Annotated in this window: 55 protein-coding genes and 4 pseudogenes (2 of these 59 cut by a window edge); 32 read left to right on the top strand and 27 right to left on the bottom strand. The window is 56.6% G+C overall.

From position 1 onward, the window contains the following. The 3 genes from BWR59_RS03725 to BWR59_RS03715 all read left to right on the top strand — a co-directional run. Positions 1–776: the 3' end of a PAS domain-containing sensor histidine kinase gene (locus tag BWR59_RS03725; protein WP_081564281.1), read on the top strand. Its footprint begins 1,369 nt before the window's first position; the window shows 776 of its 2,145 coding nt (coding positions 1,370–2,145); its start codon lies beyond the left edge, outside the window; its stop codon occupies positions 774–776. 80 nt (positions 777–856) lie between these two features. After that, on the top strand, positions 857–1,228 hold the full coding sequence (locus tag BWR59_RS03720) for a histone-like nucleoid-structuring protein, MvaT/MvaU family (RefSeq protein ID WP_081564280.1): 372 nt from the start codon (positions 857–859) through the stop codon (positions 1,226–1,228). Positions 1,229–1,459: 231 nt separating this feature from the next. Then, positions 1,460–3,172: a S8/S53 family peptidase gene (locus BWR59_RS03715; RefSeq protein WP_230981961.1), complete on the top strand. Its 1,713-nt coding sequence runs from the start codon at positions 1,460–1,462 to the stop codon at positions 3,170–3,172. A gap of 60 nt (positions 3,173–3,232) precedes the next feature. On the opposite strand, the gene BWR59_RS03710 is transcribed toward BWR59_RS03715, so the two are convergent. From BWR59_RS03710 to BWR59_RS03700, 3 genes are all read right to left on the bottom strand, one after another. After that, positions 3,233–4,045, bottom strand: a complete 813-nt coding sequence (locus tag BWR59_RS03710) for a DUF1206 domain-containing protein (RefSeq protein ID WP_081564491.1) — start codon at positions 4,043–4,045, stop codon at positions 3,233–3,235. A gap of 279 nt (positions 4,046–4,324) precedes the next feature. After that, a complete protein-coding gene (locus BWR59_RS03705) occupies positions 4,325–4,837 on the bottom strand; it encodes a ProQ/FinO family protein (RefSeq protein WP_081564278.1) in 513 nt (170 codons plus the stop codon). 146 nt (positions 4,838–4,983) lie between these two features. Further along, positions 4,984–5,871: a LysR family transcriptional regulator gene (locus BWR59_RS03700; RefSeq protein ID WP_081564277.1), complete on the bottom strand. Its 888-nt coding sequence runs from the start codon at positions 5,869–5,871 to the stop codon at positions 4,984–4,986. 160 nt (positions 5,872–6,031) lie between these two features. Between BWR59_RS03700 and BWR59_RS03695 the strand changes: the two genes are divergently transcribed. Continuing rightward, the gene (locus BWR59_RS03695; RefSeq protein ID WP_081564490.1) at positions 6,032–7,405 is read left to right on the top strand and encodes an MFS transporter; all 1,374 of its coding nucleotides are present in this window, start codon (positions 6,032–6,034) and stop codon (positions 7,403–7,405) included. Then, on the top strand, positions 7,402–7,854 hold the full coding sequence (locus tag BWR59_RS03690; RefSeq protein WP_081564276.1) for a type II 3-dehydroquinate dehydratase: 453 nt from the start codon (positions 7,402–7,404) through the stop codon (positions 7,852–7,854). Before BWR59_RS03695 ends, BWR59_RS03690 begins: the two co-directional genes overlap by 4 nt. Before the next feature lie 61 nt (positions 7,855–7,915). Here the strand turns inward: BWR59_RS03690 and BWR59_RS03685 are convergent, their stop codons facing one another. The 4 genes from BWR59_RS03685 to BWR59_RS03670 all read right to left on the bottom strand — a co-directional run bounded on the left by BWR59_RS03685 (position 7,916) and on the right by BWR59_RS03670 (position 11,125). Next, positions 7,916–9,259, bottom strand: a complete 1,344-nt coding sequence (locus BWR59_RS03685) for a DUF1254 domain-containing protein (protein ID WP_081564275.1) — start codon at positions 9,257–9,259, stop codon at positions 7,916–7,918. A gap of 15 nt (positions 9,260–9,274) precedes the next feature. Beyond that, on the bottom strand, positions 9,275–9,676 hold the full coding sequence (locus tag BWR59_RS03680; protein WP_081564274.1) for a nuclear transport factor 2 family protein: 402 nt from the start codon (positions 9,674–9,676) through the stop codon (positions 9,275–9,277). A gap of 237 nt (positions 9,677–9,913) precedes the next feature. Beyond that, complete coding sequence (locus BWR59_RS03675) at positions 9,914–10,267, bottom strand: zinc-binding dehydrogenase (RefSeq protein ID WP_168184444.1); 354 nt, start codon at positions 10,265–10,267, stop codon at positions 9,914–9,916. Positions 10,268–10,375: 108 nt separating this feature from the next. Further along, the gene (locus BWR59_RS03670; RefSeq protein ID WP_081564272.1) at positions 10,376–11,125 is read right to left on the bottom strand and encodes an SDR family oxidoreductase; all 750 of its coding nucleotides are present in this window, start codon (positions 11,123–11,125) and stop codon (positions 10,376–10,378) included. Positions 11,126–11,284: 159 nt separating this feature from the next. Between BWR59_RS03670 and BWR59_RS03665 the strand changes: the two genes are divergently transcribed. Beyond that, a complete protein-coding gene (locus BWR59_RS03665; protein ID WP_081564271.1) occupies positions 11,285–12,190 on the top strand; it encodes a LysR family transcriptional regulator in 906 nt (301 codons plus the stop codon). A gap of 44 nt (positions 12,191–12,234) precedes the next feature. Here BWR59_RS03665 and BWR59_RS03660 read toward each other — a convergent pair whose 3' ends face one another. The 4 genes from BWR59_RS03660 to BWR59_RS03645 form a co-directional block, all read right to left on the bottom strand. Continuing rightward, a complete protein-coding gene (locus BWR59_RS03660; protein WP_081564270.1) occupies positions 12,235–12,693 on the bottom strand; it encodes an Hsp20 family protein in 459 nt (152 codons plus the stop codon). A gap of 303 nt (positions 12,694–12,996) precedes the next feature. Further along, positions 12,997–13,689, bottom strand: a complete 693-nt coding sequence (locus BWR59_RS03655) for a hypothetical protein (RefSeq protein WP_081564269.1) — start codon at positions 13,687–13,689, stop codon at positions 12,997–12,999. Between the two features lie 199 nt (positions 13,690–13,888). Beyond that, positions 13,889–14,686, bottom strand: a complete 798-nt coding sequence (locus tag BWR59_RS03650) for an OBAP family protein (RefSeq protein ID WP_081564268.1) — start codon at positions 14,684–14,686, stop codon at positions 13,889–13,891. Positions 14,687–14,780: 94 nt separating this feature from the next. Continuing rightward, on the bottom strand, positions 14,781–15,023 hold the full coding sequence (locus BWR59_RS03645) for a hypothetical protein (protein ID WP_081564267.1): 243 nt from the start codon (positions 15,021–15,023) through the stop codon (positions 14,781–14,783). A 748-nt stretch (positions 15,024–15,771) separates the two neighbouring features. Here BWR59_RS03645 and BWR59_RS03640 point away from each other — a divergent pair. The 4 genes from BWR59_RS03640 to BWR59_RS03625 all read left to right on the top strand — a co-directional run bounded on the left by BWR59_RS03640 (position 15,772) and on the right by BWR59_RS03625 (position 21,171). After that, positions 15,772–16,149, top strand: a complete 378-nt coding sequence (locus tag BWR59_RS03640) for a hypothetical protein (RefSeq protein WP_143490752.1) — start codon at positions 15,772–15,774, stop codon at positions 16,147–16,149. Positions 16,150–16,352: 203 nt separating this feature from the next. Further along, positions 16,353–16,562 carry a hypothetical protein gene (locus tag BWR59_RS03635; protein ID WP_081564265.1) on the top strand — a complete coding sequence of 70 codons (210 nt, stop codon included), beginning with the start codon at positions 16,353–16,355 and terminating at the stop codon, positions 16,560–16,562. A gap of 649 nt (positions 16,563–17,211) precedes the next feature. Beyond that, positions 17,212–20,022 (top strand): DNA ligase D, encoded by a 2,811-nt coding sequence (gene ligD / locus BWR59_RS03630; RefSeq protein WP_081564264.1) that lies wholly within the window; start codon positions 17,212–17,214, stop codon positions 20,020–20,022. Between the two features lie 342 nt (positions 20,023–20,364). Continuing rightward, positions 20,365–21,171: an alpha/beta hydrolase gene (locus BWR59_RS03625; RefSeq protein ID WP_081564263.1), complete on the top strand. Its 807-nt coding sequence runs from the start codon at positions 20,365–20,367 to the stop codon at positions 21,169–21,171. Positions 21,172–21,252: 81 nt separating this feature from the next. On the opposite strand, the gene BWR59_RS03620 is transcribed toward BWR59_RS03625, so the two are convergent. Then, the gene (locus tag BWR59_RS03620) at positions 21,253–21,456 is read right to left on the bottom strand and encodes a hypothetical protein (RefSeq protein WP_081564262.1); all 204 of its coding nucleotides are present in this window, start codon (positions 21,454–21,456) and stop codon (positions 21,253–21,255) included. A gap of 257 nt (positions 21,457–21,713) precedes the next feature. Next, positions 21,714–22,478 (bottom strand): SDR family oxidoreductase, encoded by a 765-nt coding sequence (locus BWR59_RS03615; RefSeq protein ID WP_081564261.1) that lies wholly within the window; start codon positions 22,476–22,478, stop codon positions 21,714–21,716. A gap of 193 nt (positions 22,479–22,671) precedes the next feature. Here BWR59_RS03615 and BWR59_RS03610 point away from each other — a divergent pair. Further along, positions 22,672–23,615: pseudogene (locus tag BWR59_RS03610) on the top strand (AraC family transcriptional regulator). A gap of 372 nt (positions 23,616–23,987) precedes the next feature. On the opposite strand, the gene BWR59_RS03605 reads toward BWR59_RS03610, so the two are convergent. The 3 genes and pseudogenes from BWR59_RS03605 to BWR59_RS32755 all read right to left on the bottom strand — a co-directional run. Next, positions 23,988–24,587 carry an NADPH-dependent F420 reductase gene (locus tag BWR59_RS03605; protein WP_081564260.1) on the bottom strand — a complete coding sequence of 200 codons (600 nt, stop codon included), beginning with the start codon at positions 24,585–24,587 and terminating at the stop codon, positions 23,988–23,990. 62 nt (positions 24,588–24,649) lie between these two features. Next, entirely contained in the window at positions 24,650–25,357 is a 708-nt protein-coding gene (locus BWR59_RS03600; RefSeq protein ID WP_081564259.1) for an SDR family oxidoreductase, read from the bottom strand. A gap of 79 nt (positions 25,358–25,436) precedes the next feature. Further along, a pseudogene (locus BWR59_RS32755) lies at positions 25,437–26,438 on the bottom strand (MFS transporter); the annotation flags it as partial. 239 nt (positions 26,439–26,677) lie between these two features. Between BWR59_RS32755 and BWR59_RS31875 the strand changes: the two are divergent. Both BWR59_RS31875 and BWR59_RS03585 read left to right on the top strand, forming a co-directional pair. Next, a complete protein-coding gene (locus BWR59_RS31875; RefSeq protein ID WP_143490751.1) occupies positions 26,678–26,944 on the top strand; it encodes a hypothetical protein in 267 nt (88 codons plus the stop codon). A 120-nt stretch (positions 26,945–27,064) separates the two neighbouring features. Further along, a complete protein-coding gene (locus BWR59_RS03585; RefSeq protein ID WP_081564256.1) occupies positions 27,065–27,487 on the top strand; it encodes an HD domain-containing protein in 423 nt (140 codons plus the stop codon). Between the two features lie 40 nt (positions 27,488–27,527). Here the strand turns inward: BWR59_RS03585 and BWR59_RS03580 are convergent, their stop codons facing one another. The 3 genes from BWR59_RS03580 to BWR59_RS03565 form a co-directional block, all read right to left on the bottom strand. Next, positions 27,528–28,385: an oxidoreductase gene (locus tag BWR59_RS03580; protein ID WP_143490750.1), complete on the bottom strand. Its 858-nt coding sequence runs from the start codon at positions 28,383–28,385 to the stop codon at positions 27,528–27,530. 103 nt (positions 28,386–28,488) lie between these two features. Further along, positions 28,489–30,351, bottom strand: a complete 1,863-nt coding sequence (locus BWR59_RS32600; protein WP_218191141.1) for an NAD(P)-binding domain-containing protein — start codon at positions 30,349–30,351, stop codon at positions 28,489–28,491. A 296-nt stretch (positions 30,352–30,647) separates the two neighbouring features. Beyond that, positions 30,648–31,280, bottom strand: coding sequence for a TetR/AcrR family transcriptional regulator (locus BWR59_RS03565; protein WP_081564255.1), 633 nt, complete (start codon positions 31,278–31,280; stop codon positions 30,648–30,650). A 153-nt stretch (positions 31,281–31,433) separates the two neighbouring features. On the opposite strand from BWR59_RS03565, the pseudogene BWR59_RS03560 reads away from it, so the two are divergent. Together BWR59_RS03560 and BWR59_RS03555 are read left to right on the top strand one after the other, a co-directional pair. Then, positions 31,434–31,980: pseudogene (locus BWR59_RS03560) on the top strand (disulfide bond formation protein B). Positions 31,981–32,124: 144 nt separating this feature from the next. Beyond that, a complete protein-coding gene (locus tag BWR59_RS03555) occupies positions 32,125–33,114 on the top strand; it encodes an alpha/beta hydrolase (protein WP_081564254.1) in 990 nt (329 codons plus the stop codon). A 364-nt stretch (positions 33,115–33,478) separates the two neighbouring features. Here the strand turns inward: BWR59_RS03555 and BWR59_RS03550 are convergent, their stop codons facing one another. Together BWR59_RS03550 and BWR59_RS03545 are read right to left on the bottom strand one after the other, a co-directional pair. Beyond that, complete coding sequence (locus BWR59_RS03550) at positions 33,479–33,958, bottom strand: TetR/AcrR family transcriptional regulator (RefSeq protein ID WP_081564253.1); 480 nt, start codon at positions 33,956–33,958, stop codon at positions 33,479–33,481. A 264-nt stretch (positions 33,959–34,222) separates the two neighbouring features. Continuing rightward, entirely contained in the window at positions 34,223–35,602 is a 1,380-nt protein-coding gene (locus tag BWR59_RS03545; protein ID WP_081564252.1) for an NAD-dependent succinate-semialdehyde dehydrogenase, read from the bottom strand. A 327-nt stretch (positions 35,603–35,929) separates the two neighbouring features. Between BWR59_RS03545 and BWR59_RS03540 the strand changes: the two genes are divergently transcribed. The 12 genes from BWR59_RS03540 (at position 35,930) to BWR59_RS03485 (ending at position 47,168) form a co-directional block, all read left to right on the top strand. Then, positions 35,930–37,141: a CoA transferase gene (locus tag BWR59_RS03540; RefSeq protein ID WP_081564251.1), complete on the top strand. Its 1,212-nt coding sequence runs from the start codon at positions 35,930–35,932 to the stop codon at positions 37,139–37,141. Further along, a complete protein-coding gene (locus BWR59_RS03535; RefSeq protein ID WP_081564250.1) occupies positions 37,138–37,914 on the top strand; it encodes an enoyl-CoA hydratase-related protein in 777 nt (258 codons plus the stop codon). The genes BWR59_RS03540 and BWR59_RS03535 overlap by 4 nt, the downstream gene beginning before the upstream one ends. 29 nt (positions 37,915–37,943) lie before the next feature. Continuing rightward, on the top strand, positions 37,944–38,735 hold the full coding sequence (locus BWR59_RS03530; RefSeq protein WP_081564249.1) for an enoyl-CoA hydratase-related protein: 792 nt from the start codon (positions 37,944–37,946) through the stop codon (positions 38,733–38,735). 54 nt (positions 38,736–38,789) lie between these two features. Continuing rightward, entirely contained in the window at positions 38,790–40,115 is a 1,326-nt protein-coding gene (locus tag BWR59_RS03525; RefSeq protein ID WP_081564248.1) for an MFS transporter, read from the top strand. 36 nt (positions 40,116–40,151) lie between these two features. Further along, positions 40,152–41,051: a LysR substrate-binding domain-containing protein gene (locus BWR59_RS03520; RefSeq protein ID WP_230981951.1), complete on the top strand. Its 900-nt coding sequence runs from the start codon at positions 40,152–40,154 to the stop codon at positions 41,049–41,051. 134 nt (positions 41,052–41,185) lie between these two features. After that, positions 41,186–42,361, top strand: coding sequence for an MFS transporter (locus BWR59_RS03515; protein ID WP_230981950.1), 1,176 nt, complete (start codon positions 41,186–41,188; stop codon positions 42,359–42,361). Positions 42,362–42,483: 122 nt separating this feature from the next. Further along, positions 42,484–43,317, top strand: a complete 834-nt coding sequence (locus tag BWR59_RS03510; protein ID WP_081564247.1) for an oxidoreductase — start codon at positions 42,484–42,486, stop codon at positions 43,315–43,317. A gap of 24 nt (positions 43,318–43,341) precedes the next feature. Continuing rightward, on the top strand, positions 43,342–44,280 hold the full coding sequence (locus tag BWR59_RS03505) for an AraC family transcriptional regulator (protein WP_081564246.1): 939 nt from the start codon (positions 43,342–43,344) through the stop codon (positions 44,278–44,280). A 273-nt stretch (positions 44,281–44,553) separates the two neighbouring features. Continuing rightward, the gene (locus BWR59_RS03500) at positions 44,554–45,141 is read left to right on the top strand and encodes a TetR/AcrR family transcriptional regulator (protein WP_081564245.1); all 588 of its coding nucleotides are present in this window, start codon (positions 44,554–44,556) and stop codon (positions 45,139–45,141) included. 407 nt (positions 45,142–45,548) lie between these two features. Further along, positions 45,549–46,253 (top strand): alpha/beta hydrolase, encoded by a 705-nt coding sequence (locus tag BWR59_RS03495; RefSeq protein WP_218191144.1) that lies wholly within the window; start codon positions 45,549–45,551, stop codon positions 46,251–46,253. 43 nt (positions 46,254–46,296) lie between these two features. After that, positions 46,297–46,827, top strand: a complete 531-nt coding sequence (locus BWR59_RS03490) for a heme-binding protein (protein WP_081564243.1) — start codon at positions 46,297–46,299, stop codon at positions 46,825–46,827. Between the two features lie 134 nt (positions 46,828–46,961). Further along, positions 46,962–47,168 carry a hypothetical protein gene (locus tag BWR59_RS03485; protein WP_143490749.1) on the top strand — a complete coding sequence of 69 codons (207 nt, stop codon included), beginning with the start codon at positions 46,962–46,964 and terminating at the stop codon, positions 47,166–47,168. Positions 47,169–47,328: 160 nt separating this feature from the next. On the opposite strand, the gene BWR59_RS03480 is transcribed toward BWR59_RS03485, so the two are convergent. After that, positions 47,329–48,093, bottom strand: a complete 765-nt coding sequence (locus BWR59_RS03480) for an SDR family oxidoreductase (RefSeq protein ID WP_081564241.1) — start codon at positions 48,091–48,093, stop codon at positions 47,329–47,331. A 276-nt stretch (positions 48,094–48,369) separates the two neighbouring features. On the opposite strand from BWR59_RS03480, the pseudogene BWR59_RS03475 reads away from it, so the two are divergent. Next, positions 48,370–49,314, top strand: a pseudogene (locus BWR59_RS03475) (AraC family transcriptional regulator). 390 nt (positions 49,315–49,704) lie between these two features. Here the strand turns inward: BWR59_RS03475 and BWR59_RS03470 are convergent. The 4 genes from BWR59_RS03470 to BWR59_RS03455 form a co-directional block, all read right to left on the bottom strand. Next, the gene (locus BWR59_RS03470) at positions 49,705–50,928 is read right to left on the bottom strand and encodes a styrene monooxygenase/indole monooxygenase family protein (RefSeq protein WP_081564240.1); all 1,224 of its coding nucleotides are present in this window, start codon (positions 50,926–50,928) and stop codon (positions 49,705–49,707) included. Between the two features lie 233 nt (positions 50,929–51,161). Next, positions 51,162–51,824 (bottom strand): hypothetical protein, encoded by a 663-nt coding sequence (locus BWR59_RS03465; protein WP_081564239.1) that lies wholly within the window; start codon positions 51,822–51,824, stop codon positions 51,162–51,164. A 31-nt stretch (positions 51,825–51,855) separates the two neighbouring features. Next, entirely contained in the window at positions 51,856–52,461 is a 606-nt protein-coding gene (locus BWR59_RS03460) for a chorismate mutase (protein WP_081564238.1), read from the bottom strand. A gap of 100 nt (positions 52,462–52,561) precedes the next feature. Then, entirely contained in the window at positions 52,562–52,900 is a 339-nt protein-coding gene (locus tag BWR59_RS03455; RefSeq protein WP_081564237.1) for a chorismate mutase, read from the bottom strand. Between the two features lie 313 nt (positions 52,901–53,213). On the opposite strand from BWR59_RS03455, the gene BWR59_RS03450 reads away from it, so the two are divergent. From BWR59_RS03450 to BWR59_RS03435, 4 genes are all read left to right on the top strand, one after another. Then, positions 53,214–53,798, top strand: a complete 585-nt coding sequence (locus BWR59_RS03450) for a TetR/AcrR family transcriptional regulator (RefSeq protein WP_081564236.1) — start codon at positions 53,214–53,216, stop codon at positions 53,796–53,798. Between the two features lie 143 nt (positions 53,799–53,941). Further along, the gene (locus BWR59_RS03445; RefSeq protein ID WP_081564235.1) at positions 53,942–54,580 is read left to right on the top strand and encodes a flagellar hook capping FlgD N-terminal domain-containing protein; all 639 of its coding nucleotides are present in this window, start codon (positions 53,942–53,944) and stop codon (positions 54,578–54,580) included. A 58-nt stretch (positions 54,581–54,638) separates the two neighbouring features. Beyond that, entirely contained in the window at positions 54,639–55,226 is a 588-nt protein-coding gene (locus BWR59_RS03440) for a DUF308 domain-containing protein (RefSeq protein WP_081564234.1), read from the top strand. Positions 55,227–55,446: 220 nt separating this feature from the next. Further along, complete coding sequence (locus tag BWR59_RS03435) at positions 55,447–55,935, top strand: hypothetical protein (protein ID WP_081564233.1); 489 nt, start codon at positions 55,447–55,449, stop codon at positions 55,933–55,935. Between the two features lie 124 nt (positions 55,936–56,059). Here BWR59_RS03435 and BWR59_RS03430 read toward each other — a convergent pair whose 3' ends face one another. Beyond that, on the bottom strand, positions 56,060–56,382 hold the 3' portion of the coding sequence (locus tag BWR59_RS03430) for an AraC family transcriptional regulator (protein ID WP_230981949.1). It continues 568 nt past the right edge of the window; only the last 323 of its 891 coding nucleotides appear in the window; its start codon lies beyond the right edge, outside the window; it ends in the stop codon at positions 56,060–56,062.

Here is a 56,382-nt window from a genome sequence, read left to right as displayed (position 1 = left end):
TGTGCATCAACTCTCGGGACGCATCCGGCGCAGGCGGAACCATTTCGATCAAGACCTTCAACCAGTCTCTTGAACCAGGGCCTGAGCTTGACGCAGAGCTCTCTGCGGGAACCTATCTGACCATCTGTGTTGCCGACGACGGCGTCGGGATGAGTGTAGAAACGCTGTCCAAAGCCTTCGACCCTTTTTTCACGACCAAGCCGGTAGGCGCAGGAACCGGCCTCGGATTGTCCATGGTCTACGGCTTTGTGAAGCAATCGGGCGGGCAGATAAAGATTGAGTCTGAGGCAGGGGCCGGAACCCGGGTTTACCTGCAATTGCCAGTCGTGGCCGCTCAAGATGAAGCCATCGTGCTGGCTGAGCCAAAACCGGAAGTCGGCCTTAGTGTTTCAGGAGAAACAGTGCTCGTCGTTGATGATGAGCCATCTGTTCGCATGTTTGTCAGCGAAGCTCTTGGCAACCTCGGCTACCGTGTGATTGAGGCTGCCGACGGGCTGTCGGGGCTGCAGTTGCTCCAGTCTGATACCCCGATTGACTTGCTCGTTACTGATATTGGCCTTCCGGGAGGGATAGATGGTCGCCGCATGGCCGATGCCGCCCGTAAATGCAGACCGAATCTACCGGTATTGCTCATGACGGGTTATGCCGAACCCTCCATCGTCTCCAGTCAGCCGCTAGAGTTGGGCACGGTTGTCCTGACGAAACCCTTCGCGCTCGAAGCGTTGGTTCTGAATGTGAGCACATTGCTAGGAAAGCATGAGGGGACTGTTGTATAGCTGACTTCACTTTCAGGCCTATGATAGGGAAGCCGCAATCAACTAACCTTTACTTACCATCAGTTCATCCGGAGTTACACATGTCCCGCCTCGCAGAATTTCGCGCCCTTGAACAACAACTCGCCGCTCAGCTCGCCGAGCTGGAAACGCTAAAAAACGATAGCGGTTTGAAGAAAGAAATCGAATTTGAAACCAGACTGCGCGACCTCCTGGGTGAGTACAGCTTCAGTCTCCGTGACGTGGTCAACATCCTGGAGCCGCAGCCAGGCAAAGGCCGTAAAGGCACCCCGGCACCGACCGAGAAAGCGACTCGCAAGGCACGCTCTGTAAAAGTCTACAAGAGCCCACTGACAGGCGAGGTTGTAGAGACCAAGGGCGGAAACCATAAACTGCTCAAGGCGTGGAAAAATCAATTTGGTAGCGCAGAGGTTGAGTCGTGGCTGGTCAAGTAAGTTGATGCTGGAACGAGAGCCGCCTTAGGGCGGCTTTTTTGTTCCGGTGCGATGTGCGAAGAGATTCAACACGCCTGACACTGTTCATTTCTGCCGGGCGTTGCCGATCCTGGTTTTGAACGAAGCGGGCGAGTCGCCAGTCGGAACTCTCAAAGCGTCCAATTGGGAATTTGATTCATGGCATCTCGATCTGCCTCGTATGCTGGCGTGTGCACGCTGGCTTTAAGCGTGATGGCGAACGCTGAAGACCCCCTGCGTGTTGAAAGTCTGAATCGTTGCGGTGATCTACTTGAAAGCCAGCGCCAGGAGTGGTGCCTGAAAGTCAGAGGGCTGACCGCCGGTGTACCTGCTGTATACCTCAACGGAGAGTCGCTCTCCGAGCGGGTCGTCCGGCGCGATGGCGATCAGCTGCGAGTGCAGGTGAAAAGCACGGAGCATAAAAGTGGCCCGCTTTATGTGAGGGATGATCAGCGCCAGAGCAATGCGGTCTGGCTCACCATGGGCAATAGTCATGTTGTGGCCGCAGGGCCGAACGAAGTGGCGAAGAACATGGATGGCCTGACTTCTTACGTCGACCTCATTAGCTTGGTGATCGAGGAAGATCACGATGGCCGCAAGGAGGCCGAGAGACTCGCGGCGAAGTACGGAGCGAAGGTGGTGGGCAGCATCGCCCCGTTGAACCTGTATCAGCTTCGGTTGCCTGCCAGGGATCTGGTGCAACGGGACGCCCTTGTATTGCGTCTGGGCAGCGAGATCAGCGTAGATGCTGTCGTTATCGAAGAATCGGCGCCTGAGCGGGCGGAGGAGGGTGCAAGTCGCCCCGCCGAACCCGGCAAGCCGGAACCCGACTCTGATGAGTGGGCCGCCAACCGATTCCTCGACGCGGTGAACTACTACCAACGACGCATACCTGCCAAGCAGGCCGCTATTGATCCCCAGCCAATTCGCGTCGGACTGATCGAGCGTGATGTCGACTTCGATACGCCAGACTTTGCCGACTATCTCGGGCCATGCTCCGTACCACGAACCTGCGTCTATGCTCGCGACTCAGAAAAGCCGCAGGGGCATGGGACAACCGTTGCCGGGATCCTTGCGGCCAGTTGGGATCAGGGCGGGAATACCGGATTCCTGAGGGGCCTGGACAAAACCAGCGGCGGCTTCGAGGTCATCGTGGAACGTAACTCCGATGCTGGCATCACCGCCAACATCGCAGCTTCCGTGAACCTCGTCGAGGACGGAGTCCGGGTGCTCAACTGGAGCTGGGGCATTCATCGTGTCGGCGCCAGGAACGTTGAAGGTGACGAAGTTGACTCCCTGCTTCGTTCGGGCATCGCGATGGGAGGTTACGAAGAACTGCTGGAGGAGTTCTTCCTATGGCTGCGCAAGGAACATCCGGATGTGGTCGTGGTGAACTCTGCGGGCAATGGATCTTCGTTCTCGGGCACTGATGAATACCGGTTGCCGTCGTCCTTCATAACCGAGCAGCTGTTAGTGGTGGGTGGACACCAGCGTAACGAGCGCACAGGCATCGCTGTGGACAATCCGGCCTACGCCGTCAAACGCAACTCCTCCAACATCGACATGCGCGTCGACATCACGGCGTCCGCGTGTGTGCATGCGTCAACGACGAAGGCCGATCAGACAGGCGCCGTGCATTGCGGGACTTCTTATGCCACACCCATGGTCACCGGTTTGCTGGCCGCAATGCTCTCGATCAACCCGGAACTCAAGCCAGAACAGCTGCGTATGTTGCTGCGACGCAGTGCGATGGCTATCGGTGATAACTACGACTTCGAGCCAATGGACGCTGAAGACCTGACCGCACCCATACTGCCATCTGAACGCAACTATCAGCTCAACGACAAGGACGTGGGTCGCTCAGCCCGCCTGGATATGCAGAGAGCCCTGGATCTGGCTGTGAAGAGCCGGGGCCGGGTTCGTTGAGTTGAGCCCCGTTTTGCTTTGACCCGTCTGCCGTCCCTCTAGACGCGTTGGGACCGTTGCCTACGCTCTCGGCATGCCTGGCACTTCCATATTGATCTTCCGCCAGAAGGCCTCGGAGAAGCTGTAAACCGAGAATGCAATGAGCCCCAAGGCCATCACGATCAAAACCAGCCATCCAGCGGGTAGATGTTGTAGCGCGTCGAGCGCTTCCTTCATACCAGGCGGATCCATTGCTTGATAAGCTGAACCGCTCACTCCCAGCAGCAACGCAATCTCTATAAAAACGACTCCACGGGCAATCAGGCCAAACCGGGACACCGGGCGCACGTACCGCATGACGTCTTCGTCGGCCTCAAAATATTGTTCAAACGACGCCTTCCATCCCTTGATGATGTGAGCAATTCCAACACCTAACGGGATGAGAGCGATCAAGTACACCAGTAAATTGGAGTGTTCCCAAGATAGAAGATGCGCCAGCCAATCCTTGGTTTGCCCTCCGGAATCGTCCGAGCTTTTGATTCCGCTCATGAGCAGGCCTAACGCAAAGAATGCCAGGGCACCGTTGACCAAACCTCCCGCCAGCAGGCCAGCGCGAATGGTCAATCCCCTGAGGTTTTTGCCGTGGTGGTCGACGTCACGCGTAGCTTGCAGCACCCGCCAGGCCGCAAATGCGAGCAGCCCCACGACCACAAGTCCCACGAGAAAATAGCCGAACGGCTGACCTAACAAGGCCTCCAGGCTTTTGTGGCTGTCTTTGGGTTTTGTTGAATCCTGGGCGGCCAGCAATGCAAAGATGCCGATGATCAGGTAAAGCATTCCGCGAGCGGCGTATCCGCCCCGTGCAAGTATTACAAGGCTGTGATGCGCTGACATGGTCTGTATTCCGAAAGTAATACAGAAACAGACCCTTCTGGCGGGGAGGGGTTCGATCATTGACCTCAAGGCTTGACTGGCTTTGGACTGCGGGAAATCCGCGTCCCAGTCGCGCGATAAAGGCATCGCCTACCAAGCATCTATACGCGGCCGTCGCTTCTTGAAAGGGGTCTGCTCATTGGAGATTTGCAACGCTGCGACGCGACATTTCGTACGCTGGTTTATTCGGTGCTCGCCAGTCGATCCGGGTTGTTGCCGCCACGTTGCACAGTCTTCCTTTTAGTCAGTCGATGCTGTGTGCACTGCGGCATTCGCATCAGGTTGCGCAGCAGGCGCTTGCGCCTTCCCACGATTTCGTCGGCCTTGACTGCGTTGCCGTGAAGCTTGCTGCTTGGCGTGTATCGCCTGAGCGGCAGTGACCACACCGGCCGGTTGTCCATTTAAGTCCAGGCGCGGCGCGTTCTCTAGCATGCTCGCCCAATATCGAGCCCCCCGACACCAGGTAGAGATTCCGAGCTTGAGCTGTTCGAGGGATATCCCGAGCAGCTCCAAATGTTGCTCGGCATCCTTCAAAATCCCTTCCTTGAGCGGAACCTTGGGGGCGGGATTGACCGGAAACGCCAAAGGAAAATGCCTCTGCAACGGCCAGATCGCCTCCATCGCCGGGTCACGGTCACGAGGCTTCGATTGCGGGGCGGATTTGCGTTTGTGAGGCTTCGCGCTGTCAGTCTTTGCCTGCTCTTTTTCGGCCTTCAGTTGGTCACGTAGCTCAGCTAGTTGTTCAAAACCCATTGTCTATCCACTGCTTGTAGGTTGATTGCGTGGTGCAAGGATATTCCATGCGGCGCCTGGGCGCAGCAGAGAAAGGATGACTCGCCATTGGTTCAATGCGCGTGCCTTACGGATCTGACCGGAGACAGCGTTTCACTACGACTGATTCACTGGCCCCAGCCATCCGCTTCTTCAATAAAGTGCAGAACAGCGCTTGAGCGTTCGTCGATCCGAGAAATCAGCGACAGCTCGCTCACCATCTCCGGCATGTCGAGAGGAAACAGATGAACTCCTGGCATCGTGAGTCGAGCCATCGGCTCGGGGACGATGCTGATGCCAATACCTGCGGCAACCAGACCAGGAATGCTCATCAGTGAAGGCACATAGAAGATATTCTCGGGGTGCAGTTGGTTGAGCCGACAGGCGTGAAGCGTATGCGAGGTCAGGCCAATGCCGTTCGGGTCTTGGAGGAACACAAATTTCTCGTGTCGCAGAATCGTCAAATCGCCGTTGAAGCGCATGGCCAAAGGGTTGTTATCCGGAATCAGCAACACCAGGCGCGACTGGCTGAAATAATGCGTGCGTAACCGGTCGGGCAGGTGATCCTTGAACACGCGTGCGAACGCCAGATCAATCTTGTGTTCGAGAAGCATGTCGAACTGCGCGCGTATGCCTGCGTCGACCAACGAGACCTTGATGTCCGGAAACGCAGTGAAGTAGTGCCGAAGCAGTTGAGGCAGGTTGTGCTCAAGCAGGGCCGAATGATAGCCGATGGTGATTTCACCCACTTCACCGCGACGGGCCCGACGAGCCGCTGCAATAGCCAGCTCACTGGAGTCGATGGATTGCCTGGCATGGGGAACGAACGCCATGCCCGCAGCAGTGAGTACGACCCCTCGATTCTCGCGGCGAAACAGCGACAGCCCCAGCTCGCTTTCCAACGTTCTGATCAACTGGCTCAGTGCGGGCTGGGCGATGCCGAGCTGCTCGGCAGCCTGGCTGAAGTGCTGCAACTCTGCCGCGACGACAAATGCTTTCAGGTGACGAAGTTCCATAGGTGAACCTATAAGCCAGGCTTATTGAAATATCACATTTTCGATAATTATTTTGCAAGCAACGTGCGCTACCGTCTACCCACTTCGACGTATCTGCCGGCAATGCCTCCAGAGCACGGAGCAGTCTCCAATAACGATAACAATGACGATGAGCACCACCATGAAGACAGTGAGTAGCACACCTCAGGATTCGCGCATGTCGCGCAGGGCGGTGACGGCAGCCACTATCGGCACCGCCCTTGAATGGTTCGATTTCACCCTGTATGGAGCCGTTTCAGCGACTGTTCTGCCCAAGCTCTTCTTCCCGGCGATGGAGCCCACCGCCGGTTTGCTGGCATCGCTTGCAACCTTCGGTGTCGGCCTGGCGGCTCGTCCACTGGGAGCGATCACCTGTGGTTATCTGGGAGACAAGCTGGGTCGTCGCAACTTGATGCTTGCGACAGTGACCATGATGGGCCTGGCTTCTGTGTTGATGGGGTTGTTGCCGACCTATGGCCAGGTCGGCGTCTGGGCTCCCATACTGCTGGTTTTGCTGCGCATCATCCAAGGCTTTGCGCTGGGCGGTGAGTCGACTGGCGCGCAGCTGATGGCGCTGGAGCATGCTGCTCCCGATCGGCGCGGTCGTTACTCGGGATTGTTAGGGCTGTGTTCGCCATTGAGTCAGATCCTCGCGAACGCCGTGTTGATGGGGCTGGCGGCAACCCTTAGCGCCGCGCAGTTCGAAAGTTTTGGCTGGCGCATCCCTTTTCTCATGAGCTTCATTTTGGTCGTGGTGGCGATCTTCATACGGCTCAAAGTTGACGAAACGCCAGCGTTTGTCGCGTTGAGGGATACCAAGAAAGACACCGTGCGCAGCCCACTCAAATCAGCGTTGGGGAGTCACTCGAAAACAATCGTTCGGCTGATGCTGTTTTTCTGCTCACCCGCTGCACTGTTCTACCTGATCGTGATCTTTTCACTCAGCTACCTCACCAAACACCTGGGACTGACTCAGTCCATGGGGTTCATGTCGCTGATGGTGGCAAACATCTGCGCAATATTCGGGGCGCTCGCCGGCGGCTATCTGTCAGATCGATGGGGGCGCAAAAAGGCGCTCGCGTTCGGGTCGTGCATGACCCTGGTGATTCTGACAGTCTACTTCCCGATCCTGAACACCCAGAACATCGCTGCAATCATGGCCATCATGGGGCTCTTTCTCGGCTTCACCCAGTTCCAGAGCGGTATTCAACCTGTCGCATTCGCCGAGGCGTTTCCCACCCAGGTGCGCTATTCGGGCTCGGCATTGGCCTATACGGGCGCGAATCTGCTGGTCGGCGGCCCGATGCCGATGATCGCTGTCTGGCTCATGAGCCAGTCAGGTAATTCGCCTTGGCCATTGGTATCGCTCTGCGCGGTGATCAACCTGGTGTCGCTGGCCATGATTGTGATTGGCCCGGAAACCCGAGGCATCGATCTGAACCATGTGGCCGCAGGTGAAACCCACGATGCCGCTGCTGACGTACTTCTCTCGAAAACCTATGGCGGACGACCATGAATCGCACAGTCTTTATCCTCAATGGCCCTAACCTGAACATGTTGGGCCGTCGTGAGCCGCACATTTACGGTCACACAACACTCGTTGAAATTCAGGAGGCGTGTCATGCGCTAGCGGCAGAGCTTGATTTGCAATGCGAGTTCCGGCAAACCAACCACGAAGGTGTAATGGTGGACTGGATTCAGGAAGCGTTTGAGCAGAATGCGGCCGTCATCATCAATCCAGCCGGGCTGTCATTTCACTCCATCCCTGTGCTTGATGCCTTGAAGCTCATCAAGGCCCCGCTGATTGAGCTGCATCTGTCCAACATCCATGCCCGTGACGAACTGCATCGCCATTCGATCATGTCGAGTGTCGCCAGCGCGGTGATTTGCGGTTTGGGTGCAGACGGGTATCCACTGGCGGTCAGAGCGGTTGCAAAGCTTCTGAAGCGGGATGCCCGCTCTTGAACCTCCCGCACCCCAGTAATCCTGGTCAGTCTCCATACTTGTTCTTTCTTGGGTTAGGTGATCAATGAGTGACAGGTTTTGGCTCAGGCAACTTGTACTCGTTGTTCTGCACGGACTTGTCCGGCATGTAAACCCGGAACGCCAGCGTCCAGTTGTCAGTCGGTGCGATCAGCAGGTTGTTTGCATCTTTTCCGCAGGTTTGTGGATTACCGAAATGCAGGGTGAACGTCTTGCCATCCTTGTCGGGTACGATCTCATGGTTCGAAAGGCTGGAGCCTTCCTCGGTGTGCAGGTACAGATCGTCACCGTACATCGTCATTGAATAGAAACCCAATTGAGGGTTGGTCATGCCCGGTACCGGGTAAGTCGCGGCATAGCAGATGTCTTTCTTGACCTTGTACGACTTGAAGGAATACCAGGCGTGTTGGTCGGGCAACAGTCCGGTCGCCACGGCAGCCCCCACATTGATGTCATCTTGAGAGATCGTGCCGCGAGCTCCCATGGTTTTGCTTACGCCACGGGTATCGGCGGACTCCACGTAGTGCGCTTTGATTTGCTTGAGTTGCTCCTGATTCCAATCAATGGCCTTGAAGGCCTTCGGTGTATAACCGGACGGAAAGCTGACCTTGTACTCATCCTGGATGGCATTGGCCTTTGCCACGTCTGCTGGATCATTTGGGTTCACTTGAGTGCGGATATTGACCACGACGAAATCAGTAACGGTTTTCGGGTCGATGGCGTATTCACCCCCGCCGTAATAGACATTGTCGGTGACATGATCATGCTGCATGACGTGTACCGAGGTGTAACGGCCATCGCCTTTGGGCACATGGATAGTGGCGCCGTGAGACGCATCGATGATGGCGAAGGAATACAGCGTATCGCGATTCATCAATACGGCAGGCTGCTTATCGAGCTCCATCGGTTTACGGTGATTGTAAAATTTGTTGGTCGCTCCGAGCTTCACTTCATTCTGCATGGACTCGTCCAGCACGGCGAAGGCGAAGTTCTCAGGGGTCACAGCAACGTTCTTTTCGTTGACCAGCGTCGACTCAAGTTTTCGGGCCGCATCCAAGCTGAGCAGGGGCGTTTTTTCGTCGGCCTGCGCAACATGAATACTCGTTGCCAGTAAGCTCAACAGGAAAGCAGCGGGTGCCAGTGCATTCATCGAAATCGCTCCGTGCAAAAACTCAGACACAACCTGATCCAGCAGCGCTGTTGGCTGATCCGGGTCGAAACTTCCATGCAACACGAAAAGCCCCATTGCTCGGGACTGCAATTGGATGGCGTAGGAAACGTTGCCAATGCGCAATTTTTGGTTGGCTTTCGACATTCGATAGAGAGCTTTGGCTCGATAGCGGACGCTCAAGGCCGAGCATCCGTACCAGGCCTTGGTCTTCGCCATGGCATCTATTTTCTTTCAGCCCTGCGGCGCATCCAACAAGACCCACAAACGTAGGATTCTGCCATCGCTGACTTCTGCCGCATCTACACCACTCACGACGACCGGCCCGTTGGCTGGGCCTGCGCGCCATCTCAAATATCCTAATCCGTGATGCCCCACTGCAACGCCATCAGGCACAAAAGAAAAATCGGGCCCGAATTGTTTGAGAAGTGCGCCCGCAACATCTGAGATCGCGGATCGGCCAATGACGATGCCCGTTGGTTCATACATTGTCGGCTCAGCAGAGAAAAGCTCGTGGACGGCAGCATTCCTCTTTATATCGTCTCGCTCATTGAATACCCGCTGCAGATTGGCGCACAGGAGGGTGTTGTAGTCAGGTTCGATAGCCGTCTTTGATGCTTCATTGGAGTCAGTCATGACGTTTCCTTTGGTGGTGAAAAGAGGCTGTCTCCCCGGCTTCTTGGCGCATAAGCCCTCGCGAACCTGGGACAGTGACTCGAGTGAACGATGCGACGCTTGGTGGTTAGCACATCAGGGGGTCAACAGAATCGACCCGGTGTGTTTGCGGGCTGCAATATCGCATGAGCGAATGCCGCTTCTTCCAGGCGATAGCGAGCAAGTTGCAAGTGCCCCAGAGCACCCTCCCGGAAACGCTCATACAACTCCGACGCCGCCATGTCCTGGATCCAGCGTCTGTCGACCGACCAGGTCGTAAACCACGTCGACACCATACCCACCGCTCAAGGCTCTGATCCGTTGTGCCAGATCCGCCCCATCGGAACGCAATACAAGATCCGGCCCCCAACTCTCGACGATTCGGGCCTTGCCGGCTGACCCAACGGTGGCGGTAACGTTGGCCCCCAAGGATTTGGCCCAATGTGCGAGCAGGCTGCCTGGTCCACCCGAGGCGCCATGCACAACCGCGGTTTCAACGGCTCGAACCCCATGCACCTGCTTGACCAGCGCCCATGCAGTAAGACCTTTGGACAGCAGCCCGGCGGCCTGCACGCTGGAGATATCGTCGGGAAGCTTGATTAGTGCGCTGACATCGATTACCCGACGATCTGCATACGCGAAGAATAGCCCACACGATCGGATCTCAGGATGAGAGGTCGATCAGGCGCTCTGGCCGCCATCGACGTTGAGCGTGGCGCCGGTGATGTACGAAGCCTCGGGCCCTGCCAGGAAGGACACAGCTGCGGCGATGTCTTCCGGCTGACCGTAGCGGCCCAGCGCTGCCAGACCCGCTAGAAACGGAGCATGGTCGGCGGTTTCAGGGTTCATCTCGGTGTTGATCGCACCCGGCTGGATGATATTCACCGTGATGTTGCGGGGCCCCAGATCGCGGGCCCAGCCACGGGTGTAAGCAGCCACGGCAGCTTTGGTCGCTACGTAGTCGGCAGCACCCGGGAATGGCACGTGGTCAGCGCCAGTCGTGCCCAAGGAAATGATCCGTCCACCTTCGTTCATCAGGCCGACTGCCGTGCGTACTGCCGTCACGACACCGCCGACGTTGACCGCTTGCTGGCGGTCGAATGCTGCGATGTCCGCGTCAGAAGCACCCACTGAGCCCGTGACGAAAACGCCAGCGCTGTTGATCAGGATGTCCAGGCGACCGAAGTGTTGATGAACCTGTTTGACCAGCGCGATGACCTGCGCGGTGTCACCTTGGTCGGCTTTGATAGCCAGTGCCTGCACGCCATGACGCTCAATCTCGGCGACCACGTTTTGCGCTTGCTCCGGGGATTTCGCGTAGCTGAACGCGACATGCGCGCCATCTGCTGCGAGACGTTTCGCGATGGCAGCGCCAATGCCACGAGAGCCGCCAGTGACCAGTGCTACCTTACCTTTGAGTTGCTGAGTCATCTATCTAACCCCACTTGGAGCCAACCGGAATGGGTGGCTTCGTTTCGGTGAGTTCAATGTATGAGATAGCGTCGACGGGATAAATTAGCTAAAAAGGACACCACTGTTCCTTTATGCGGGCTAATCGATTTAGCCTTTATCTGATGAGTGAGTGACGACGTGGACTACTTCAACGCAGTCAAAGCGTTTATCCAGGTTGTGGAAGCCGGAAGCTTCATCAAGGCGGCGCAAACGCTGAACCTTCCGCGCAACACCGTCACCAAACATATCCAATCGCTGGAAATTCATCTGCGCGTGAAGTTACTCAACCGCACCACGCGACGTATCTCGCTTACCAACGATGGCACCGCTTACTATGAACGCATGGTGCGAGTGGTGGATCAGTGGCTGGAGGCTGAGTCAGATCTGGCCAGCGCCCAGGCCCGTCCTCATGGTCGATTGCGTGTGGATATGGGCTCGACCATGGCGACTATGCTGGTGTTGCCCGCACTCCCGGATTTTCAGAGACGCTACCCGCAGTTGCAGCTGGACATTGGCGTAAGCGACAGGCCGGTTGACCTGCTCGGTGATCGGGTCGACTGCGTCATTCGCGGCGGCGCGTTAAACGATCTGTCGTTGATAGCCAGACGCCTGGGTAGCCTCACGTTCGTCACCTGCGCGACGCCCGAATATCTCGCCGCTCATGGCACTCCCTCGCACCCAATAGATCTGGAAGCGAACCATCAGATGGTTCGCTATTTTTTTGCCGGAACCAATCGGCGCTTGCCTGTGGAGTTTGTCAAAGGCGACGAGCGCATCTCGGTAGATGCGAACTACTTCATTTCGGTAAACGACTCCAACGCTCTGCTTGCTGCCGCCCTCGCCGGTATGGGCGTGTTGCAGACATTGACGTTCATGGCCGAGCCGCACTTCAAGTCCGGTGCACTGGTGCAGTTGCTGGAGGACTGGTCGCTGGAGCCGAACCCGATCTATATCGTTTATTCGCCCAATCGGCACCTCAGTGCACGTGTAAGGGTCTTCGTGGAGTGGCTTGTGGAGTTGTTTGAGAGCAAGGGATTACGCTGACGGCCCAGGAAAAAGAGGCGCTCCGAAGAGCGCCTCTGTCGCACTTATTGCGAGCTAACAGCTTTGAGGTCGGGCTTGGACGAGCCACCGATCTCGATACGCCGTGGTTTGGCTTCCTCCGGAACGACGCGGAGCAGATTGATGCTCAGCAAGCCATCGCTCAGCGCTGCGCCTTGCACTTCGATGTGATCCGCAAGACGGAACGACAACCGAAAGGCCCTCTGGGCAATGCCCTGGTGGAGGTACGTCACTTCCTGTTCTGTTTCGCGTTTCCCGCCAGCGACTGTAAGAACGCCTTTCTCGACTTGTATGTTTATATCGTCCTCGGTCAAGCCAGCCGCCGCAATGACAATGCGGTATTCATTTTCACCGTGCTTCTCGACGTTGTGAGGAGGATAGGCATTGTTGGCCTCGCTACGGAGCGCCGATTCGAAAAGATCGTTAAAACGGTCAAAGCCTACGGACTGACGGAACAGTGGTGCCAACGAAAGTGTAGTAGCCATGACAAATCTCCTGAGTTTTCTCCAAGTGATTAAGACGCGACCCGATTTCGGCATCGCGTAATCCCGAATGTAGGTTCGGGCAAAAGGGTTTCAAGAGGAGGTTCGGAAAATTTTTTTCGCTATTCAAGGTTGGGGGTACTTCTCGCATGCTTCGGAGGAGGTCTGCTGTCAGCGCGTTGGCATGGCGGCGTGTCTTCATAAGCACATGCCTGGTATGGATTGGAGTGCACACGTCTCTGCGAAACGAATGGGGGAAATGAAGCCGATTACACGGGGGTATTGCCAGGCTCGATGCGCTTAGGATTAGTCAGACGACGTCCCGGACATTTTATGGGGGGACTCTGCGACTTGGTACTGCTGCTCGTGGCCCTGTGAGACACAGGGCTGCTGATAATTGTCCGAGCAGATAGCGCAGGCGCTCGGCTCAGACAATGGACCGGCCTCAGAACCTAGGTACATCGAAAGTCCATTAAGCCTGAGCACTGCAGCCCTCTGATCAATTGCCGCGTTTAGCTCCACGCGGCATTTTTCCCAATCCTCTTTGGCGACCTTCGTTTTTTTCATGATGTCTACCATGGCCCGACAGGCTTTTTGATAACGAGCCTGGGCGGCCTGTGCCTGGTTCATGAAAGCAGCTCTCGACCAGGTTGTTTCAATCTGTGACCTGGCCAGCGCATCGTTGGAGGCATCTCGCAAGCTGATGGGCCATATCCTGCTTCGCGGCTTGTTGCTTATAGATTCTGTGAGGAAATGGGCTCGCTTCTGGCCCCATTCCAAGGCTTGTGTGACCGATTCCTCTGGGCAGTGGGCGTAGTATTCTTCCACGAGCGGCAAACCCCTCCCGTCATAAACCCCCACGAACAACTGAATGATGGATTTGCGCGAGGAACGTGCCTGAAGCTCTATTTGGATACCGCAATCGGCTGTTACCCGTCGCAGCGTTGACTGCAATTGGCAATCAGACCACAGCCAGAATTTCGTTCCTCTTTTCTTCATAGCTCATCCCTGCAAATGGGTGGAATTCACATCTCGGACATCGGCCCCGGGAAACGGATGCTAGACATCACCGGACACTCAAGCCGGCGGGCGCAAAAAATCCGCGCCATGATTTATAGCTGACGCAGCACAATCTGTCGCAGCGTTGATGAGTCACCTCAAGCGGTGCTTCGCGCGACGCCTGGCTGGCGGCCAGGTGTCACTGGCTAGAACGGCTGTTTTGCTTGGGAGCGGTCGGTGCGTCAGGGTGAGAGTGGATATTTTGCCCGGTAGGATCGCTGATCTGGATGACTTTCCCATATTGCCAGCCGTTGGCCTTCGGATCTGGGGTTGGAATGCGGATATCCGAACGTTGGGCTTTGATTGTCGTAGTATCCACGCCCATCCGGTCGTTGCGCTGTTTTACCATGGCTGGATCCGCCTGGCCCTCTGAGGTGAACCCCATCATCAGTTGGGGCACCCCAAGCGGCAGGCGCTTATCTTGATCCGTATGCCAAGTGTGCCAAGTCTTCCCGTAGGTGTGTGCCAACCGTTCCATCAGTGCGTGTTCAGCAGGCCCAGGTATTCCCGGCGCTACCAATTGTCCAGACGAAACCTCATAGCCATGGCTGTGCCACATCGCTTTTTCTGTATCCGGAAGTGAAGCGAATAATTTCTCGTCGATGATGTATTCGACGCCCATGATTTTCGCCGTGTTGGTATTGCCGTCAAAGATCATGCACTGGATCACATCCTCGTTGAGGATTGAGCAGTAGTGATGCGCCTCCATTTGGGCTTGAGGGTGACCGTTATAGAAATGGAAACCATCTAGATAGGCGTTGAGGGCGTCTATCGGAGGTTTGGCCTGAAGCATGGCTGCACCCGCCTCAAGAACATGGGTTTGTGTCGATTCCGGATTACCCGGGGCGTCAACAGGGGATTTGGTATTGGCTACGCAGGCACATAGCAACCCGCACGCGGCGGACAACGTTACCCGGGAAAGAAAGCAGTTCGGCATGACAGCGGTTCCTTTGCTGTGAGTAGACTGACGGAGCAGACCCCATCGATCGGCGGAGAGTGGCGTCCCTGAAGGACGCCACGATGAGCCCGAGTTAGCGTGGATTAGGACTATCGTCGAATTCTGCGTTGTCGACGTCGACATCCGCCATCTCCTCTTGCAGCGGCGCATCATCATCTTGCTCAAGCGGAATTTGCCCTTCGTTGTCGGGAAGCTCGTCGATGCCGGGACGATCACTCGGGTTCAGCTCAGTACGGCCCGGGGAAAGCGGGTCTGGCGATGCTGGAACCGGATCGTCTGTACCTGTGCCACCTTGAAGCTGTGTATCAACGCTCATGATTCCTCCTTGCCGGCAACATACCGGTCTGTCCCTATGAGAATCCGCCCGCCAGCGTGTTGTTCAACTTGAAAGACTGACGGCGACCTCCAGGGTCATCGGTCACCTCACAAGCGGCGCCTGATGACACAGACGTTCAAGGGCGGCTTCTGCTGAATAGGCGCCGGAGTTGTGTTTGTGCAGTGTTAGCACTTGCAGTGCTCATCAGTTTGTTTGAGCGCAGGCTCAAGTAGTTTCGCTCGTGCCAGGTGAACAGACGCCTCTTCAAATTTCCCGTTGAGCTCCAACCTTGCTGCCATTTCCAAATGCCATTCATACACTGTGCGGATACTCGCAATTTGACGTTTGCTACGATTACTCATTACCACTTCACTTATCGATATCTTCACACTACTTCATTATCACGCGAAGTAAGCGCCAGGCGGAATGCTCGCCTGGATGGCTCGATCCCTTGCGGTATATCTAAGCGAGTGAGGCGTGGGCGTGAAGGAAGTAGTACATAAGTATCCGTAAAGCTGTACAGCGGCTTCATCTTGTATAGATTTTCGTCACGACATTCGTCGGCAGCGTTTGATTCTCTTTTTGTTCACAACTAGCATTCTGTGTGTATAGCGAGGGAGCAAGTTGGCAAATGAATTGCAATGTATTCGCGTGCGTCAAAACTACCGAAAGGGCAGCGGGACAGCTTGCGCCAAACAAGGCTCTAGCCGCGATGCTAGTGTGCAGCGTTGTGTGGGTGTCAGGTTGTATGGCTGACCGTGATTTGTCGCTTGTGGACTACGATGCTATTTCAGCGAGCGCTCCTCCTAAGGCGCTTGAAGGGCTGTGGGCGGGCCCGCATGCCGGTGGAGAGCTGTTCGTCGAGATTTTCTCCGACGGAGGCGTGCGCACGTGCCTAAGCGCACCCCCGTACCATCAACAGCTCGCTGGGAAGTATTCCGATCAAGCGTTATATCTGGAGGACGGGACGCGTATCGAAATCGAGGCTAAGGAAACGCACATAATCAATATTTTTTCGCCGCCTGGCCGACCAGCAGCCACCCTCGTTTCGGACGCTGACGATCCGGATGCTCAACGCTGCTTCGCCAATAGCGTTTCGCAAGAAGGTGCACTGAGAAATATCTGAGCGCGTCACCGCCCAACCGGCTGACCGCTCGACGGTAAAAACTTGCACGATGGTCAAGGCTGACCTATCCATACCCCGCGGCGCAGCGCGACATGAGTCGAGCCCTTGATAAAGGAACAGCAAACATCCGGAGCTGGCTCGTTCGTACACCGACCTGCGGACGAATGCAGGCTAGGCTAACCGCTCCACAGGGAGGGATCGTTATGAGCGAAAGTAGGGAGCTGGCGCTCTCGATAGCGCTAGAAGCGGTACTTTGCGCTGCGCGCAGCTTATACGTAGATATCGATGAGCTTCGCGATAGGGCTATAGAGTTGCTGATGATCGTTCCCAGCAACGTTTCGCCTGCCGTCGCTCAGGCTATCGATGAGATTGATGAAGCTACAAACTCACTCGATTTCAAAAAATCGTCGTGATCATTCAGTTGGCAGTTTTTCACCCAGGATGAAACCCGGCCTCGCCCGTGTTGGGCTGTCCTGGCGTCTGCAGGACAAGTGCCAAACGCAATTCATCGGGCATCGGCTTGGGAAACGTGCATTGGAGCGCATGAGTCATGTCAAATCGTTCAAAGGCATCCAATCTTATAGAAGCCACAGATGATCTGCGGATGTCGCTGCGATGTATCTGTGAGTTAGCCAAACAGCGAAGGGTTGGGAAGGGCGTCTGGGAGGCAGCGTGGGATTGGCAGGATGAGGCTCACAAGCGCTGGTGCAAAGAACTCAGCGAGATGGGGCATGTGTCGTCTATTGCGACGGCCCGTATCGATCCTATAAAAACGTGTGACCGCAAGCCCTTGGCTATGCCTGGGGGGCGTTCTGGCCTTCAAAGGGCTCGGAGTTCGTCAAAGGAAACGTGACGCTGAATGACGTGCCCTTTGCCTGCGATGAGGTCACATGAGCGGTGCCGCCATGCGGCTTACCGAATTTACACCTGCGACCGATATCCAGAGGTATTGCCGCGCTTGCGTCAGCGCCACACGTCTTACATCAACTCAGTGCCGACGAAGGTTGGAACTCATCCTCTCCTGGCATCTCAACTGTTCATGAACTGCATTGGAGCGCGGAAATGGACGACGAGACGTTGGCGATTTGTGTCTTCATGAGCACTCATCCGGATGTGTTGGAGACGGTTAAAGGTGTGACAGAAAACGATGCGGTAGAGGCGGGCGCTTCATTGGAAGATCTTCGGCGTACGCTCTGCATCCAGGCTATGCAAGTTCAGGCTGATGGACAAAATCTGCCACTGGATGATTTGATCCATTCGCTGGCACGACCGAGCGAAGCGAGTGTCGTTGACTCTGAGTCGCAGGGGCGCACGGAGCTCGAAAAATACAATCGTATGCGTGATTTCGATGCGAGCCCCGAACCGACGGGTATGGCTAACCCCAAGACAGGCAAAGGCCGGGCAAAGCGAGAAGCCCAAGCGCTGCAATATTGTGTGCAAAAACATGATGCGACCCGCCTTCATTACGATTTCAGGCTTGAACTCGAAGGTACGCTGAAGAGCTGGGCGATTCCGAAGGGGCCGTGTCTGGATCCGAAGGTGAAACGACTGGCGGTTCATGTCGAAGATCATCCACTCGATTACGCAACGTTCGAGGGGACGATTCCGGAAGGGCATTATGGTGCCGGGGAAGTCATCGTCTGGGATCGTGGTATCTGGACGCCTATCGGCGACCCGATTGTGGGCTATCAAAAAGGCCGTCTGAAATTCGAGCTCCAGGGAGAGAAACTTGCCGGGCAATGGAACCTGGTGAGAACCCACATCCCCGGCAAGCAGGAACAATGGTTCTTGATCAAACATCAGGACTCGAGTGCCCGGCCTGAGGCCGAATACGACATCGTTGAGGATCTCCCAAACAGCGTGCTCAGTGATCGAACGATCATTGCGAAGCAGAGAGGAAAGGGCAAAGCGAAGAAGCCTGGCAAGTCGCCGACGTCGGTATCACGTGCGGCTAAGAAGGCACAGCAAGGTCAACGTGCTGAGCTGTTCGACAAGCTTTCACCGGAGCTTGCAACGCTGGTGGAAACATCTCCTCAGAGCGACGATTGGCGTTACGAAATCAAGTTTGACGGGTATCGCCTACTCGCCAGGATCGATCATGGCGAAGTGAAGCTTTTCACTCGCAACGGGCATGACTGGACATTAAAGCTGCCCCATCAAGCAAAAGCACTTTCAACGTTGAGATTGGAGACGGCTTGGCTCGATGGTGAGATCGTCATACCTGATGACAACGGAGTGCCTGACTTCCAGCTTCTACAAAACGCATTCGATGCAGGGAAAAGCGCAGGCATTGTTTATTACCTGTTTGACCTACCGTACCTCAACGGTTTCGATTTGCGCGAGGTGCCGGTTGAAGCCCGTCGCGATGCGCTTCGTCAGCTGCTGGCGGAGAACACCGACTCCATGTTGCGTTTCTCGGATGACTTTGAAGAGTCTCCCGACGCCTTATTGAACAGCGCCTGCTCAATGCAGATGGAGGGACTGATAGGCAAGAGGGCGGGCAGCCCTTACGTCTCGCGCCGCAGCGATGACTGGATCAAACTCAAGTGTTCGAAGCGACATGAGTTTGTGGTGGTGGGGTACAGCGATCCCAAAGGCAGCCGGAGTGGGTTTGGCGCCTTGCTCCTTGGGTTGAATAACGAAGACGGTGGCGAGCTGAGGTTCGCAGGCAAGGTCGGCACGGGTTTTACCGAGGCCACTCTGAAGACCATCCTGGCCCAGCTGCGCCCACTGCAAACCAATGCCTGTCCTGTTGAAAACCCACCGACCGGCTCCGATGCCCGAGGCATTCACTGGCTGGAACCAAACCTGCTTGCCGAGGTTTCATACGCAGAGATGACCAAGGATGGGGTAGTGCGGCATGCGGTTTTTCGTGGGCTTCGCGCAGATAAGCCAACCAGGGAAATCACTGAAGAAAAAGCCCAGCCGGCACCCAAGACGAACACGCGAAAGTCATCTTCAAGCGAGAAGGCGCCAAAGAAGGGGGCTGATCAGAGTCGCATCCGCATTACTCATCCTGATCGAATCATTGACGCATCGAGCAGCACCACGAAGATGCAACTTGCACAGTACTACGCGCAGGTGTCTCCTTGGTTACTCCCTCATCTTGCAGATCGTCCAGTGGCGCTGGTTCGCGCACCCGAAGGTATTGGTGGCGAACTGTTCTTTCAGAAGAATGCCGACAAGCTTTCGATCCCCGGCATCACAGCGATACCGAAAGCAGAAGCGGGTAAAGCCGCGATGGTGATCAACAATGCCGAAGCATTGGTCGGTGCCGTGCAGCTGAGCACGGTCGAACTCCATTCGTGGAACGCCACAACGGCAGACTTGAATCTCCCTGACAGGTTTGTCCTTGACACGGACCCGGATCCTGCGCTGCCTTGGAAAAGCATGGTTGAAGCGACTCAACTGACGCTAACCGTACTCGACGAGTTAGGGCTCAAGGCATTTCTGAAAACCAGCGGAGGTAAAGGGATACATCTGGTTGTCCCGCTCACGCCTGGCGGTTCCTGGGACGACGTCAAAGCTTTCAGCCAAGCCATCGTCAAATACATGGCCAAGCTTATTCCTCAAAGGTTTGTTGCGGTTCTCGGCCCCAAGAATCGAGTAGGCAGGATCTTCGTTGATTATTTACGAAACAGTAAGGGCGCTACGACGGTCAATGCCTATTCAGCCAGAGCGCGGCCAGGCTTGGCGGTTTCGGTGCCGATTTACCGTGAAGAGATCCTTGAGCTTAAAGGCGCCGACGTGTGGAACGTTCATAACCTGCACGAGCGACTTACCGAGTTGGGAGCAGACGACCCTTGGGCCGACTACGCGGGCACTGCTCAGCAAATAACCGAAGAAATGCGCGAAATGCTTGCATTACGTTAGGAGAGCAGATCATGAAAACTTTCCCATCCACTGCACGCAGTAAATCGCCAGCGGCCCGTCTGCACCTCTCTTCTGGCTCGACACTCTCTATGAAGCTGCAGGGCTGGAATACACTTTTCAGCTAATGCCATTGGAGAGCTTTGTTGGACGTGTCGTCGCCGAAGAGACCTATCGAGCGCTTCCGCCGAGACTGCAGCACAGAGCTTTGCCAGACGCTAGCGTGCTCCCGTCGGCTGCCCTTGCGATCAGAAACAGATAAGGGTTGTCTTTGAACCTTCATACACCGCTGGGCACGACAGTTGTCCAGTGCTGAACGGGCATTACGAGACGAAGGGAGGAATCATGAAGACGCATAGGCTTACCATCAGGGATATTCAGGTAAACGTTTCAATCAGCGGTCAAGGTTCGCCTTTGCTTTTACTCAACGGCCTTGGGGGTTTGATCCGCACCTTCAACGCCCTGCGCGACGGACTCGCGGACTACACAACGATCACGTTGGACGTGCCCGGAGTTGGCGACTCACAAATGCCTCGGTGGCCCATGCGTTTACCGCGCCATGCCGATTTGATCGCCGAGATGCTCAAGCAATTGGGGTTTGACCAAGTCGATGTGTTCGGGGTTAGTTGGGGCGGTGCACTTGCGCAAGAATTCGCCCTGCGTTACCCGAAGATGGTGCGTCGTTTGATCCTCGCGGCTACGTCAGCCGGCCCAGTCGTGCTGGTAAAGCCTGCAGACATCCTTGATTTTTTTGGGAAAGGGAAAGGCCCTACATCGCGCGCGAAAGAGGGCTCGCGTAATTCGATACAAGCCTTGCTGCGTTTCGGTGTGGTGAAAGGCATGCTCACCGCTAATCCACGGACTTATTACCACCAGCTTAGCGCCTTGGTCGGCTGGACGAGCTTGCTGCGGCTCTCTCGTCTGCGCCAACGCACGCTGATCCTTACCGGAGACCGCGATACGTTAGTACGGGCCTACAACGCTCGTATACTGCGCCGTACCATCCGCCGCGCCGAAGTGCACGTCCTGGCGGGCGAGGGGCATTTTTTCCTGGTCACGGCCGCGAAGCGAACCGCCGAACTAATCCGCAAATTTCTTTCCCAGCAGCACGATGAGGAAGAGAGCATGCCTATTAGCCCCTTTGGCAGGTAAGGAACACCCAGCTCTCGTCCGAGAAGTGGATAGCCACTAAGGCTACTTCCTACGCTCACGGTGCCCCTGGCACTTCCATATTTATCTTCCACCAGATTCATTAATAATCCGATGGCCTGGCATATCTCTCGCTTCAATCTCGGTATTGATTTCTCCACGCTCAGCGGCAGATATCAGATCTTCCACCTCTGCGTATAGGGCTCGTGCTGCCGGTTCTTTTTCTTTATAAATTTCAGGTTGCCTCCGCAGTTCCGCGGCGGTTTGTTTTAGCGCTAGAGTGTCCATGTTGATTCCTGATGGTCTATTTCGCCAAGTTGCCAGCCTGCAACCCAGCACTGCCGCCGATTGCCCCCCAGGCACCGCACCGGCACCAAAGGCACTCGGCGGACGTTATCGATTCGATGGCCTCCGGCATACCCGTAGGCTTGCAACGCGCCGTTGCTGACGCGGCGCGGAATTCGTTCCAGCTGCCGTGGCCTGTGTTTGCATCCGTTGTACGTAGCCGAGCGGAGTAGTGCCAGGCGACTCCGTCCCGCGGTGGCTCAGCCAGCCGTGACGGTCATGCCGCCATCCGCCATGACAACCGAACCTACCAAGAAGCTGGCACGATCGGAGGCGATGAAGGCGACCACCTCAGCGATTTTTTCCGGTTGTGCGGCGCGGCCGATCGGAGCTGCTTCGCCATGTGTGGCGAGGAATGCGGGGCCATCGTCGACCACATTGTTGAGGATGTTTGTGACTACATCCCCCACACCAACAGCATTGACGCGGATGCCGTGGCCAATGACCTCAAGTGCGAGAGTGCGCGTCAGTTGAGCAAGCGCGCCTTTTGATGCGGTGTAGGCGGCAATGGTTGGAAAGGCGAAGTACGACGCATAGGACGCGATGTTGACGATCGAACCGGATTTGTTAGGGATCATCGCTTTGACCGCTTCGCGGCTATGCAGGAATGCCGCCGTGGCATTGACCGTCTGAATGCGTTCCCAGTCCTCGCGGGTCATGTCAATCACCAGCTTGTTGATGATGATGCCCGCGTTGTTGACCAGGATGTCCAGCCGGCCGAAATGCTCAACGGCCAATGCCACCGCACGCTCGGCGGCACCGTCCTCAGTGATGTCGGCCACCAGCGGTACCAGTCCAGGGCGGGCCAGCGCCTTCACGTCAGGGTTGATATCTTCGGCGATGACCTTGGCCCCTCGGGCATGCAGCAGCAGCGCGATGGCCTTGCCAATCCCACTGGCCGCGCCAGTGACTAGAGCGACTTTACCTGCCACTTCGTTTGGTGTTCTGTTCTTGAAACCGGTCATGATGTTCTCCAGTGTTGTGATTCAGTAGGGAAAAGCCGTGTCGGCGCCAGTAATGCGCAGTCATCGGCGAGGGGCCTACTGTCTCGTAGCGAGCCGAAGCCCGCTTTCGGGAGATTGCCTACGCTGTCGGGGTCCTGCGCCCAATGTGGAAGCAGGTTTGGCTTTGCCCGCCGAATATGGAAAGGAGGTGTTAATGGCAAATAGCGGGCGAGTGTCCCTGGAACAGATGTCGACATCCTTCAAGGATTTGCGCATCACAGGGGAGTCGATGCGTGACTACCTGCCAGGCCAGTTGCAGGTGTTATCACCGCACCCGGAGATCAGGGACATTGCGATTCAACTGTTCAGCCACCGCAGCGTGATTGCGCCCATTCTCGTACCTGCCGTTGTGGAACCGCTGCTCGTCCTGGTTCTGGCGGGGGCGGCGAGGGTAGAGGAGCGCGTACCGGGCGGGGAGTGGAAAGCGGTAGAGGTCAGTGCTGGCGATTTTTTTCTAACCAGCTCCGAGGAGCCGTATGAGATGCGCTGGCAGACTCACGGGGACGATACGTTCGAAGTCATGCACCTGTATCTGGGATTACCGCTGATCGAGCAAGCTTCGAGAGAGCTGCTGGGGCAGCACGCAGGGCCACTGCGCTTACGCGATGTTTCAGGTGCACGGGACGGGCGGGTTGCGTTCGTCATGGAGCAATTGCGTACTGAATGGGGCGAGGAGCGCTTGCCCAGCGCGCTGTTCATTCGTTCGCTGGCACAAGCGTTGGCAGTGCATCTCGTGCGCAGCTATGTCGCCGACATTCAGCCTGGGCGTCGAGTCAATGCGTTACAGGCCTACAAGCTGCGCAAAGTCACTGACGCCATGAACGCGCAGCTGGGTGTTCAATTCAGCCTGGCAAAGCTGGCCAAGCTTGCCGAGCTGAGTGAGTACCACTTCAGCCGCATGTTCAAGCGCGCAACGGGATTGTCGCCTTCTCAGTACTTCATCCGCATGCGCATGGTTCGCGCACGACACCTGTTGCTGGAGACACGGCTTAGTATCATCGATGTTGGGCTGGAGGTCGGCTACTCAAGCCCCAGTCACTTCTCCCAGTATTTCGTCGCGAGGTGGGCGTGACGCCCAGCGAGTTTCGTGGCGCGTGAGTGCCGTCCCGTCAAATGTTCTGCGCTAGATTCGCTACCGCTCCCATGCTGCTTAACCATTGTGATGTTGGACACGGAGCACGATTAGCGCCCGTACGTGCGCCCAGGCTCGAAGCTCTTCCAACAATAGAGCGCAGCCCGGCACAGGTCATCAAATATGTGAAGGCACTATTCCGTGAGGGCGGGTGTATCTTCCGTAGGGAAACAAATGAGCAGACGGCAAGCGAATGCCGTCACTTCGTTCTGACGAATAAACCTCGAAATCTCCGCGTCACGATTGTCTATCTGGCCGACAGCAGTCAATCGCGACGCTGAGGTCATTTATCAACTGCTGTCGATCGTATTCCTCACGAGCAGAATCGAATCCATTGCTCAGTTTTGGTTGACCAGATCCTTGAAGATCAACGGGCCCCAGCTATTGCCCCGCGCTTGCACAAGCAGCCCACCCGCCGAAAGTCCTCCCAGGTTGATCGGTGCGAAACCAAGAGCTTCTGCAAGTGAACCGATTTCCTCTGCGGCAGCGTCATCGTCGCTGGCTAAAAAGACGACTCTTCTACCACCCTGCACAGTCGGATCCTGTTCAAGGACATTTGAGCCCAAATGATTGAAGCCCTTGACCAATCTTGCGCCTGTAAACGCCCGAGCGACGGCCTTGGACGAGGGCTCACCACCCAACTCTTCAGGCGATACGCCGTATGCATTGGTCACATCAATGACGGTCTTTCCCTTCCAGGTTGGCAGCGCCTTCGCGACATCCAGGTGGGACTCAAAACGTACGGCAAGAAAGATGATGTCCGCGCTGACGGCGTCGGTCAGCGTTTTTGGAATGATCGTAGGGCCAATAGCGGCCGCATCGGCTGCAAGGCTATCTGGACTGCGAGTGGCTGCCACGGCTACGTTGATGCCTTTGCGGGCAAACGCCTTTGCCAGGGCCTGGCCGATTTTGCCGAAGCCGATAATTGCGTAGCTCATACTATTTCCTTTCGGATTTACCGCGCCCGACGAATGATGGTAAGGAGGTCGGGCGCAGCGGTTTAAAGTTGTGCCAGGCCGCCGTCGACGGCGACTTCGCTGGCGGTCATGAAGCTGCTGTCTGACGACGCGAGAAAGGCAGCCACCGCCCCAATTTCCGCCGGCTCAGCCATGCGCTGGAGCGGAGTCATAGCACCGTAGGCCTTCTGACCTTCTTCTCCCAACGCTTCCTTGGCCAGCTCGGTCGCTGTCGCGCCAGGCGAGAGCACATTGACGCGGATGCCCGTGCCCTTCAGATCCTCCGCCCAAGTCCGAGCGAGATTGCGCACGGCTGCCTTGCTTGCGCTATAGGCAGTAAATCCCGGGGCACCCGTCGTGCCAGCGCTCGATCCGGTGAGGATGATCGAACTGCCTGCGCCCATCAGCGGCAGCGCTTGCTGAACCGTGAAGATTGTCCCCTTTACGTTGGTATCAAAGGCTTCATCAATGTGCTCGGCGGTGATCTGGCCAAGCGGCAGTGGGCTGCCAGCGCCGGCATTGGCGAAGACTATGTCGAGCGTTCCGCGTTCGGCTTTCACCGCTGCGTAGAGCCGGTCAAGATCTGCCTCATTGGAAACTGAGCCTTTCACCGCCCGGGCATTGGGCCCCAGCTCTGCCACTGCGGCATCCAGCGCCTGCTGCCGGCGGCCGAAGATGAAGACAAAAGCGCCTTCCTCGATAAAACGCTTCGCCGCAGCGCGGCCAATACCGGTAGCGCCGCCGGTGATCACGGCAGTCTTGCCATTGAGTCTGTCGCCCCATGAAACCTGCGGGTACGTGTCGTTGCAGGACCGGGCCCTGCGCTACGACATAGGTGGCGAAACACAGCCCCGAGAGGTACATCGTCAGCAGGGGCACGTAGTCCCCTCGGGAGAGGGCGTACGCAAGGTTGGACAGACCCAGCGCAAACAGCGCGCCGCACGTGAGGGCCTCCGCGCGCAGCCTTTTGGACAGCCAGGGGCTGAGCAGCGTCGCGGACAATCCGCCTAGCGGGAACATCGCCATCAGCACCCCGTAATCAGCAGGCTCCAGCTGTAAGGTCTGCATGCCAAACAGCGGCAGAACCGGGTTGTTGATCCCCAGTGAAATACCGTAGAGCGCGGTGCCGATCATCATCAGGCGGATGGTGCGGTGGGTCCATGCCAGGCGGATGCCCGACACCAGCGAGCGCCAGTAAGACTCCGAGGATGCCTCTGATTCAACCCGGCCGGGCAAGCCTGCGGTGAGGACGACGCATAACCCTGATCCCGCCAGCCCCAGTATGGCCAAGGCCATGGCTGACATTATGCCACCCCAGCCGAACAGCAAAGGGCCCAGCGCGGCGCTGAGGATCGCGACGCCGGTCAGCGAAAACATCGCTTTGGCAGAGGCTTCGACTCGACGACCATCAGGGATGGCGACCTGCATGATGCAGGCGCGCGCCGGGTTGAAGAATTGCGCAGCAGTGGCGTTGATCAACAGCAACAGGCTGACGCTGAACACGCTCTCCCAAGGCTTAAGGCCTGCCCAGCTATCGACGGCCATGAACATCGCCGCCGCGAGGATCCGCACGCCATCGGCAGCCAACATGACGCGCACGGGGCGAGCGCTATCAATCCAGGCGCCCGCGAGCGGCGCGATGAAGATCCTCGGCAACGTGCTGGCTGCCGCCACCAGCCCGAGCGCGACAGGCAAGCCGGGGTCGCGGTTGAGCAGATCGCTGACCAGCCACACCGTGACGACGGACCCAACGAGAAACTCACCAAACGAGGAGAACGCCTGGCCAAGCCACAGCAGCAGGAAACTGCGGTTGATGAAGAAAGCTCTGCCCATAGCGGTATCTGGTCCGTGATTTGCTCGGCTATGAGGTGCAAGTTCGGGACCACCGGTTTTTATCCAGCGTTGCCGTATACAGGCGGTCTGACGCTTGAGTCGGTGGGCTGATGCTGCGTTGACAAATTGTTGAATCGCTGTGGAGAAAGCAGCACAGGCGGTTAGTCACGCGGGCCTACGCACGCCATAGCCCCGATCCTATCAATCATCCCTGACCAACGAAGCCCAACGAAGCGGACATGGCCAAACATCGAAAGCTTGCGCTTTACAGCGACCAGAATGCAGGCATCAATGACGCCATGGATCAGCGTCTCATGGGGCTGATAGGGCGCACTCGACCACGTATCGGCTATGTCGCATCCGAGCCTGATCCAGAGCGCGAATATTATCAGCGTACCCGCGAACACTATGCTCAGCTTGGCGCCGTTGTGGATGGTTATCTGGACGCCGAGCAGGTCAGCGATGCTACCCGAGTCGCAAAACTGTTGACCTGTGATGATTTTTGATGGTCTGGGCTCGGTGTCCATGACGAGTTGATCTGTCGTAATTCTCCGTGTCACGGCTGAAAAAGGTTGATACTTCGCCACGCTCTTCATTTGATGAGCAACAATGGGCTGGGAGATCACATGCTGACCGCATTGGAAAAACAGCTGAGTTTCCTCAGGGAAATCGACCGCCTGAAGCGTGTCATACGACAATCCCCGCTGTTGGATAAGAGCCGCAAGGAAAACTCCGCCGAGCACTCCTTGCATCTGGCGATGTACGACCTGATCTTGAGTGAATATGCCATTGGCCAGGTAGATCCCAATCGGATCATCCGGATGCTGTTAATGCATGACATGGTCGAGATCGATGTTGGCGACTTTCCCACTCGTGGGACATCGTCCAGCGAAGAGCAAGCCCGATTGGAAGTTGAAGCGGCGCACCGTTTGTTCGGCCAACTATGCGCCGACGCTTGTCCGCACTCTGGTCATGGTGCCCATAGCCAGTCGCCCCCGCGGGATACGTTTAATTGTCGAGAACTCAGCCACCTCCACGCCAATGCATAAACCGATGAACGTGGCCGGCCCTCAGGCTTGAGCGTGTTGATTAATTAATGGGCGTCTCGAAATAAGGCGCGGGCTCAAAATCCGTGTGGCTTGCCACGCCACGCCATGCGTCAGCATCGTGCTTGAGCGTGGCGATTTTGTTGTCGATGATGTCGAACACCACGGCTCCGACAGGCAAATGCAGCGGCGGTTGATCACTGTTAACCGCCTTGAGAATGACGGCTGCGGCCTTGGCAGGATCGCCTTTCTGTAGACCGTCGTTGCGCTTACTGTATTGGCGTTTCATCCCTGCGGTCTGGGCGTAGGCCGGTAGCTCCTGAGCCGCCAGCACGACTGAGCGTCCAAGGAACGCCGTACGGAAAGGCCCCGGCTTGGCGATGATGACAGCGATGCCCAATGGGCTCACTTCTTGCGCTAGAGCTTCGGAAAGTCCCTCCACCGCGAACTTGCTCGCATTGTAATAGCCATACCCGGCAGAGCCGGAGATACCGGCACCAGAAGATACGTTGACGATCCGTCCGCCTCGGCGCCTCAGCGCGGGCAGCGCAGCTCTAGTCACTTCAATCAGCCCGAACACGTTGGTTTCGAATAACGGGCGGTATTCGGCCGCCGATCCTTCTTCAATCGCACCAATCATGCCGTATCCGGCGTTGTTGACCAGCACGTCCAGGCCCCCGAAAGCCTCCTGCGCGATGGCCACCGCTCGCAGGGCTGTTTCGGGGTGGGTGACGTCGAGTTCAGCGATTCGCACCTGTTCTGGATAGCGATGTTCAAAGTCTCGAAGCATGTCGGCATTGCGGGCTGTCGCGACCAATTGATCGCCATGGCCAAGCACTGCTTCGGCGAGGGCACGACCCAAGCCATTGGAGCAGCCCGTAATCAACCAGGTTTTAATCATCAGATTCTTCCTCATAAGCTTTGAGGCGCATGTGCCCACCGTCGAGGCGGCATATGCGCTATTTAAATGGTCGGGAGTGTTCGATTGCCGACCTCTCAATACTTCACATCGGATCAGTGGTGCCAATTGCCGTGTCTAGCCACTGCACGACGATCCCGAAGAGCTCGTCGGAATTGCGCTCATAGATCAACCCGTGCCCATTGCCATGAATGCCCAGTGCGGGCAGATCGAGGTGGTTCACCAAGGCTCCTGCGTTCTGCAGAAACGGAATAATGCTGGAGGCGAAAGAAGCGAATTTAGAGGTTTCACCTGTCAATAACGCCACCGGCACTCCTTGCAATCCAGGGATTCTCAAGGAATAAGGGTCGGCTTGGCGGACCTGGTCGGGGGTGTCATGAGGGGGATCGAACGTGATCGGTGCCGCTGTCAGGCCCCATTCCAGTGTCCCGATTCCAGGCGTGTGGCCGAACACCGGGCCCATGGGTTCCACCGCCACGATGGCTGCGACAAGGTCGGGACGGTGATCGGCGATCAGCCAGCCACTGGGGCCTGACGCGGAGTGCGTCACGATGATGGCTTTGCCGATCTTGTCCAGTAGTTGAGCCAGCCGGTCTGCGTCCAATGTCTGAGACGCAGCAAGGTCGACGGGCATCGGGCCGTATGCCGCGATGAAGGCATCGAAAGCGGCTTCGTCGTCCAGCTCAAAAGGCCATTGGGTCTCACCGCCGCCTTCAGGGAAGTACACCTCGCGCGCACGCTCATAAGAAAACGCAGGACCCGTTGGTCCCATAATGTCAGGGTGGTAGGGCGAGCGTCCGTGGCCAGGCCGGTCCACGCGGAACACCACAAAACCTGCTTCCACAAAACGTTGCGCCCAACCCGGCCGACCGTCAGGGGTGTCCAGCCATTCGGTGCCCTGCAGCGTGCCGCCGTGCACCAGCACGACAGGGTAGGGCTGGGTGATGAACTCAGGAGATTCCCAGGCCACGTACATAGGGCCTTTCTGATAATGCCTGCCATCCTGCTTCACCCGAGGGCCGGTGAGCCAGAAACTGCCCCGTCGAGAACGTGTTACTGGGCCAGTGCGCCAGGGTTGATCGGACGGATCCGCCGAGCGGGTGACGGTTTGGGTGGCAAACCTCGACCAGTCCTTATGCCCACATCCTTGCGCGACAGCGGCTTTCATTTTCGATCGCACCGCGTCGGCGGCTGGCAGTCCCAAATTTTTGGCGTGGGCCGCCTGGATGGCCAAGTTGATGTCTTTAAGACCCAGAGACAGTTTGAAGCCCGGTTCAAACATGCCGTTGACGATGTTCTGCCCATAGCGCTGATAGCTGGAGGAGGCCAACTGGGTTTGGGTCATGAGTTCGATGAACGTGGCCGGGCTCAGCCCGTAACGCTCAGCCAGCACGCTGGCTTCGCCCAGCGACTGGATGGCGTGGGTGATCATCATGTTGCCCGCGATCTTGGCGATACAAGCGTGAACAGGTGAATCCCCCATGAACCAGGTCTTTTTCCCCAGCACGTCGAAGATGGGTTGGACGGTTGCGATTGCCGCGCGCGATCCGGCAACCACAATGTTCATTTCACCTCTGGCCGCCACCGCCGGTATGCCGAAAACGGGCGCTGCGACCAGCGGAATACTCAACTCATGGTGAACGGCTTGCAGCTCTTCGATGAGCAGGGGAGAGAGGGTCGACATCACAATGTGAACACACGCTTTGTCGGCGTCTTCTAGCGCTCTGGACGACAGCAGCACTTCGCGAACGGCAAGATCATCGGCCAGCATACTGATCACCACGTCTTCCTGGAAAGCGGCCTGCGCAGATGCGAGTGCACGTACCCCCTCCAAGCCAGCCAACGCCTCAGGGTTGCGGTTCCAGGCTGATACACGGTGGCCTGCCTTGACAAGCAACGGGATCATGGCCCGGCCCATGCTCCCTGTCCCGATAAAACCGATTTTCATGTTGGGGTCTCCGCTACGGTTTAACGCAATGTGCATTCGGCCCAGTATGTGGGTTAGGGAATGGCTACGGGACTGCCATTGCTGCAATCTCGTCGTTCATATTTGTACGGACGGAGTCATGTACTGAAGTGCGATGAGGGCGTTTTAGGCCATTGCTGTAGCGGCCCGCTGGGCAATGCTGCCGAGCGGCGCGGGGCAGCCATGCGACGAATGTGCAGGCTGCCAGTGCTCGTGAAAATCGCCGTCGTAGGGTAAACGCTGGCTTATTGGTCTAACGGCTGTTCAAGGAAGGGGCTCTATTTCTGACGAGCCAGAGCTGGAACACGCGCGGCATCCCACAAACCCATTATTTGCGTTACGGCCGCATCTATCTGCTCGTAAGCAATGCCATCCCGGGCCAGTACCGATATGCCCAGCAGGAAGCTGTCGAAAGCCGTTCCTAACACATTTGGCACGACAGTCGCTGATAGCTCACCAGCGGTAATTGCGCGTTCAATGCATGCCACAATCCCTGCGCGGTTCACGGATCGGGCATGCGCGAGGGGCGCGGAAATCGCCTTACTCTCATCGGAACAGGTACTCAACAAGCCGAGCGCCACCAGGCAGCCTTTGGGATGACCGGACTCGCACTGCATCCTTGCCGAGTTCCGCAGCGTGAGTTCGATGGCCTCTCTGGGAGCGAGTGTCGTATTGAAAAGGCTATCCGTCACCCTGCCGTGAGTATCCAGATAGCGCTCCATCACTTCCTCGAAAAGCGCCTGCTTTGAGCCAAAGGCCGCATAAAAGCTGGGAGCGGTAATACCGGTGCCGATGTTCGCCTTGAGTTGGCTGAGCGATGTTGCGTCATAGCCGTGTTCCCAGAACAGATGCATTGCTTGGGTGATCGCTGCATCACGGTCAAAAGTGCGCGGCCGTCCCATCTGTGCCATGTGTACCTCCCCTCGAAATGCTTAAATACTATTCGATACATAAATCATTGACCAGCCTAATGCCGACGCTCATGTTTATATCGATCAGTACATGACGGCGCCGAGTAGGCGGATCGTCGATGTCCAAGGACACTTTATTCGAGGGCTATGGACATGAATGACGAAACGTTTTACCCCCGGCGCGAGAGGCAGGCCCTGGTTGTGCTGGGCCTCACATGTCTCGCGTTGATCGGTGGGGCGGTGTATATCCAGGTGGTTATGGGGCAAGCGCCGTGCCCTTTATGTATCCTGCAACGCTACGCGCTGCTGTTCATCGCCATCTTCGCGCTCATCGGTGCGAGCATGAATGACCGCTTTCGTTTGAGCATATGTGAAGGATTAGTCGCCGTAAGCGCCATTGCCGGAGTGGTCGCAGCAGGTCGTCATCTTTGGATTCAGATCCATCCAACCAAAAGCTGCGGAATTGATGTAATGCAACCAATCGTAGATGGCTTACCTCTCGCATCGCTTTTTCCCTTGGGTTTTCAGGTGGCAGGCTTCTGCAAGACCCCCCATCCGCCAAACCTGGGACTTTCACTCGCACAGTGGGCATTGATAGCAGTTGTTTCGACATTGATTCTGGTTCCACCTAGGCGTGATTCAGAACCGAATGAAGCCGAATCGCGTTACGCAGGGCAGATGGCTTTCCGGACGAAGCTGAGCATCGGCAGTTTCTATCAGCATTTAAAAGTCATCTATGAGGACGAATACTCGAGCTTTAATGATGACTCGCATAACATGATCAACTCGGTCGATCGTTGTTAGGTTGTCGTCAGTTAGAACTGCAAACGAGGGTTGCGAAGCGATGGATGATCCACATGATGGTGTGTTGCTCACTCAGCGCCGCGTCCCGTTTCCATCATCGATCAGCGAGCAGGCACGCCAAGCGCTCCAACGAATGGTAGGAGCGGACGGGGTGCCGATCAATGCAAGTTATTCGATGCCAGCAAATGGTGACCGCGAGGGGTGGATCGCTTTACAGTCCGCGGTGCAGCGTCAATATGCGGCTACCGTGGCAAAAAAGGTAATGCCGAAGGCGGCTTCGGTGGAAACCGTCATGGTCGATCAAACCGTTATCCATGTCGCCACGCCAGACACGATGGATCGCGAAGGCTTTGCCTACGTTGATTTGCATGGTGGCGCGCTTGTCTTTGGCGGTGGTGATGCTTGTCGAGCGAGCGCTCAGGTTGAAGCTCAGAAGCATGGCGTTCGTTGTTACGGCGTAGATTACCGGATGCCACCGGACCATCCCTATCCGGCAGCATTGGATGATTGTCTGACTGCCTACCGGTATGTGCTGGAACGGCATTTGCCATACAACGTCATCATCGGTGGCCGATCAGCCGGCGGAAACCTGGCTGTTGCCATGCTGTTGCGAGGTCGGGAGGAGGGTTTGCCAATGCCTTCAGCGTTGGTGCTGTTGTCGCCGGAACTGGACCTGACCGAATCCGGCGATAGTTTTAAGGTCAATCAAATGGTTGACGTCGTACTTCCTGGCTCGCTGATGTCCTGCAATCGCTTATATGCCGGGGAGGCGGATTTGGCCCATCCTTACCTGTCGCCGTTGTTTGGTGAGCTGGATGGGTTGCCACCTACCTTCCTTCAAACCGGCACCCGCGATCTGTTTCTGTCCAACGCCGTCCGGATGCACCGAAAGCTGCGACGGGCGAACATTCCCGTTGAGTTACACGTTTTCGAAGCCATGCCCCATGGCGGCTTCTCCGGAGAAGCGCCTGAAGACTTGGAGCTCATTCAGGACGTTAAGCTTTTTGTTCGTTCGCACTGGCCGTCGTAACAACCATTATGTATTGCATGAATTGGGCTGCGCCGATGGTTTTTCTCGATGTGCCAAATGAAAGCATCAGCGGCACATGACAGCAATTGAAGCGTGCATCGTCCGTATATGTCAGCGTTCGACGCTGCTCCCAAGCGGCCAGAAAGGAAAACCTCTAGCTGCGTATGCATCGAAAACGATGACCTCTGGAGTCAAGTCTGACGGGCGCTTCAATAACGAAGCCTTCTTCCGTGACTTTATCTAAGGGATTTATATCTGTCGCCAAGGAACTGTTGACCTAGCGATTGTCTTCCACTGAGAGGGGCACGACGCTGTAACGTTCTACGCTGTGCTGCCCATTCTGGTTCGTATTCAGCCGTCTTACTCATTTCACAGCATGAAAAATCCCAGCAGTCGCGATAGTCACCCGCCGTCGAGCCGCCGGCTCGTCATCGCCCAAACGATCGATTCCCCACGACAGCGTGGTCACCAGCTCAAAAAAATCCACTGCAGTCACGCCAGTCATCGTTAGATCTGAGCTTTTCGCTTTCTCGAGAAATTTATCAGTTTGAGTTAGCAGTTGAGCGCTCGCGGTATTCGACGATTCAGGGTTAGCCTTCGCTGACGCTACGCAGTAAGGCAGGTCATGCCAGATGCCCAATTGCCAGGTCAACATGAACAGCCACTCTTTCAATGCTTCCCGAGCATCCAACGACTCCAAAAGATCGCTGGCTGTCCCAAGCAGATTCTTCAAATTGGCCGCCATAACAGCGCTGAGCAAGTCATCACGTGTGGGGAAATTTCGATAAAGCGTGTCATTGCCGACGCCTGCTCGTGCGGCAATCCCGTCGAGAGAAGCGAGCACCCCCTGTTCTTAAAATGTACGGCGGGCTGCTGCCAAGATAGCCTCACGGTTACGCAGTGCATCAACGCGCATCGTTTAGGTATGCCAATTTGCACGTCTGAAGAATAGTCATATCGTTCCATTGACTAACCCCGAAGATATCAGGCGCGCGGTGCTCGCCGCGTTCGTTCGATGCCTGAAATCGGTTCCCTCCACTCAGGCCCAAGTGCATAGAGGCAGGTGAGGGGCAGCGCGAAATGATTGGCACTTCGCGCTGCTGAACTACTACAACTGTGCGCCGGCTAGGAGCACGTACTTCACGTGAACGTATTCCTCGATGCCATAGTAACTGCCTTCACGCCCGTAACCGGATTGTTTAATGCCGCCAAATGGAATCGATACGGTACCAACCGAGCCAGAGTTGAGGATGACCATGCCTGCCTCAAGCTGACGGGAGAGTCGCAGCGAACGCCCCAGCGCGCTGGTGTATGCGTAAGCGACGAGTCCGTACTCGGTCTGATTGGCGCGTCGAATGACTTCTTCCTCGCTCGAAAATGAATAAACGGCAAACACCGGGCCGAAGATTTCATTTTGTGCCAGCGGTGAATCATCCCTCAGACCGGTGAGGATGGTCGGCTCGTAGAACAGCCCACCCTTGACGTGGGGTTTGCCGCGCAACAGAACCGTCGCGCCTGCTGCCTTGGCCTGTTCGACCAACGCCCCGACCTTCTCGAAACCGGTTTTGTTGATCATCGGACCGACCACGAAGTCTTCTCGAAGGCCCTGATCGACATCGATAGCCATCACAGCTTCTTTCACTTTCTCGATGAATGCGTCGATGATTGTGTCCTGCACGAAAATGCGGTTCGGGGAGATGCACACCTGGCCCGAGTTACGCAGTTTGGCGCCCACCAACCCCTTCACCGCTTCATCGATATTGGCATCGTCGAACACGATGAACGGCGCGTTGCCGCCCAACTCCATGGTCATTTTCTTAATGGTCTGCGCACATTGTGCCGCCAGCAGCTTGCCGACGTTGGTGGAGCCTGTGAACGAGACTTTGCGAATGCGCGGGTCGGAGGTGATGATCTCGCCGATCTGCTTCGGATCGCCCACCACGACTTCCAGTACCCCTTCCGGTATGCCGGCTTTGCGGGCGTGCTCCAGCAGTTTGAATGCGGTCAGCGGCGTGTCTTCCGCCGGCTTGATGATCATGGTGCAACCGGCCGCCAGTGCAGTCGCGACTTTGCGGGTGATCATCATGAACGGGAAGTTCCACGGAGTAATCGCCCCCACCGGCCCGACAGGCTCTTTGGTCACGATCACCGAGGCGTTCTTGTCGTGGGTGGGGATAGTGTCGCCATAGACGCGCTTGGCCTCTTCGGCGTACCACTCGATGAAGCCCAGACCGTAATCGATCTCGCCACGGGCTTCGGTCAGGCACTTGCCGTTTTCTTTCGACATCAACTCGGCGAACGCTTCCTTGTCTGCCCTGACGCTTTCGAACCAGCGACGAAGGATGTCGCCACGTTCTTTGGCGAGTTTGCCGGACCACTCAGGGAACGCTGCACAGGTACGGTCGACGGCAGCGTTCACTGCTGCTGCATCGCTCTGCGGAACACGGCCGACTTCGCTGCCATCTGCGGGGTTGTAGACGATTAACATGGGCTGATCTCCAATCGTTGAATATCGATTCAGCGGAAAAAGCTGAGGGCCCACGGTACGGTCAGGTGGCGGCGCTGCGAATGCCGGTTCATCTCCATTGCTTGCCTAATCCTATAACCCCGGGTTGCCGTTAGGACGAATCGGCCCTTAAGGCGTGCTCATGTGGGGGGTACTTTCAATATCAGGATCATCGCCACGGCGCACTGTCGCTTTAACAAAAACTCAATCCCCCCCTCTCATAAAGTCGATAGCTGCGTTTGGACGGCATTCCCTATCCTCGACCCATTACAAAAACGCGCACGAAGACGTGCGCTACAGGTGTTGAAGATGCTGACCGACAGCTTGAAAGATATAAAAGTCGTGGACTTTTCGCACATTGTGGCGGGACCGGTCTGCGGCATGTTGCTGGGCGACATGGGTGCGGACGTGATCAAGGTGGAACCCTTGGGTGGTGAGCTGGGTCGCGCCATTGGCCCGCCTTGGCAGCAGCGTCAGAGCGTGACGTCGCTCAGTGTGAACCGCAACAAGCGGGGGATTGCGCTGGATCTGAAAAGCGACGCAGGTCGCGAGATTGCATTGGAGTTGATGCGTGACGCCGATGTGGTCATCGAAAGTTTCAGGCCTGGCGTGATGGCCCGGCTGGGCCTGGACTACGCATCGGTCAAGGCCATCAATCCCGGTGTCATTTACTGCTCGGTTTCCGCCTACGGACAAACCGGAACCTGGCATGACCGGCCGGGTGTCGACGGGATTATTCAGGCCGTTACCGGCATGATGAGCATGCTCGGCAGCCCTGATTCAGACCCGTCCAAGGTGCCGATTCCGATCGCCGACATGGTGACCGCTTACCTGTCGACCATCTCGATACTGGCTTCCCTCAATGGCCGCCGGCGGCAGGGCGAGGGCGAACACCTGGATGTGAGCTTGTACAACTGCACCCTGATGTTGCAGCACCTGCCGTTGAGCAGCTTTCTGTCCACCGGGCTGGCCCCGGACAAGACCGGCAGCGCCGCCCCCTATGCGGCGCCGAACGAGGCGTTCAAAACCGCTGATGGCTGGATTATGGTGGCGGCCTACCATCCGGCGCGGTGGAGTGCTTTGTGCACTCTGCTGGGCTTGCCTGAGTTGATGCAGGACGAACGTTTCCTCGACAACCCGGCCCGGGTGCAGCACCGCAATCAGCTTCACTGGTTACTCGAACAACGGTTCATCCGCGAAACGTCCGCTCACTGGCTGGCTCGACTGGAGGAGCAGGACATCCTGTGCGCGCCAGTGGCCAGTTATGACGAGCTGACCTCGACGGAACATTATCTCCAGAGCGGTATTGAAGTCGAGCTGCCCCACGCTGATGCGGGTGTACTGCGCATGCCGGCCTTTGCGATCAACAGCCACCCGGACGCGCCCCTCAAAGCGCCCCCCGCCGTGGGCGAACACACCTTCGAAATTCTGCACGCACTGGGCTACAGCGAACGTCAGATCGCAACATTCGAGGAGGCGGGTGCCATCGGCCTGCGCTTACGTCAAGAGGTCTCTGCATGACCGTTTCGCTTGTCACCCTTGAGCATCAGGGCGCTGTCGCTCTGGTCACGTTGAGCAGTCCTAACGCGCTGAATCCGTTGACGCACGAGTTGATGACCGCGTTGGGGAACACCCTACAAATGCTGGACGCCGATAATCAGACTCGCGCGATTGTCGTGACGGGGTCGGCCCGGGCCTTTGCCGCTGGCGCCGACATTCAAGCCATGGCGCAGATGACTTACGCCCGCGCCGTCACCGAGAACTTCCTGGCAGATGACTGGCAGCGTGTCAGCACGCTGCGCAAACCCGTGGTGGCAGCCGTGCGCGGCTATGCACTGGGCGGTGGGTGCGAGCTGGCGATGATTGGCGACATCGTCGTCGCTGGCGATACCGCGGTCTTCGCCCAGCCGGAAATCAAGCTCGGCCTGTTGCCAGGCGCAGGAGGGACTCAGCGCCTTCCGCGTGCGGTGGGCAAATCACTGGCCATGGAAATGAACCTGACCGGTGAACCGATCACCGCGGCCCGGGCACTGGCGGCTGGCCTTGTCTCCAGGGTGGTGCCGGACGCAGACGTCGTCAACACAGCGCTGACAATCGGGGAGTCTATCGCGCGGCATTCGTTGCCGGTGCTGATGGCAGTAAAGGCCGCCACCTCCAGAGCCTTCGAGACGTCGCTGGCGGAAGGCTTGAGCTACGAGCGGAGCGCTTTTCACGGCTGCTTCGCGCTTGACGACCAGCGCGAGGGCTGCGTGGCGTTTCTGGAGCGACGTGTACCCCATTTCAACCATCGATAAAAACCGAAGACCCTTAGAGAGCATGTGTCATGAATCCTGAAAAACACGATCTGGTACTGATCGAACAGCGCGCGGCTGTGCTTTACCTGACCCTCAACGGTGGTGAAACCGGTAACGCGCTGACAACCCCGATGTGCGTGGCGTTGGCCGAGGCGCTGGAAACCGTCAATCGCCGTCCGGATGTTCATTGCGTTGTGCTGAGCGGCAGTGGCCGGCATTTTTGCACCGGTGGCAACGTCAAGGACATGCAGAGCGGCGAAGACCTGATGCAGGGTGCAACCGAGGACGTGCTCGACAGTCTGCGCCGTTACCTGCACCGCATTACGCTGGCCATGCAGGCGATAGACGTGCCTGTGATCGCGGCCATCAACGGCTCTGCGATCGGGGCGGGGCTTGACCTTGCGATGATGTGCGACCTACGCGTTGCCGTGAAAGGCGCGCGACTGGCGGAAAGCTTCCTGCGGCTTGGGTTGATTTCAGGCATCGGCGGTGCGTGGTTCCTGACCCGCGCGGTGGGCCTGGCCAGGGCGATGGAGATGACGTTGACCAGTCAGTTCCACCGCGCTGAAGACGCCTTGCAGATGGGGCTGATCAACCGGGTGGTCGACGCCGATGAGCTCGAAAGCACCGTCGAGCAACTGGCAACCACAATTTCCAGCGCGCCGCCCAAAGCGTTGCGTCTGGCCAAGCGGCTGGTGCGTCAGGCGGCGAGCAGCGATCTGCCGCAGGCGCTGGAAACGGCCGGCAGCGTCCAGGCTATTTTGCTGTGCGGCGCCGAGCATAAGGCTGCCGTCAAAGCGTTCCTTGCATCAACACAGTGACGACCGTACTCATCGATCCTTTGCTGTAGCCCCATAACAATAAGGACCATATCAATGGACATCGCCGCAACCGCCGCATCTTCCCCGCCCAGCATGTCACGCGTGGTTGGCACTGCCAGCTTCGGCACCATGCTCGAATACTATGACTTCCTCGTTTATGTCGCCTTGGGCAGTACCTTGCGTGCCTTGTTTTTGCCTGAGTTCGACCCCTTCGTTTCGTCAATTCTTACGGCGGGAACGTTTGGCGTTGCCTACCTGGCGCGACCGCTGGGCACACTCATCTTCAGTCCCATGTCTGATCGCATCGGGCGCAAACGCGCGTTCGTCATCACCCTGGTGCTGATGGGAACGTCGACCGTGCTGATGGGGTGTTTGCCCACCTATCAGTCAGCGGGGATCTTCGCGCCGGTGTGCCTGCTTGTGCTGCGCATCATTCAGGGGATTGCCCTGGGCGGCGAATACGGTTCCGCGGCGGTGTATGTCATGGAGCACGCGCCCCGTGAGCGGCGCGGCCTGTTTACAAGTTTCCTGCAGAGCACCGCCAGCCTGGGCCTGCTGCTAGCGCTTCTGGTGGTGTCTTTGCTCAACGTTTACCTCACACCCGCCGACTTTGCTGCCTGGGGCTGGCGGGTGCCTTTTCTTGTTTCGGCGCCGATCGTACTTGTCGCGACCTACATTCGCCTGGGGATGGAAGAGACGCCCGTCTTCCAGGCGCTCAAGGAGGAGGGCGGAGTTTCTCGCTCGCCACTGGCGGACACCCTGACTAGCCGAGCCTCATGGAAGAACCTTCTGGTGGCCGTATTCGGTGCTCAAGGGGGCACGTCCGTCACCTTGTACACCTCGATCATCTACATGCTGTATTTCCTGCAGAACGTGCTGTCCGTGCCCGTGTTTGAAGCAAACCTGTGTGTCGGTGTCGCTATCCTGATTGCAGCGCCCTTGTATCCGCTGTTTGGCGCCCTTAGCGACCGGTATGGGCGGGCGTGGATCATGCTGGTCGGCATGGTGTTGTGGGCGGGTGCCGCATATCCGTGTTTTGCACAGATTGTCGCCTCGGCCAAGATCCAGGCCTGGCCGGTATTGATTGCGTGCATCACGCTGCTCGCGGCGTTGACGGCGATGGTCATGGCGCCGCTGCCTGCGTTCATCGCGGACAGTTTTCCGCCGCAGAGCAGAACCACTGGCTTTGGGCTTTCGCAGCAGATTGGCAACATCTTGTTCGGCGGTTTCCTGCCCATGATCAGCCTGGCGCTGGTGAACTGGAGTGGTAACCCGCTGGCCGGCATCGTCTATTCGATCGTGTCTCTGTTGCCGTGCATCCTGGTTGCAGCGGTTTGGGGTGTGCGCATTGACCGCCAGCGCAGTTCCGATACTCAATAGGCCCGTCGATCCGCTCTGACCGCCTGGAGATTCACAGTGACCATCAACGGCGCCCATTCCCGCCCCTTACCGCCGCTCAATCCGCTCAAAGCGTTCGAGGCCACGGGTCGTTCGCTCAGCGTCACCCGTGCGGCGGACGAACTGTCGGTGACGCCTGCCGCGGTAAGCCGACAGATCAAGGCGTTGGAAGATTATCTCTCAGTGCAATTGTTCAAGCGCAGACCCGGTGGACTGGAGCTGACGGCTGCGGGCGAGCGTTATCTGGCGGATGTCGTGCCGTTGTTCAATGCCCTGCGCGAGTCGACCAACGCCATTGTCGGCGGCTCGACGCGGCGCCAATTGCTGAAGATTCGCGCACCGGCGACCTTCGCAGTGCGCTGGCTGATTCCTCGCCTGGCGGGTTTCCACATCGCCCATCCGGCCATCGACGTGCAATTGACCACGTCGCCTTCCGCTCTGGATTTCGAGCATGAAGACCTCGATGGCGGTATTCAGCTGGGCGGCGGTGACTGGCCGCACACCGGGACACAATTACTCACCCCCAATGAACTGGTCCCCGTGGTGGCAGCAGACTTTGCCCCGGACCTTCGTTCGCCCGAGCAACTCGCCGACCAGGTGCTCTTGCACTCGCTGGCGCGGCTGGACGACTGGGCGCTGTGGCTGCGTGAAGCGGGCGTGGCTCAAATCAACCCCTACCGAGGCATGCGCTACGAAACCTCGCTTCTGTCGTACCAGGCTGCCCTCGAAGGCCACGGTGTGGCCATCGCGCAGAAGTCGCTGGTGAGTAAAGAACTGGAGGCCGGATTGCTGCGCATGCCCTTCGATCTGGTGATCAACCGGCAAAGCTTTTCGTATTACTTCGCCTGGCCACTGAATAAACCTGAATCGACCGCACTGACCACGTTCCGCGAGTGGCTCAGCCAACGCGCGGATTGAAGGCCCACCCCTCACGTCTCAGAGACCCGGTAAGGCCGGATCGATAGCATTGAGCAACAACCTGATGCTTTCAGGCGTATGCCCGAGCCAGCGCCTTTCCTATCGTGGCAGGCGTTCATTCAGGGGGAGTTGCCGTGAAAACATCCAGACAGACGCTGTCCGCGTTCGACGCTGTCGTGTTATCGATCTGCTGTGGCTTGTCGGTGGCCACAGCGTATTACAACCAGGCCATGTTGCCACTGATTGGCGATAGTTTTGCTGTTTCCTCCGCGCACGCAGGGCAGGTCGCAACGGCGACCCAACTGGGTTATGCCTTGGGGTTGCTGTTGTTCGTGCCGCTGGGCGACCGCATTCAACGACGGCACCTGATTATGGGGCTGCTGGCGGGTAACGTCGTCAGTCTGTTGTGGTGTGCCAGTACCGGAAGCTTCACCGCCGTGCTGTTCAGCAGCGCGGCGGTGGGGGTGTCGGCGATCAGTGCGCAAATCATCATCCCCGGCGCCATGGGCCGGGTTGACCCCGAACACCGCGGTCGTGTCCTCGGACTGATGGCCAGCGGTTTGTCCGCCGGTGGCCTGCTGGCGCGTACGGTCAGTGGCGCGCTTGGCCATTGGCTAGGCTGGCGCGGCATGTTCACGGTCGCCGCTGGCATCGACGTACTGGTGCTGCTGGCGATCTTTGCGCAGATGCCCCGCAGTGAGGTGTCCATCACGTTACGCTACGGGGAATTACTGCGCTCGTTATGGCAGTTGCTCAACGACCACCCCTCGCTGTGGCGCTCGTCGCTCTGCGGTGGCTTACTGTTTGGTGCCCTCAATGTGTTCTGGGGCGCGATGGCAGGTTTGTTGGCCCAGCCGCCCTATGGCTACAGCACGCTGCAGTCGGGATTGATCGGTCTCTCGGCAGTGGTCGGGATCGCTTGTGCGTCGACACTGGGTCGCTGGACCCGGCGACACAGCCTGCATCTATGCATCATCGGAGCGGGCGCGATGCTGGTGGCGTTCATCGCACTGGGCTTCGCAAGTGCGGCGGCGTGGATGCCCTTGGTGCTGCTGGCCGCCACATTGATCGATCTGGGGAATCGAGCCAACCAGCTGGCACACCAGACCAGGGTGCTGGCGATGCAGCCGGATGCGGTCAGCCGTGTGAATACGGTGTTCATGACCGTTTATTTCATTGGCGGCGCGCTGGGTTCGTCTTTTGGCGCCGCGGCGGCCGGGCACTTCGGCTGGCCTGGGATGGCGACTGCGGGGGCCTTGCTGGCGATTGTTGGCGGACTGTGCAGCGTCGGCTTTTTCAGGGAACGGTGATTGAGCTTCAGTGGATTTCTCTCAGGCCGGATAGGAATAGGCAAGGCTTGCAGATGATCTGGCATAGGTCCCGGAACGTCGGTTCACTACCATGGGCATCAGTCAACCAAAGGGATCGCATCATGAATCATTCCAAAACCTTGTTTATCACGGGTATCAGCAGTGGCTTCGGCAAAGCTCTGGCCCTTGAGGCACTCGCCGCAGGTCATAGTGTCATCGGCACCGTCAGAAATCACGAAGCGTTGCAGGCGTTCGAGGCTCTGTCGAATGAACGTGCACACGGTGTCATCCTCGACGTCACCGACTTTGAACGCATCGATAGTGTTATCGCCGATGTGGAAAGCCGCCATGGTCCTGTGGATGTTCTGGTCAACAATGCGGGCTACGGCCATGAAGGTATTTTCGAAGAGTCGCCGCTTCAAGAGATGCGCCGTCAGTTCGACGTCAACGTATTCGGTGCCGTCGCCGTGACCAAGGCGATCGTGCCGTATTTTCGTCAGCGCCGCACCGGCCACATCATCAACATCACGTCAATGGGCGGCACCATCACGATGCCGGGCATTGCCTACTACTGCGGCAGCAAGTTCGCTCTGGAAGGCATTTCCGACACGCTGAGCAAGGAGCTTGCGCCGTTCAACATCTTCGTCACCACCGTGGCGCCAGGATCGTTTCGCACCGACTGGGCCGGTCGTTCGATGCAGCGAACCCCGCGCAGCATTGCCGACTATGATGCCAGCTTCGACCCGGTACGTCAGGCACGTGAAGAGAAGAACGGCAAGCAGTTGGGCGACCCGCAAAAGGCCGCGCAGGCGATGCTGAAACTCATTGACAGCGCGAACCCGCCAGCCCATCTCTTGTTGGGTAGCGATGCGCTCGGGCTGGTCCGTGGCAAGCTTGAGCAGTCGTTGAAAGATCTCGAACAATGGGAAGCCTTGACCCGCTCGACGGATAGCTGAACGCGGCGAGCAGGAGGATCGAACATGAGCAATGATGCACAAACGACTGAGCGTATGGTCCAGTTGATGGAGCAACTGGCACCGCTCGAAGGCTACAACCTGAGCCCCCTGGACGACATACGTTTTTTGCGTTCAAACCGACCGCTGACACGCACACCCGTGCTCTACGAGCCGGGCATTGTGATTTTGTGTCAGGGCCGCAAGCGCGGTTATCTCGGGGATGACGTCTACATTTACGACGCCCAGCACTATCTGGTGGTGTCGGTGCCGGTGCCGTTCACGATGGAAACCGATGCCAGCGAAGAAGAACCTATGTTCGCTGTGTACATGAGGCTAGATTTCAAGCTGGCAGGCGAGCTGATTCTGGAGATCGATGAGACATTCGGCCCGACGGCGGCTCACCCGAAAGGCATGTATTCATCACCGATGGACGACAGGTTGCGTGAGTCCACCCTGCGATTTCTCGCTGCCATGAATCACCCGGTCGATGCGCAGATCCTCGGCCCGTCGCTGGTTCGCGAGATTTACTACCGGATCATCGCCGGCGAGCAGGGCGGTTCCATGCGGGCGGCTCTCAGTAAGCAGGGGCATTTCGGCAAAGTCACCCGCGCCATCCGCAAAATTCACAGCTCTTATAAGGAGCAGTTGAACGTGGAAGCGCTGGCCCAAGAGGCCAGTATGAGCGTCCCCAATTTCCATCTGCATTTCAGAACGGTCACGGACTCTTCGCCCATGCAGTATTTGAAGTCGACACGGCTGCATCAGGCACGTTTGCTGATGTTGCGGAACGACGTTTCGGCGGCAGCTGCGGCATTCGATGTCGGCTACGAAAGCCCGTCGCAATTCAGCCGGGAATTCAAACGCTTTTTCGGTCGAACCCCCCATGCAGAGGTTGCGTGGATGAAAGCGACATACGCATTACCTGAATCCAGTACGCCCTCGATCTTCGTGTCCTCGCATTAGCGGCCACTCGCATATCAAACACCCTAATGCGGATATACGCACTTAACGGGCTGCTTAAGTGCGGGATGTGCAGATTCTTGCCAGGAAAGTAGCGGGTAGGGGCGGGACTTCAATCGAAACTAGCGAGGCAAATCTTGACAACTTGACGTTCGGCTACCCGCTCACCTCGCCGATCTGATGAGCGAAATCGCGACGCGTATTCTCAGGTCCCTGGCGAGCTAAGGGGCGGTACATGAGCTTGACAGGCTCCCTACTAGAAGGTAGGTTTCAGGCATGGATAATTACTCAAATGCTTATTACGAAATTCTTGACTGTGCCCGCTCTCTGATCATCGCGGGCGGCTACAGCAGTTTCAGCTACACCGACATCTCTGAGTTTGTGGGAATCCAAAAATCCAGCATTCACCACCACTTTCCCACCAAAGTCGACCTTGTACAGACGCTTGTTATCCAGTATCGGCAGCAAGCCGAGGCAGGGGTCACCCACATAGAACGTTTAAGCCCTGGTCCTTCTGATCAACTTCGCGCCTATATCAATTACTGGCAGGGCTGTATCGGCGACGCCACGAAGGGCTACTGTGTGTGCGCATTGCTCGCCAACCAGATGCCGGTGCTGCCGGAAGCGATCGTCGTCGAAGTAAGAGCTCATTTTGAGGCGCTGTCAGCATGGCTAACGTTGGTGCTTGAGCGAGGGGCCTCGCAAGGCTATCTAGCGCTTTCAAACGATGCACGTACCGAGGCGGAGACGGTCATAGCGACCGTCCACGGCGCGATGCTCTCCGCGCGCGCCCACGGCGACCCTGAAATGTTTAGCGCGATCACCTTACCAATGATCGAAAGATTCATGATTCCAACCGACTAAAACATAGTAGGACGTTGGGCTAGCTTCCTTTTTTCTAGTAGTTCCACTCAAAACAGATCGTCCTGGAATAGTTTGCCTTCTGCGGCGTCTGACACTCACAACTCAGTCGCCGCCGATATTCAAACAGCAATCTTGGTGGGTTCATCACTAGACGATCGGTTATCGACCTTAGAAAGAATAGCTCAGCGACGGGCAATTAGGCCGGTGGTTTTACATGCCCGCTGCGGCCAAGCCTAAGCTGCCTGCGCGAAGAAAATTGCAATTAATACAACATCAAGACCTGGCGCTGAGCGCCTCAATTAAAACTGGAGTTCACGATGAAAAAGCAGGTTGGAGTCTGTTCGACCCTGTTGGCCGTAGCGCTTTCGCTCACGGTTTCGGCGGCGGAGAGAGCGCCCGATGATGGCATCGTCGCGGAGCACGACGTCAAGAACATCGTGCTAGTGCACGGCCTATATGCCGATGGATCAAGCTGGTCAAAAGTCATTCCGCTACTACAGGCTAAGGGTTTCCAGGTCACAGCCGTGCAAAATCCCACAACATCGCTCGAGGCCGACGTGGACGCAGTCAAGCGCACGCTTGACCTGCAGGATGGCCCGACGATTCTCGTCGCTCATTCTTACGGAGGCATGGTTATCAGCCAGGCTGGCGCAGACCCCAAGGTCAAAGGTCTGGTATATGTCGCGGCACGTGCCCCAGAGGCCGGAGAAGATTATCCGGCCCTGGCCGCTCAATTCCCCCCAGCCCCTGCCGCCAAGGGACTCCAGTGGTCCGCCGACGGTTTTGGCACATTGTCCCAGCCAGCCTTCGTGCAAGATTTTGCTGGAGACCTGCCCAAGCAGGAAGCCAACGTGCTGTTTTCAGTCCAACAACCGTTCGCTAAGGCAATCACCACCGCCAAGACCAATGCGGCTGCGTGGCAGAGCAAACCCAGTTGGTATGCCGTCTCAACTCAAGACCGAACTATTAACCCTGAGCTGCAACGGTTCATGGCTAAGCGTATGAATGCCCACACCATTGAACTGCCTGCGAGCCATGTGTCACTGCTCTCCCATCCCGTCGAGATTGCTGACCTGATCGGGCAAGCAGCGCATGGGGCCAGTCCCCACTGATCAGTAAGCTAATTTGGCGCCGTTTTTCACCCGAGGAGTTTGCATGCTGAAGTTAAATACACTGACTCTGGTTGCTGCACGGCAGATGATCTTTGCAGCTGAGACCGAAGCCTACCGCACGGGCTGCCCGTGCACGATTTCCGTCGTCGACATGCAAGGGCAACTGATCGCTCAGGTACGTATGGACGGCGCCCCGGCGGGACGAGTTGAGGAATCGAAATACAAGGCGCTCAACGCCTTATCGGTAGGGCTTTGCCTAATGCTGCATCAGCAATCCGGCGGTGCCCCGCTAGCAAACGCCGAAGCACTGAATGGTGAAGTTCATAGCGGCCAGATGCCCATTCGCTGGGAGGATCATCTCATCGGTACGTTGAAGGTCGAGGACGGTGGCATCGCCATCCAATCCGAGAGTGGATTACTAGGCGCAATTGGCATCAGTAGCGGCAGTTTGGACGATGATCATGCGATAGCAATTGTGGCGTTAAAGGCTTATGCCTCAGGGCAGTCTCATGAACAACGCGCGGCAGCGGCCTTGCAGCCATTATCAGGCAGCAGCTTTTTTGAGGTCCGCTAAAGCCGTCTCATGTGAGACGGGGGGTAACAGCTGAATGATTGGAGTTAAATATTTTTAGCGACAATTGATTGATATGAGGCAAATCTATCAAGTCGTTATTTACACCTTATATCAGCCAAGTCCCTAGGCGCTCCGTGTCTTTGCCTCTGGCTAGCGTCGATGCTCTAAAACGCCAACCTGCCTGGTTTTTCGGCGAGACTCTGGTCGCCATCGACCGCCGCAAACTCAAAGCTGTCAATCACCGCGACCGCAACGTCACCAGCGCCGAGCTGAAGCGGTGGATGGAGGCAATTGAAGCGAGCAGTGCGCGCTTACGTTCCACATTCTTAAGTCCTCATTGACGTTGCTCACCTGAGCGGCCTGCCTTGGCCAATATCTGCATCCGTTGCGTGCCTTCAGATTTCGTAGCCGCGTGCCGCAGTGTAAGGACGAAACTGCCGCAGGTTTGCCTGATCCTATCTGGATTGTCGAGCATGTTGTGCGGCGGATTTGTGCTGCTGCTCAGCCGGCTGTGACAGTCATGCCGCCGTCGGCCATGACGACCGAACCGACCATGAAGCTGGCCCGGTCCGAGGCGATGAACGCGACCACTTCGGCGATTTCTTCCGGTTGGGCGGCGCGGCCAATCGGCGCGGCTTCGCCATGTTGTGCGAGAAAGGCAGGGCCATCGTTGACCACACTGTTGAGGATGTTGGTCACCACATCTCCGACACCGATAGCATTGACCCGTATGCCGTGGCCAATGACCTCCAGCGCCAGGGTGCGCGTAAGTTGTGCAAGCGCGCCTTTGGAGGCGGTGTAGGCGGCAATGGTGGGGAAGGCGAAATAGGAGGCGTAAGACGCGATGTTGACAATCGATCCAGATCTGTTGGGCATCATCGCTTTGATCGCCTCCCGGCTATGCAAAAAGGCCGCCGTAGCATTGACCGCCTGAATACGCTCCCAATCTTCGCGGGTCATGTCGATCACCAATTTATTGATGATGATGCCGGCGTTGTTGACCAGAATGTCCAGCCGACCGAACTGCTCGACAGCCAAGGCGACCGCGCGTTCGGCTGCCCCGTCCTGAGTGATGTCGGCCACCAGAGGGACCAAGCCAGGGCGGGCCAGTGCTTCCACCTCAACGTTTATATCTTCTGCAATGACCTGAGCGCCGCGGGCATGCAGCAATAGTGCGATGGCCTTGCCAATGCCACTGGCCGCGCCAGTGACCAGCGCCACTTTACCGGCCACTTCGCTTGGGGTGTTGTCCTTGAAGTCGGTCATGATGTTCACCTGTGTTTTGATCGAGTAGGGGTGAGCCGTGTTGGCGCCGGCGAGGCGCTGCCATCGGCGACGGACCCACTGTCTCGCAGCTAGGCGAGGTCTGCTTTTGTGAAATTGCCCACGCTGTCGGGCTTTTGCGCTGAATGCCAGTAAGGGAAGGTTCGGTGCTGGATTTAAGCCGACGTGAAAAGCCCGATATCATTGGGCCGGTGTCCATGACGCGAAGTACGGGCAAGACCCTGAGACCTGTCAGCCGAATCTGAAAAGGATGAGTTCATGGCAAACACCGGGCAGACTTTCCAGAACCCGATGTCGACATCTTCCCAAAACTTGCGCATCACCGGCGAGTCGATGGGCGAGTTTCTGCCTGGGGAAACCCAGGCGTTACAATCGCGCCTGGAAATCCAGGAAGTTATGATTCAGCTGTTCATCCATCGCAGCGTCATTGAGCCCATTCTCGTGCCGGCAGTGGTGGAACCGCTGCTTGTCCTAATTCTTGCCGGGGCGGCGAGGGTGGAAGAGCGCGCATTGGGTGGCGAGTGGGAAGCTGTGGAGGTCAACACCGGCGATTTCTTCTTCACCAGTTCCGATGAGCCGTATGAAATGCGCTGGCAGACACACGGAGGTGATACTTTTGAAGTCATGCATCTTTATCTCGGGCTGCCGCTGATTGAGCATGCATCCCGAGAGTTGTGGGGTCACCACGCAGGGCCTGTGCGGTTGCGCGATGTTTCAGGAGCACGGGACGGGCGCATTGCGTTTTTCATGGAGCAGTTGCGCACCGAATTGGTTATGGAACGCTCGCCCAGCGCTCTTTTTGCTCGCTCGCTGGCGCAGGCGCTCGCCGTACATTTGGTGCGCAGCTATCTCGCTGAAAGCCAGCCTGGACGTTGAGTCAACGCCTTGCAAGTCTATAAGCTGCGCAAAGTCACTGACGCCATGAGCGCACATCTGAGCGCTGAATTCAGCCTGGCAACGCTGGCCCGCGTCGCCGAGTTGAGCGAGTACCACTTCAGCCGCCTGTTCAAGCGTGCGACCGGGCTTTCGCCATCGCAGTACTTCATTCGCTTACGCATGGCTCGTGCGCGGCACCTGCTACTGGAAACCCGCCTTAGTGTCATCGACGTCGGGCTGGCGGTCGGCTACTCAAGCCCCAGTCATTTCTCGCAGATATTTCGTCGTGAAGTGGGCGTGACGCCTAGCGAGTTCCGTGGTTCTTGAGCACCGCTGCGTTGAAATTGTCAGGCGATGTACACAGACATGGATGGCCAACATGCATGCACGCGTTGTAGAGGTCCGTGCACTTAATCTATTCGTCGCATTCCGTAGCACCGACCGCGTACTCAGCAGTCGGTGCTGAACTTCAATGCAGACCACAGGAGTTACGGATATGATGGACAATCAAAACAAAATCGCTTCGATTGCTGGTACAAGAAGTGGGGGCGCAAGTGAAAGATCCTAATATTTAAAATTGTCTAACCTCACTTGAAAAAGTATAAAAATATTTTTTGAGTGTGATTGATTCTGTGGATCCATTGTACAAGTCTACTCCGAGTCATCGAAGCTTAAGTTTCGGCGGGGTAATGTGTGCTCTTCAATTTGAAGGACGCCTTAGAGGCCCCTTATATAGTGATGAAATTTGACAGGGTTGAAAAACCAGTTTTCTAAATCTGACGGATTGTCAAAACAGTTGGCAAAACGGTTGGCAATAAGTGGTTCATTGTCAGCTGCTAACATGAGTTCTAAGATGTGTGGTGGAGGTGGTGTCAGCATAGAATTGGTCCATTTTACAGAAGGGGCGACAGCTTCCCAATAGCGTTCAAACGTACAACGCATGAATTCATCATCAAAAGGTTTATCGCCTTGCTGGATGATAGCCTCCAAGTACACTTGCGCGCATTTAACGGCGTTATTCGCGCCTTGCCCGGTGATCGGATCGTTTGTAACGACAACGTCGGCCATTGCCAAAGCGAAAAATCCGGGTTTAATCTCAGCAACGGGTTGTCGAACGGTTGGGGTCACAGACCCGATCAAGGTAGCTTTAGCATCTGTGAGTTGCACTTTTTGCACGCGATCATATTCCCAAGGTGTATAACACTTCATCAGCGCCAATGTGTGCTGGAGATGCTGGCTAGATGTAAAGTTTCCGGAGAATGAATCTAGAGGGCCTCCGGGGGCAGCTTCCCACAAAAGAATATCGCAGCGCCCTGTGAGAGTGTGACAGGGCATCACAAAAAGCTCGCCGATACCAGGTATCAAGTTGCATTGTACAGACTCTAATCTATCCTCTGTGCGAGGAGTCATCCCGTGGACATAAGTCGCAGCGAGTGATCGTTGAGCTGTACTAAATGTTGATCTAGCTTCGTCACGTTTAAAAAGTGTAGATAATTTGCCTCTACCAGATGCTACTAAGGTTAAATCAAAATCACGCCCAAACTTGCTCAATATTTCTGGAGTGACTTCCCGGATCACAACCTCTCCACCTCTCTCTGCGAACAAGGCGAGCCACTGAGACATTTTCAAGCGCTGATCGACAGATTGGGCGGGACGATCCAGACTACCCACCCAATTGACTGCTCGCCGCCCTTGGCCATCATTTATAGAAACACCTACTCCTGTAATTTTCGGAGCGACCTCTGACCAAAAATCCAAACCCTGGCTATGCTCATAGCTCAGCGAGGCGCCGAAGAGACATTGAGTTGAAAGAATATTTCCATTTCTAATCTCCTCAGCGGTCCGATTGCTAATTAACGTCACTGAATAACCAGCTGACTGCAGTCCAAGCGCTAACTGAAGTCCAGACTGGCCGGCTCCGACAATCAATATTTTTCGCATTTATCTTCCTCGGCTCATTTATAGAACAACGGATAAACGTTAGGGTCTGTAAGATCGCTTCATCCATCGCCCTGCAAACTGGATCACGGGGCGAGGCACAGCCGGTTGTCATCCCTGACTTGTCCTTCACACGATCTGAGCAAACTGCCCGTCCAAAACAAGCAAGTGAGGCATCTTAAGCGCGGCAAGATGAACTCATTTCTGCTATGGGGTATCCGCAATTAACAATAAACTCACTGTGAACTAAAATTTTTCGGATTATCCTCGAAGATTTGTGTGTAAAGTCTAGCAACGGCTGGCGTGAAGTTCTGGTGCAAGGGCACAAGGAATGCACTGGCTGATGCGAGCTGTTTGACATAAATGACTTCATAGATGCGAAGCAGGGTTCCCGGCTCAGTTTCTTCAAGATCGAAGCCAGGCATTATACCAACTGCTTTATAACCGGCCCGCTCCAGAGCTTGTTGCATATAGGGAGTTCTGGTGGTTGCCATGCCGTAGATCAGGCCTGCGCCCATAAGTCTGCCCATCTTTTCGCCAAGCTCTTGAGCGGCAACCGCTAGATTGGATTGTCGATGGGGCTTGGCCACTGCGCCAACTCGACCTGAAATGACATCTGGACCGTCAATTTTCTCCCAAGTGGCGATAGCGACGATTTCGTCGTTGTGGCGAACGACCAGAGCGAGTATTGGGGTTGTATGGCGGTCAGCGCCCATCACCTTGTCTTCGTAGAACGTCCGGTCCATGAACGAACTGCCCATACCAACCGAGATGGAAGGAAACCAGGCCTTGAAAAAAGCTATGGCGGTGTCGATCTCGTCGTGCCTCAAGAAATCCCAAGTGTAGCCAGCTGGGAGCGGGGTGAACATGCGTACTTCATCGATCGTAGGCCAGATCATCTACTTCACCTTGTCAACAGGGTGGATGCTATCAATGCGGTAAAGCGGGTGTAGCGTGGGGCTGTTGGGTGCATAACTCTCCCGTGGCTCGAATCAGTGCTATTTCGTGTAATTTATCTTTGGCCAACTGCGGCAGTTCCTGGTTTATCCAGAGAGGGCAGGCTGGATCAGCTCTGAATGGGCTGAATTCTGCGTATTGCTGCAGCAGTCCGGTCTGCAGTGCATCCAGGCGAGGACGGATTTGATTTTTCAAGTCTGGTCGCTTAGTCAGCGGGGCCTTTCCATCCGAGTGCCATATCGAGAGCAAACCGTATTGAACGAGTTTGTTCGCTTCAATCTGGGCTGCCATCATTTGAGCCGCCTCGTTTTTCGCGATTGCATAGCTCGCAGCCTGCCGTTTTGCATCGGCGATCACCGTCGACTCTCTGTCACTGTCCTGAACAGGTTGTGCGCTATCCCATTTGGTGAGCGCTACTAGGTCCGCAATCTCTAAGCGCTCGTTGATCATGCTCAGGAGACGTTTCAAAGATTCAGGGGAGGGCGGAGGCGCATGTGGATCATCGAGTGGCTTCGCAAACGCGCTCACTCCGGCGACCGCCAAGGAAAGAAGCGCTGTCCTCATCAAAAATTTCATCATGGAGAAAATCTCTTTGTTCCTCGCTCATCTGCGAAAAAGCGATTGGTGGAAAAGTTTGATGGCCTGTAAGTATTTTCAAGAATTCGGTCGAGTCTTGACATCAGGTGCGCTGAGTAGCCTGAGCCTGATCGGTGCTCGCGGCTTGCTCGATGGCCGCAATCTGCCGGTGGCGCTGTACCACCTCACTGATCACAAACTCCATCAGTTTTTCAACGAAGCCAGGATCGAGATTGGCCTCTTGAGCCAAGCGTGTGAGCCGTTCGTATTGACGCCGTTCACGGTCCTTATCAACCGCCGGCAATTGGTATTTCGCTTTGAGCACTCCAACCTGATCGGTGCAACGAAAGCGCTCGGCGAGCATATGGATCAATGCGGCGTCAATGTTGTCGATCGTCTGTCGAAATGTCGAAAGTTGAGTGCCGATGTCAGGTGTATCCACGAAATATCCTCTCTGAAACAGTACTTTCTGAAGTCCCTATATGGTCCCCACGTGTTCCTTTTTAACTGGTCGATTTCGTAATCGATCGGTGAGAATCGTCATTAATTTACAGGCCGCAGCGCTCAGGGCTGTTAGCAATGAATGAGCTAAGTGCCTCGCGCTTTCCAACCTACTAGAAGGTAGTTTATAATGCAACAGGATCCACAATATTCAGTTGTTTTGATCGAGACTGGAGGGCGACACGGTCTGCGTCGTGAGGATCGCCATCCGTAGGCCCTTGACGCGTCCCCTACTAGAAGGTAGGTTTGCCTCTATGACTAATCACTCCAACACCTTTCACGAGATATTGAGTTGTGCCCGTTCGCTCATTATTGCGGGCGGCTACAATGGTTTTAGCTATGCGGACATTTCTGAATCGGTCGGTATTCGAAAAGCCAGCATTCATCACCATTTCCCTACAAAGGTGGATCTGGTCAAGACGTTGGTGAATCAGTATCGCCACGAGGCGGAGTCAGGCCTCGCGCACCTCGAGCGTGTCTGCCCTGGCCCGGGTGATCAACTCAGGGCCTACATTTCTTACTGGCAGGAATGTATTGGAGATGCCACTAAGGGATATTGCGTGTGTGCACTCCTTGCAACCCAGATTCCAGTGCTGCCACAGGAGGTGGTAGCAGAGGTCAGGGCACATTTTCGAGCGATTTCGGCTTGGTTGACCTCTGTCCTAGAAAGAGGAGCCAGACTGGGTTGTCTTTCCCTGTTAAACGATGCTCGCACTCAAGCGGAGACATTCATGGCAACCGTTCATGGTGCGATGCTTTCCGCACGTGCCTACGGGGATCCTGAGATGTTTAATGCAGTTACTCAACCGATGCTGAACCGACTAGTCGTTTCAAACTGAACAGAGCGGTCGCCCGGCGGCCGTTTTTTTGCTCCAGAATGACTACCTTCTAGTAGGTAGCGTTTCGCGCGAACTCGCCGCCCATTCCCATTGGCTATGAGCGCTGCGGTCGTCTACAGAGTGTCATCCAAGAGATTAATGCGATGCTTGAGTCTAGTTTACTGCTTAACGCAACGAGCCAACCTGCTAGCTCATCTAGCACCGGCAGCCGTGTTGCTGCTCTCGACAGCCAGGCATTTTTAAAGCTGCTCACAACTCAGTTGCAGCACCAAGACCCCCTCTCGCCGGCTGATCCAGGAGAAACAGTGCAGCAGCTCGCTGCGTTGACTCAAGCATCCACGCTGCAAGAGATCAGCGGCTTACTTAGGCAATTACTGGGGAAGGGATCGACTTACGATCCTGCGTCGTGGCTTGGTCGGTCCGTGCTGGTGCCATCATCAAGCGCAATACCCCGCGCGGACGGTACCTACGCTGGAGAAGTGCTAACCGAAAGTCCGGCGGCGCTGGATATCACCTTTACCGACGGCAGCGGCGCAGTCGTTCATACCGAGCATCATGAAAATGCCGCGAAAGGCATTCTGAGCTTTTCGTGGGATGGTCGAGTAAACGGCACTGCAGTGAAAGGGCCTTTGAGCATCACTGTAGCCACCAGTTCAGGTAAGCCGCCAGCTGTTGCGGTCTGGACAGCCGTAACCGGTATTCGGGGCCCGGGCACATCCGACATAGGGCTGGAAACTCCACTCGGGACGTTTTCTCGAGACGGTGTAATAGACCTCCGATAGCCTGGAGATGACTCCTGTACACGGGATCTAGATTGATTTTCCGCACTCGGTGACAGACATGAAAACCAGAGCGCTCGAACCGCTGAGCGACATCATCCCTGAGGCCGGCATTGAATGGCGGGTTTTTTACTATTTCACCCGTGCGGCCGTGTCGTTCATATGGGTGGGAGCAGCGGTCACCACTGGATCACTCCTGCCTTTCGCTGCTGCAGTGCTGACCATTTTCTACCCCGCTTGGGACGCGGCGGCGAGTTTTCTGGATGTGTATCGACATGGAGGGATGGGTCGTAACCCTGTGCAATCCACCAACGCAATTTTGAGTCTGCTGACGACGGTCGCCATCGCCATAGCGCTAGCAGTCAGTATGAATTGGATGATTGCTGTGTTTGGTTTATGGGCGACGATATCCGGGTCTCTTCAGATAATAGTGGCTGTTCGACGTCGCACTTCCTACAGCGCTCAGTGGCTGATGATCCTTAGTGGTGCCCAGTCCGCGATAGCAGGCGCATTCTTTCTCAGACAGGCCATGCTGGCCGGTATTCACGGCATCAACGATATCGTTCCTTATGCAGCATTCGGTGCATTTTATTTCCTGATGTCAGGCATCTGGCTCATGTTCTCCGGGGCGCGACGTCGACAGCATTGAGTGTGAGAGGCAATGGCTCATGTGATCGGCTCTATCTCCCTCCAGTGGTGATCCACGAGTGGCTCGGCAGGGCATAACTTCCAACATCCGGAGATGACACTTAGAGCCTGGAAGTGCAGATGATCTAGCAAAGGTCTGGCAATCATTGAAGACAAGATGCGCCGCCAATCGGCCTGATGAAGAAGGCAACAGGGAAATTACCAACATGCAGGAGAGTCGTATGATGCTACGTTTTGTTGTAGGCGTTGCGGGGCTATGGTGTTCGATCAACTGTCTTGCCGAGCTGCGGCCGCAATCCGCCGCAGAGCTGTGCACAGTCCTGAACGACACTCACTTACGTGCCAACGATTGGACTGTTCGCAAGATTGGTCAGGAAGGGTGCAGCAGTGGCGCTCGACCTATCAACTCTGCTCGGGTCGATGGCAACACGATCTCCTTCTCCGCCGAAGGGATTGATGGGATACCCAACCGGGTAAAGCTGATCCTTGATGTGGTGCAGCCTTCGGATGACGACGCAGCCCGCCGCGAACTGGTCAAGGCCACAAAACGCCTTTCGGTACGTGTGCTCGGTCTTTCGATCCCGCACGCATTTGACGAAGCCATTCTCAAAGCCGAACCTATCAGTCTGGCAGTAGGCAGCGGTCGAGCTACTCTGACTCGAACTGTCGTTGACAAAAAGAGCTATCTGCTGACCGTGGTAATGGAGTGAGAGGTTATCCCGCCATGCAGTGAACGTTAAAGTCCGCCGACCGCGTAATGCTTACAAGATCGGCGGGGTCGGGAAGAGGGCGCCGCTTCGACTATGTTCAATACAGGTCACGGAGGCCGTTATGTCACCCGCGCCCTTCTTCCAAAGCTCGAGCATTATCGTCTCGCGGTGAGCAGCCGAAGAAGGACTTATAGGCACGGCTGAACGCCGCCTCAGACTCATATCCGACCGCAAACCCCACCTCTCCGACGCGACTGTGCCCTTGCAGTAGCATGCATTTAGCCAGTGATAAGCGCCATTCATTCTGGTATCGCAGTGGCGGGCGGCCCACCAAGGTGTTGAAGCGTTCGCAGAAGTTGGACCTGGACATGCCAGCTATCTCGGCCAGCGCATTGTTGCTCCACTGCTGACCAGGTGTTTCATGGATGGCTTTCAGTGCTCGAGCGA

The organism is Pseudomonas sp. Bc-h, assembly GCF_002080045.1.
Classification (GTDB): domain Bacteria; phylum Pseudomonadota; class Gammaproteobacteria; order Pseudomonadales; family Pseudomonadaceae; genus Aquipseudomonas.
The sequence above is the reverse complement of the archived record's forward strand: the minus strand, read 5'-3'. Positions and strand labels throughout refer to the sequence as shown.

What these genes read in the sequence shown, in the direction of transcription:
- BWR59_RS03720 (WP_081564280.1), top strand. Translation starts at nt 857, where the DNA reads ATGTCCCGCCTCGCAGAATTTCGCGCCCTTGAACAACAACTCGCCGCT.
- BWR59_RS03715 (WP_230981961.1), top strand. Translation starts at nt 1,460, where the DNA reads ATGGCGAACGCTGAAGACCCCCTGCGTGTTGAAAGTCTGAATCGTTGC.
- BWR59_RS03710 (WP_081564491.1), bottom strand. Translation starts at nt 4,045, where the DNA reads ATGTCAGCGCATCACAGCCTTGTAATACTTGCACGGGGCGGATACGCC.
- BWR59_RS03705 (WP_081564278.1), bottom strand. Translation starts at nt 4,837, where the DNA reads ATGGGTTTTGAACAACTAGCTGAGCTACGTGACCAACTGAAGGCCGAA.
- BWR59_RS03700 (WP_081564277.1), bottom strand. Translation starts at nt 5,871, where the DNA reads ATGGAACTTCGTCACCTGAAAGCATTTGTCGTCGCGGCAGAGTTGCAG.
- BWR59_RS03695 (WP_081564490.1), top strand. Translation starts at nt 6,032, where the DNA reads ATGAAGACAGTGAGTAGCACACCTCAGGATTCGCGCATGTCGCGCAGG.
- BWR59_RS03690 (WP_081564276.1), top strand. Translation starts at nt 7,402, where the DNA reads ATGAATCGCACAGTCTTTATCCTCAATGGCCCTAACCTGAACATGTTG.
- BWR59_RS03685 (WP_081564275.1), bottom strand. Translation starts at nt 9,259, where the DNA reads ATGGCGAAGACCAAGGCCTGGTACGGATGCTCGGCCTTGAGCGTCCGC.
- BWR59_RS03680 (WP_081564274.1), bottom strand. Translation starts at nt 9,676, where the DNA reads ATGACTGACTCCAATGAAGCATCAAAGACGGCTATCGAACCTGACTAC.
- BWR59_RS03670 (WP_081564272.1), bottom strand. Translation starts at nt 11,125, where the DNA reads ATGACTCAGCAACTCAAAGGTAAGGTAGCACTGGTCACTGGCGGCTCT.
- BWR59_RS03660 (WP_081564270.1), bottom strand. Translation starts at nt 12,693, where the DNA reads ATGGCTACTACACTTTCGTTGGCACCACTGTTCCGTCAGTCCGTAGGC.
- BWR59_RS03655 (WP_081564269.1), bottom strand. Translation starts at nt 13,689, where the DNA reads ATGAAGAAAAGAGGAACGAAATTCTGGCTGTGGTCTGATTGCCAATTG.
- BWR59_RS03650 (WP_081564268.1), bottom strand. Translation starts at nt 14,686, where the DNA reads ATGCCGAACTGCTTTCTTTCCCGGGTAACGTTGTCCGCCGCGTGCGGG.
- BWR59_RS03645 (WP_081564267.1), bottom strand. Translation starts at nt 15,023, where the DNA reads ATGAGCGTTGATACACAGCTTCAAGGTGGCACAGGTACAGACGATCCG.
- BWR59_RS03640 (WP_143490752.1), top strand. Translation starts at nt 15,772, where the DNA reads ATGGCTGACCGTGATTTGTCGCTTGTGGACTACGATGCTATTTCAGCG.
- BWR59_RS03635 (WP_081564265.1), top strand. Translation starts at nt 16,353, where the DNA reads ATGAGCGAAAGTAGGGAGCTGGCGCTCTCGATAGCGCTAGAAGCGGTA.
- ligD (WP_081564264.1), top strand. Translation starts at nt 17,212, where the DNA reads ATGGACGACGAGACGTTGGCGATTTGTGTCTTCATGAGCACTCATCCG.
- BWR59_RS03625 (WP_081564263.1), top strand. Translation starts at nt 20,365, where the DNA reads ATGAAGACGCATAGGCTTACCATCAGGGATATTCAGGTAAACGTTTCA.
- BWR59_RS03620 (WP_081564262.1), bottom strand. Translation starts at nt 21,456, where the DNA reads ATGGACACTCTAGCGCTAAAACAAACCGCCGCGGAACTGCGGAGGCAA.
- BWR59_RS03615 (WP_081564261.1), bottom strand. Translation starts at nt 22,478, where the DNA reads ATGACCGGTTTCAAGAACAGAACACCAAACGAAGTGGCAGGTAAAGTC.
- BWR59_RS03605 (WP_081564260.1), bottom strand. Translation starts at nt 24,587, where the DNA reads ATGAGCTACGCAATTATCGGCTTCGGCAAAATCGGCCAGGCCCTGGCA.
- BWR59_RS31875 (WP_143490751.1), top strand. Translation starts at nt 26,678, where the DNA reads ATGGCCAAACATCGAAAGCTTGCGCTTTACAGCGACCAGAATGCAGGC.
- BWR59_RS03585 (WP_081564256.1), top strand. Translation starts at nt 27,065, where the DNA reads ATGCTGACCGCATTGGAAAAACAGCTGAGTTTCCTCAGGGAAATCGAC.
- BWR59_RS03580 (WP_143490750.1), bottom strand. Translation starts at nt 28,385, where the DNA reads ATGATTAAAACCTGGTTGATTACGGGCTGCTCCAATGGCTTGGGTCGT.
- BWR59_RS32600 (WP_218191141.1), bottom strand. Translation starts at nt 30,351, where the DNA reads ATGAAAATCGGTTTTATCGGGACAGGGAGCATGGGCCGGGCCATGATC.
- BWR59_RS03565 (WP_081564255.1), bottom strand. Translation starts at nt 31,280, where the DNA reads ATGGCACAGATGGGACGGCCGCGCACTTTTGACCGTGATGCAGCGATC.
- BWR59_RS03555 (WP_081564254.1), top strand. Translation starts at nt 32,125, where the DNA reads ATGGATGATCCACATGATGGTGTGTTGCTCACTCAGCGCCGCGTCCCG.
- BWR59_RS03545 (WP_081564252.1), bottom strand. Translation starts at nt 35,602, where the DNA reads ATGTTAATCGTCTACAACCCCGCAGATGGCAGCGAAGTCGGCCGTGTT.
- BWR59_RS03540 (WP_081564251.1), top strand. Translation starts at nt 35,930, where the DNA reads ATGCTGACCGACAGCTTGAAAGATATAAAAGTCGTGGACTTTTCGCAC.
- BWR59_RS03535 (WP_081564250.1), top strand. Translation starts at nt 37,138, where the DNA reads ATGACCGTTTCGCTTGTCACCCTTGAGCATCAGGGCGCTGTCGCTCTG.
- BWR59_RS03530 (WP_081564249.1), top strand. Translation starts at nt 37,944, where the DNA reads ATGAATCCTGAAAAACACGATCTGGTACTGATCGAACAGCGCGCGGCT.
- BWR59_RS03525 (WP_081564248.1), top strand. Translation starts at nt 38,790, where the DNA reads ATGGACATCGCCGCAACCGCCGCATCTTCCCCGCCCAGCATGTCACGC.
- BWR59_RS03510 (WP_081564247.1), top strand. Translation starts at nt 42,484, where the DNA reads ATGAATCATTCCAAAACCTTGTTTATCACGGGTATCAGCAGTGGCTTC.
- BWR59_RS03505 (WP_081564246.1), top strand. Translation starts at nt 43,342, where the DNA reads ATGAGCAATGATGCACAAACGACTGAGCGTATGGTCCAGTTGATGGAG.
- BWR59_RS03500 (WP_081564245.1), top strand. Translation starts at nt 44,554, where the DNA reads ATGGATAATTACTCAAATGCTTATTACGAAATTCTTGACTGTGCCCGC.
- BWR59_RS03490 (WP_081564243.1), top strand. Translation starts at nt 46,297, where the DNA reads ATGCTGAAGTTAAATACACTGACTCTGGTTGCTGCACGGCAGATGATC.
- BWR59_RS03480 (WP_081564241.1), bottom strand. Translation starts at nt 48,093, where the DNA reads ATGACCGACTTCAAGGACAACACCCCAAGCGAAGTGGCCGGTAAAGTG.
- BWR59_RS03470 (WP_081564240.1), bottom strand. Translation starts at nt 50,928, where the DNA reads ATGCGAAAAATATTGATTGTCGGAGCCGGCCAGTCTGGACTTCAGTTA.
- BWR59_RS03465 (WP_081564239.1), bottom strand. Translation starts at nt 51,824, where the DNA reads ATGATCTGGCCTACGATCGATGAAGTACGCATGTTCACCCCGCTCCCA.
- BWR59_RS03460 (WP_081564238.1), bottom strand. Translation starts at nt 52,461, where the DNA reads ATGATGAAATTTTTGATGAGGACAGCGCTTCTTTCCTTGGCGGTCGCC.
- BWR59_RS03450 (WP_081564236.1), top strand. Translation starts at nt 53,214, where the DNA reads ATGACTAATCACTCCAACACCTTTCACGAGATATTGAGTTGTGCCCGT.
- BWR59_RS03445 (WP_081564235.1), top strand. Translation starts at nt 53,942, where the DNA reads ATGCTTGAGTCTAGTTTACTGCTTAACGCAACGAGCCAACCTGCTAGC.
- BWR59_RS03440 (WP_081564234.1), top strand. Translation starts at nt 54,639, where the DNA reads ATGAAAACCAGAGCGCTCGAACCGCTGAGCGACATCATCCCTGAGGCC.
- BWR59_RS03435 (WP_081564233.1), top strand. Translation starts at nt 55,447, where the DNA reads ATGATGCTACGTTTTGTTGTAGGCGTTGCGGGGCTATGGTGTTCGATC.